Consider the following 55,741-nt stretch of genomic DNA (forward strand, 5'->3'; position numbering starts at 1 on the left):
AGGCCGCCCGGCAGCTCTACCTGGCCATCATCGCCGAGGGCGGCCGCGTCCCCACCGGCGAGGTCGCGGACGCCGACCGGGGCGCGCTCCAACAGCTCATCGACATCGGCCTGTTGATGGTCAACCGGATGGACCGCTGCTACACCGCCGTCAGCCCGCGCTCGGTCAGCGACCGCCTCGGCGCCGAACTGCGCAGCGAGGCCACCCGGCTGCTGGTCCGCGCGGAGAACCTCCCGGGCGCCCTCGACGGCCTCACCCGGGCCTACGACGCGATGCCCCGGCCGACCGACCGGGCCGGCGGCGCCGTCCACGTCGAGGGGCACGTCCACATCCGCCAGCGGATCTCCCAACTGGTCTCCGACTGCCGCTCCGAGGTCCTCACCGCGCAACCCGGCCACCGGCCCGCCGATACCCTCCAGGTCGCCCTCCTCCAGGACGTCCAACTGCTCCGGCGCGGCTGCTCGCTGCGCACCATCTACCAGCCGGTCGCCCTCGCCGACCCGCCCGCCCTCGCCTACGCCGAGGAGGTCACCCGGCACGGCTCGCTCATCCGGGTGCTCGACGAGCCCTTCCAGCGGCTGATCGTCTTCGACCGGACCGTCGCCGTGATCTCCGCCAACGACGACAACAGCACCGCCGCCTTCATCACCGACCCGGCCACCATCACCTACCTGGTCGGCACCTTCGAACGCGACTGGGCCCGCGCCGACACCGCCGGTGCCGCCGCCCCCGGCCAGACACCCGCCCGCACCATCCCCGACCGGGTCGGCCGGCTGCTCGCCCGCGGCCTCACCCAGCGCGCCGTCGCCACCCGGCTGGGCCTGAGCGAACGCACCGTCGCCGCCCACATCTCCCGGCTGCGCGACCGCTACGGCGCCCAGACCCTCTTCCAACTCGGCTGGCTGATGCGAGGCTCCCGCGATGACCGATGAGCCGGGCCCGGCCGAGCGGGCGCTCTACCTCACCGCCGTCCGGGGCGGCGGCCGACTGCGCCCCGAGGACCTCGCCCCCGCCGACCGCCCCACCCTGGCCGCCCTCGTCGCCCGCGGCCTGCTCACCCCCACCGCCACCGGCTGGACCGCCGCCAGCCCGCGCGCCCTCGGCGACCGGATCGGCCTCGAACTGCGCACCCGCGCCCTCCGCCTGCTACGGCACGCCGAGCGGCTCCCGGGCACCCTCGGGCCACTGGCCCGCGCCTACGACGCCGCCCGCCACCCGGGTGTCGACCTCCCGGCTGTCCACTCCGGTGCAGGCGATCCCGGTGCCGGCGATCCCGCGGCCGGCACCGTCGACGACGCCGCCGAGGTCCGCCGGCGGGTCGGCGAACTCGTCTCGGAATGCCGGGAGGAGGTCCTCGCCGCCCAGCCCGGACCGCGTCCCCTCGAAGCCCTCCGGATGGCCCTCGCCCAGGACCTCTCGCTGCTCCGCCGCGGCTGCTCGCTGCGCACCGTCTACCAGCCGGTCACCCTGGCCGACCCCGCCGCGCGGAGCCAGGTCGCGCTGCGCACCGGGCACGGCGCCCAGGTCCGCGTCCTCGCCGAACCGTACGAGCGGGTACTGGTCTTCGACCGCGCGGTGGCCGTCATCCCCGCCGACGAGGACCGCAACCGGGCCGCCTTCCTCACCGACCCCACCACCGTCGCCTACCTGGTCGCCCAGTTCGAACGCGACTGGGCCCGCGCCACCCCCGCCGACCGCCACCTCGACCCGCCGTCCGTCACCACCGTCCGGATCGGCCGGCTGCTCGCCCGCGGCCTCACCCAACGGGCCGTCGCCACCCGGCTCGGCGTGAGCGAACGCACCGTCGCCGCCCACATCTCCCGGCTGCGCGACCGCTACGGCGCCCACAGCCTCTTCCACCTCGGTTGGCAGCTCCGCGGAGAACACCATGACTGACACCCCCGCCACCCCGCTCTCCGCCGCCCTCCCGGACGCCGCCGCCCGCGCCCTCTACCTCGCCGTCCTGCGCGAGGGCGGCCGGGTCCGGTCGGCCGAGGTCGGCGAGGAAGACGGGCCTGCGCTCCGACGGCTGGTGGAACTCGGGCTGCTGGTGCCGCAGTTGCAGGACGCGGCGTACAGCGCGGTCGACCCGCGGGCGGCCACGGAGCGGATCGGCACCGAGATCCGCCGACAGAGCGCCCGCCTGCTCGTGGAGGCCGAGCAACTGCCCGAGCTGATGGGCGAACTGACCCGCGCCTACGACGCGACCCCGAAACGGCGGAGCGGCACGGCCGGGGTCCGCTACCTCACGGCGAAGGAGGACATCCGGCACGAACTGGAACTGCTGGCCCAGGAGTTCCCCGACGAGACGATGACCGCCCAGCCCGGCGGCCCCCGTCCCGCCGAACTGCTACCCGACTCCCTCGACCGCGCCCGCCGCGTCCACGAGCGCGGTGGCACCGTGCGCTCGCTCTACGAGGCCTCGGCCAGACTGGACCCGCCGACCGTCCGCTTCGCCGCCGAGGTCGCCCTGCTCGGCTGCACCACCCGGATCCTCGACGTCCCGTTCACACGCTTCCTGGTCTTCGACCGCACCGTGGCCGTCATCCCGGCCGCTCCCGATCACACCAGCGCCGCCGTGGTCGACGACCCGGCGATGGTGTCCTTCGTGGTGGACACCTTCGAGCAGCTCTGGCAGCGCGCCGAGGGAGTCAACTGGGCAGCGCTGGCAGCCGGTTCCGCCGACTCGCCCAGCCATCAGCAGATCGCCCGACTGCTCGCCCAGGGCCTCACCCAGCGCGCGATCGCCACCCGCCTGGGCCTGGGCGAACGGACCGTGGCCGGCCACATCGCCCGGCTGCGGGAGCAGTACGACGCCGAGACACTGTTCCAGCTGGGCTGGCAGATGCGGGGGGAGCGGCTGTGACCGACACCGGATTCGCCCTGCCCGACGACACCGCCCGCGCCCTCTACCTGGCCATCCTGCGCGATGGCGGCCGGATCCGGATCGCGGACGTGGCGGAGGAGGACGCGCAGACCGTCCAGACCCTGATGGACCTGGGGCTACTGAAGCCGTACGTCCTGGACCGCTCGCTCAGCGCGGTGGACCCGCGCTCGGTCACGGCCCGGATCGGCGCCGACCTGCGGGCGGCCGGCACGCGTCTGCTGACACGGGCCGAAGAACTCCCGAACGTGTTCGGCGACCTCACCGTCGCCTATGACGCGGCGTCCCGCCGCCGCGACCGCTCCGGGAGCACCCGGGTCGTCGAGGGCATGGAGAACATCCGGCACCAGGTCTCCCAACTCTCCGAGGAGCTCCGCCACGAGGCACTCTGCGCCCACCCCGGCGGCGCCCGGCCGGTGGACGCCGCCGACGACACCGTGAACCACGCCCGCCGCTTCCTGGAGACGGGCGGTTCGATCCGTACCCTCTACCAGTCCGCGGCCCGTCTCGACGCCTCGACCGTCCGACTGGCTGCCCGGCTGACCGGGATCGGCTGCCACATCAGGGTCGCGGCGTTCTCGTTCCCCAAGATGCTGATCTTCGACCGCACCGTGGCCGTGGTCGCCGCCGCACCGGGGGTAACCAGCGCGGCCGTCATCGACGACCCGGCCGTGGTCGACTTCCTGGTGCGGACCTTCGAACTGCACTGGCAGGACGCCGAGGGCGTCAACTGGGCCTCCCTGGCATCCGGTTCCAGCGAGCCGTCCGTGCCCGAGCAGGTCGGCCGGCTGCTCGCCCGCGGCCTCACCCAGCGGGCGATCGCCACCCGCCTGGGCCTGGGCGAGCGGACGGTCGCGGCCCACATCGCCCGGCTGCGGGATCAGTACGACGCCGAGACGCTGTTCCAACTGGGCTGGCAGATGCGGGGAGCCCACGATGCCTGACGCCGACCTGCCGGACGCCGCCGCCCGGGAGCTCTACCGGGAGATCCTCAGGGACGGCGGCCGCCTCCACGTCGCCGACATCCGTCCCGAGGACGAGCCGACGGTCAGACAACTCGCCGACCTGGGACTCCTGCTCCTCCATGCCACGGACGGCTTCTACACCTCGATCAACCCCCGGGCCGTGGGCGAACGCCTGGGTACCGAACTGCGGGAGGAGAGTTCCCGCCTGCTCGCCAAGGCCGCTCTCATCCCGGATCTGCTGGAGGACCTCACCCAGGCCTACGACGCGGCACCACGTCGGACGGAACCGGCGGGCGGGGTGCGGAGGGTGGCGGGCATGGTGGAGATCCGGCACCTGGTCGCCCGGCTCATCAAGGACTATCCGCACGAATGCCTGACCGCCCAGCCGGGCAGGTTCCAGCCGCCCGCGCAGCGAGGGGACGGTCTGGCCCATACGCTCCGCTACATCGAGCGCGGTGGCTCGGTGCGTACGATCTACCAACCGCAGGCCCGACTGGACGGGGACCAGGTCGAGTTCGCGGCGGAGTCCACGAGGATCGGCTCGCGGATCCGCGTCCTCGACGCCGCCTTCAGCCGGACGCTCATCTTCGACCGCACCGTCGCCGTGATCCCGGCGACCCCTGACAACAAGGTCGCCGCCGTGGTGGAGGATCCCGCGGTGGTCGCGTACGTGGTCGACGTCTTCGAGCAGCGTTGGCAGCAGGCCGATGTCGTGGACTGGGCCGCACTGGCCGCCGGTTCGGTGGCGCCGGCCGCCCACGAGCAGGTCGGGCGGCTGCTCGCCCGCGGCCTCACGCAGCGGGCGATCGCCAGCCGGTTGGGGCTGAGCGAACGCACCGTCGCCGGTCACATCGCCCGGCTGCGTGAGCTGTACGACGCGGAGACGCTGTTCCAGTTGGGCTGGCAGATGCGGGGAGCCCGGGCGGGGGAGCCCGGTGGGTAGCCGCTGCTCAGCCGGTGGCGGCGCCGGTCGGCCAGTAGCCGGGGACGGCGGGCTGCTGTCGGGGGACGTTGAACTGCTCGCCGGGGGCGGTCCAGAAGCCCTCGCGCAGGGAGAGCGCCATGCCGGCCCAGTCGAGCGCGGTCTCGACCGTGTGGTTGAGGGCCTCCTGCGACCAGGTGTCGTCGAAGACCAGCGGGAGGACGGGGGCGACCTGCTCGATGGTGGCGATCAGCGGGTTGTGGGTGATGGCCTCGTCGACCAGGAGGACGATCGGCTTGCGCAGCGCGGACGCCCAGCCGAGCTCCAGGCTCACGCCGGCCGAGAGCGGGGCGCCGACGTAGGCGAACACGAGGTCCGCGGACTGGAGGGCGCGGAAGTCGGAGGGGACGCGGGGCTCCGGCGCGCGGCCGGAGATGGTCCAGGCGTCGCTGTGGTGCGCGCTGTACACGGCGGCACCGCTGCGGAGGAGGGTGGTGCGGAGCGTCGTCAGCCGCGTCCGGCTGGCGAGGGTCACCACGCTGTCGGCCGGCCCGGTCAGTCGCATCAGCGGGGCGGCCAGGAACACACGTGCACGCCGACCCTCAGGGGCCTGGCTGTCGTGGTGACGCAGGTAGGGCTCGGTCATGTCGACTCCGGGGAAGTGGCCTTCCGGCGCGATCGGGGCACTGCTTGAGCGGATGCGTGTGATCAGGCTGGACGGCTTACAACGGATGGGCGGTGATGGCGTATTTGATTGAACATTGCCAGGATTGGGGGCTCTGTCGGACCATCGAGAGCGAACTGATCGTCCATCGCTAACAGCCGTCGCGTCCAGGGTTCACCGGTGTCATGTGGATGCCTGGCAGGGAGATGACGCGGAGGTAGGGCTTGGCATGTCTGTACGACTTGAGGCAGCATGTGGACGATAGTGCTTCTCTTGTCGGTTGATGCCGTACGCATGAGGAAGGGGTAGGTGCATGTCTCGTCTGCGCCGATTTGTCCGCAAGACCGCATTGATGTCGGTTGCCGGCGTGGCCTTGTTGGCTCTTGCGTATTCCGCGGCTTCGGACGTGGGCACTCCGGCGGGCGCGGTCACGGTCTCCATGCAGCGTGGTGTGGTCAGCGACTTGGATGTCGGCTGGTCCTAATCCCGATACGGACTGCGGAGCTTCCCGGGATTGTCGGTGCACTGAGTCCTGTTGGCCCGGCGAGGCCGACATCCCTCGTGTGTTCCTGCTGTCAGGAGTGCTCTGATGCGCGGGCGAGGGCATATCCGAGCTGGAACAGTGACTCCACGTTGTAGTCTTCGCGCATTTCGGCTATGTGCCGGGCGAGAGTTCGTTCACTGATGCCCAGGCGGCGTGCGATGACCCGGTGGTTGATCCCGGCGAGCAGCAGGTCGATGATGGTCTGGCGGAGCCGCGACACTACTTGCTGGGGAACAGCGCGGTTGCCGTCGAATTCGAGAGCCCTGTTCCAGCTTGGTTCGAATACTTCCTCTGCCAGATAATTGGCGATCACCGGTTCGAAGATGAATGCTGCCAGCGTCATGTCGTCGGCCACCGGTATGACAGCTGCCCGCCGGTTGATGACGATGAGTCGCGTGTACGGCTCGTCCAGCGTGCGGAACTGCCCACCGGCCTTCGCAAGTCTGGCCACGTAGTCCCTGGTGGGTTGGTGGTAGCGCGTGCTGGCGTGGTAGATGGTGCGCATGGCCGTGCCACTGTTCAGTGCATCGAGGTCGCGTTCGATCATCGAGGCCAGCAGTTCGGGCGGGCGTGGTCCGCCCGGTTGCAGGGCAAGAGCTTCTTCGACCCCCGCCGCCATGAGTTGGTCGATTCTCTGGTTTATCAGAACCTTGCCCTGGACGTATTCGATCGCGCCACTGCTCTTTTCCGGCGCATGGAATTCCTGGGAAAGCTCCTGGAGTTCAACCGGAAGGGAAACCGCCCGGGACAGGAGGTCGAGGGCCTGGCGCTGCCAAGTACCGCTCAGTCGTGCCGAGAGTTGTGCTGGATCGACGGCGACCAAGTCGCTGCGTTCGTCGGCATCGGGCATCAGCAGCCCGATCTCCAGGAGTTCGGTGAGCGTGTTGGGCTGGTGGCACCTGGATTCCGAGGAAACCCGCCCGCCGGCCCTGACGATCTCCAGGTAGAGGGCCCGGGCCTCGGGTGACAGAGCGGGAGTCCCACCCGCGGTGGGACCGAGTTGAGCCCGTCCACTCATCTTCGGCTCCTTGCCGTCCATCCGGGGCTGTTCAGGATCTGTCGGCCCTGAAGTCTAGGCTGCGAATCCTGCGGCACGTCGACCGTGCGACCGTTCGGTCAGTTTGTCAGGGTGTCACTCTCTCACCACACGGCAGCCGCCGGCACCCCCCGAGAGGAGGGGCCGGCGGCCGGTGGGTGCCCGGTCAGCGCTTGGGGCGCCAGACGACGAGGGCGCTGGACTGCGGGGTGGGGGGCTGGTACGGGACGAGGTCGCGGCGGTAGGAGGCGTGGACGGCGGCCTCGCGCTGTTGGAGGGCGGTGGCGGCGCCTTCCAGGGAGTCGACCAGTTCCGTGACGCGGGACTGGAGGGCGGTGACCTGGTTCTCCAGCTCGATGATCCGCTTGATGCCCGCCAGGTTGATGCCCTCGTCCTGGGAGAGCCGCTGGACCTCGCGCAGCTGCTGGATGTCGCGTGCGGAGTAGCGGCGGCCGCGGCCGGCGGTGCGGTCGGGGCAGACCAGGCCGAGGCGGTCGTACTGGCGCAGGGTCTGCGGGTGCAGGCCGGACAGTTCGGCGGCCACGGAGATGACGTACACCGGGGTGTCCTCGGTGAGGACGTACGCCGGCGGGGCGGTGGCGGCGCGGCGGGTGCGGCGGGGGCCGGTGCCGGGCAGGCCTTCGCCGAGGCCGGGGCCGATCGGGGTGTCGGGGTCGATCGGGTTCATCGGGGACATCTGGTCGTCACGCTCCCTTCGCCGCCCGGAAGAGGGCGGCGCGCGGATCGTCGGAGGCGGTGGCCTCGCGGTACTGCTCGAGGGCGTTCAGCGCGTCGCCGGTGACGTGCTGCGGCACCACGACCTCGACGGTGACGAGGAGGTCGCCGCGGGTGCCGTCCTTGCGGGTGGCGCCCTTGCCGCGGGCGCGCATGGTGAGGCCGTTGGCGCTGCCCGGGGGCAGCTTGAGCTTCACGGCGGGGCCGTTCAGCGTGGGCACCTCGATGGTGGCGCCGAGCGTGGCCTCGGGGAAGGTGACCGGCACGGTGACGGTGAGGTTGTCGCCCTTGCGGCCGAAGACGGGGTGGGGGTCGACGTGCACGGTGACGTAGAGGTCGCCGGGCTGTCCGCCGCGCTCGCCCTGTGCGCCCTTGCCCTTGAGCCGGATGCGCTGGTCGGCCTGGACGCCGGCCGGGATGCGGACCTGCATGGTGCGGGCCGAGCTGGCCCGGCCGCTGCCGTGGCAGTCGGTGCACGGGTCGTCGACGATCATGCCTCGGCCGCGGCAGTCCTTGCACGGCTCGGAGAGCGCGAAGGCGCCCTGGCCGCGGCTGACGGTGCCCGCGCCGACGCAGGTCGGGCAGACCCGCGGGGTGGTGCCGGTCTTGGCGCCGGTGCCGTTGCAGCTGCGGCAGGGGGCCTGGCTGGTCATCCGCAGCGGGACGGTCGCGCCGTCCACCGCCTCCTCGAAGGAGAGCGTCACCTCGGTCTCGACGTCGGCGCCGCGCCGGGGCTGGGCCTGCCGGGTGCCGCCGCGGTTGAAGAGGCCGCCGAAGACGTCGCCGATGCCGCCCCCGCTGCCGGCGCCGCCCTGGCTGCCGCTGAAGAGGTCGCCGAAGTCGAAGCTGTAGCTGCCGGTGCCGCCGGGGCCGCCGCCGGCCCGGAAGCCGCCGTTGGCGAAGAGGCTGCGGGCCTCGTCGTACTCCTTGCGGCGCTTCTCGTCGGAGAGGACGTCGTACGCCTCGGAGATGTCCTTGAACCGCTCCTCGGCCTTGGCGTCACCCTTGTTGGCGTCGGGGTGGAACTCGCGCGCGAGCTTGCGGTAGGTCTTCTTGATCTCGGTGGCGGTGGCGTCCTTGGGCACGCCGAGGACCTTGTAGTAGTCCTTCTCGACAAAGTCCTTGCCACTCATGGCGTACGCCACCTCCCGATGTCCATCGTCACTGAGCTGTCAACAGCGGCTGCGAGCACGACTGCTGACAGCGCGCTGCGGAGCCGGCCGCCGTACTGGCCGGCGTACGACTCCGCAGCGCACTGGTTGTCACCCGTCACAGGTTGTCAGCTGTCCGAGCCACCGTCGGACTTGTCCGCGTCGGCGGACTTGGCCTCGGCGTCCGTGGACGCCTGGCTGCCGGGCTGGGGCTCGGCGACGGCCACCATCGCCGGGCGGATGATCCGCTCGCCGATGCGGTAGCCGGGCTGGAGGACCTGGACACAGGTGTCCTCGGTGACGTCCGAGGAGTAGCTGTGCATCAGCGCCTCGTGCATGGTCGGGTCGAAGGGCTCGCCCTCCTTGCCGAACTGCTGCAGGCCCAGCTTGGCGACGACCGTCTCCAGCGACTCGGCGACGGACTTGAAGCCGCCGGTGACCTCGCCGTGCTCGCGGGCGCGGCCGATGTCGTCCAGGACCGGGATCAGCGACTCCAGGATGTTGGAGACGGCGATCTCGCGGACGGTCAGCCGGTCGCGCTCGACCCGCTTGCGGTAGTTCTGGTACTCGGCCTGGAGGCGCTGCAGGTCACCGGTGCGCTCGGCGAGCTCGCGCTTGGCGGCGGCGAGACCCTCCGAACCGGACTCCCCGCTGCCGGCCGCGGCGGCCTCCTCGGCAGCCTTGATCACGGCCTCTTCGGCGGCGGAGTCGTCGCCGGGCTTGCCGCCCTGCGGCTTGTCCGTCATGCCGCACCGCCCTTGGGCTTCTCGTCGTCCACGATCTCGGCGTCGACGACGTCGTCGTCCTTGGCCTGGGCGGAGTCACCGGAGGGGGCGGCACCGGCGGTGGCGTCGGCGTTGGCGTACAGCGCCTGGCCGAGCTTCTGCGCGGTGGTGGAGACCTTCTCCGAGGCCTCGCGGATCTTCGCGATGTCCTCGCCCTTCAGGGCCTCCTTGAGCTCGCCGATGGCGGTCTCGACCTCGGTCTTGACGTCGCCCGGCAGCTTGTCGGCGTTGTCGGCGATGAACTTCTCGGTCGAGTAGACGAGCTGCTCGGCGGAGTTGCGCGTCTCGACGGCCTCGCGGCGCTTGTGGTCGTCCTCGGCGTACTGCTCGGCCTCGCGGCGCATGCGGTCGACCTCGTCCTTCGGCAGCGAGGAGCCGCCGGTGACGGTCATCTTCTGCTCCTTGCCGGTGCCGAGGTCCTTGGCGCCGACGTGCATGATGCCGTTGGCGTCGATGTCGAAGGTGACCTCGATCTGCGGCAGGCCGCGCGGCGCCGGCGGCAGGCCGGTCAGCTCGAACATGCCGAGCTTCTTGTTGTACGCCGCGATCTCGCGCTCGCCCTGGTAGACCTGGATCTGCACGGACGGCTGGTTGTCCTCGGCCGTGGTGAAGATCTCGGAGCGCTTGGTCGGGATCGTGGTGTTGCGCTCGATCAGCTTGGTCATGATGCCGCCCTTGGTCTCGATGCCGAGGGACAGCGGGGTGACGTCGAGCAGCAGGACGTCCTTGACCTCGCCCTTCAGGACACCGGCCTGGAGCGCGGCGCCGATGGCGACGACCTCGTCCGGGTTGACGCCCTTGTTGGCGTCCTGGCCGCCGGTCAGCTCCTTGACGAGCTCGGCGACGGCCGGCATGCGGGTCGAGCCGCCGACGAGGACGACGTGGTCGATCTCGGACAGCGAGATGCCGGCGTCCTTGATGACGTTGTGGAACGGGACCTTGCAGCGCTCCAGCAGGTCCGCGGTCAGCTGCTGGAACTGGGCGCGGGTGAGCTTCTCGTCCAGGTGCAGCGGGCCCTCGGCGGAGGCCGTGATGTACGGCAGGTTGATCGAGGTCTCGGAGGACGAGGACAGCTCGATCTTGGCCTTCTCGGCGGCCTCGCGCAGACGCTGGAGGGCCATCTTGTCCTTGGACAGGTCGACGCCGTGGCCGCCCTGGAAGACCTTGACCAGGTGGTCGACGACGCGCTGGTCCCAGTCGTCGCCACCGAGGTGGTTGTCACCGTTGGTGGCCTTCACCTCGACGACCCCGTCGCCGATCTCCAGCAGGGAGACGTCGAAGGTGCCGCCGCCGAGGTCGAAGACCAGGATGGTCTGGTCGTCCTTGTCCAGGCCGTACGCCAGGGCGGCCGCGGTCGGCTCGTTGACGATGCGCAGGACGTTCAGGCCCGCGATCTCGCCGGCCTCCTTGGTGGCCTGGCGCTCCGAGTCGTTGAAGTACGCCGGGACGGTGATGACGGCGTCGGTGACCGTCTCGCCCAGGTACGCCTCGGCGTCCCGCTTCAGCTTCTGCAGCACGAAGGCCGAGATCTGCTGGGGGTTGAAGTCCTTGCCATCGATGTTGATCTTCCACCCGGTGCCCATGTGGCGCTTGACCGAGCGGATGGTGCGGTCGACGTTGGTGACCGCCTGGCGCTTGGCCACCTCGCCGACGAGGACCTCGCCGTTCTTGGCGAAGGCGACGACGGACGGCGTGGTCCGAGCGCCCTCGGCGTTCGTGATGACGGTGGGCTCGCCACCCTCCAGAACGCTGACGACCGAGTTCGTCGTACCGAGGTCGATGCCGACCGCGCGTGCCATCGTAGATACCTCCACGGAAGAGTTGAGCTTTACAGGCTCAAGGATGCACGACCCGGTGGACGGAGTCAACAGCTATGAGCGCCGCTCGCTCAACTTTGCTGAGCGATGGGGCGGAGTGGGCGCGCCACGCCGGGGCGGGGGTGCGGCCACGTGACTGCCGCCATAGCTTGGGAATCTTCTGGACAACGGTCGGTCACCGGTAATGTCCGGGCCGTCGGCCCGGCAAGTTACCGACCAGTACACTCAGTTCCCAAGACCGTGTAACGCAGAGCCTGCTCAACCGCAAAGCCGCAGGAGACGGAGAGCCGATGCAGCTAGCAGCGATCGTCATCTCGCTGGTCACATTCGTGATCGGCACCGCGCTCGCCGCCCGTGCGGCGCTGTACATCTACAAGGTGGTCCGCACCGGTGCGCCGGACTCCACCCGCTTCGGGCAGCCCGCCCAGCGGGTGAAGACCGTCGCGACCGAGTTCGTCGGCCACACCAGGATGAACCGCTGGGGGATCGTCGGCATCGCCCACTGGTTCGTGGCGGTCGGCTTCTTCAGCCTGGTGCTGACCATCGTCAACGCCTTCGGCCAGCTCTTCGACGCCGACTTCGCGCTGCCGATCATCGGCCACTGGATGATCTGGCAGCTCTTCGTCGAGCTGGTCGGCACCCTGACCACGCTGGGCATCGCCGTCCTGATCGTGATCCGGCTGATGAGCCTGCCGTCCCGGTCCGGCCGCAAGTCCCGGTTCGCCGGCTCGATCGCCTGGCAGGCCTTCTACGTCGAGTACACGATCCTCGGCATCGGCCTGTGCATCCTGATGCTGCGCGGCCTGGAGGGCGCCCTCAACGGCGTCGACTCGTACGGGCCGGAGCACCTGGTCTCGTACCCGCTGGTCTCCGCGCTGGGCGGCCTGTCGCACGGCACGCTGGAGAACCTGATCTACCTGTTCGCGATGCTGAAGATCTGCATCTCGTTCGCGTGGGCGACCACCATCGGCCTCAACCCCTCGATGGGCGTGGCCTGGCACCGCTTCCTCGGCTTCTTCAACATCTACTTCAAGCGCGAGGAGGACGGCGGCACCGCGCTCGGCGCCCTCCGTCCGATGACCTCGGGCGGCCAGCCGATCGACTTCGAGGACCCGGCCGAGGACGCCGTCTTCGGCGTCTCCCAGGTCGAGCACTTCTCCTGGAAGGGCATCCTCGACTTCTCCACCTGCACCGAGTGCGGCCGCTGCCAGTCGCAGTGCCCGGCCTGGAACACCGGCAAGCCGCTCTCGCCGAAGCTGCTGATCATGAGCCTGCGCGAGCACGCCTACGGCAAGGCGCCGTACCTGCTGGCCGGCGGCGGCAAGGACATGGAGGGCGAGGAGCGGGCCACCTCCGAGCAGCTCAAGGACGTCCCGGCGGCCGCCCTGGCCGAGGCCGAGCGCCCGCTGATCGGCACCGCCGAGGAGAACGGCGTCATCGACCCGGACGTGCTGTGGTCCTGCACCACCTGCGGCGCCTGCGTCGAGCAGTGCCCGGTGGACATCGAGCACATCGACCACATCGTCGACATGCGCCGCTACCAGGTGATGATCGAGTCCTCGTTCCCGACCGAGGCCGGGACGATGCTCAAGAACCTGGAGAACAAGGGCAACCCGTGGGGCATGGCCACCAAGGCCCGCCTGGACTGGGTCAAGGAGCTCAAGAAGGAGACCGGCATCGAGGTGCCGGTGATCGGCGAGGACATCGACCCCGCCGAGGTCGAGTACCTCTACTGGGTCGGCTGCGCCGGCGCCCTGGAGGACCGCGCCAAGAAGACCACCAAGGCCTTCGCCGAGCTGCTGCACACCGCGGGCGTGAAGTTCGCGATCCTCGGCAAGGAGGAGTCCTGCACCGGTGACTCCGCCCGCCGCCTGGGCAACGAGTTCCTGTTCCAGATGCTCGGCGCGCAGAACGTGGAGACGCTGAACGCGGCCCTGGAGGACGCCCCGGTCAAGCGGATCGTGGCCACCTGCCCGCACTGCTTCAACACCATCGCCAACGAGTACCCGCAGCTGGGCGGCCACTTCGAGGTCATCCACCACACCCAGCTGCTGCAGCACCTCATCGACGAGGGCAAGCTGATCCCGGTCAACCCGGTCGAGGGCCTGATCACCTACCACGACCCCTGCTACCTGGGCCGCCACAACAAGGTCTACAGCCCGCCGCGCGAGATCATGGACAAGGTCCCCGGTCTGCGCCAGCAGGAGATGCACCGGCACAAGGAGCGCGGCTTCTGCTGCGGCGCCGGCGGTGCCCGGATGTGGATGGAGGAGCGCATCGGCAAGCGGATCAACACCGAGCGCGTGGACGAGGCGCTGTCGCTCAACCCGGACATCGTCTCCACCGCCTGCCCGTTCTGCCTGGTGATGCTCTCCGACTCGGTCAACGGCAAGAAGAACGAGGGCGCGGCCAAGGAGCACCTGAAGGTGGTCGACGTGGCCCAGCTGCTGCTCGACTCGGTGAAGGCCCTCCCGCCGACCGGGGACGAGGAGCAGCCCGCGACGGTGGGCGCCTGACCGGCGCCGACGAGCCCGCTGTTCGACAGTTCTGCTACAACTGCCCGGCCTGGTGGACGCCGCGAACGCGCCCGCCGGGCCGGGCTTTCGGTCGCTCCGGACGGCCCGCCCCGGTACGGCGGGCGTACGGGGGGTGACGGCAATCGCACAGGCGCCGGACGGGCATTCGGTCGGAAGCAAATACAGTAGGCCCGGACCGGCTTCGTGCCGGTCGACCCGTTCCGGACGGAAGCCCCGGGCGGGTGGCGACCCGCGCCGGCCGCACGGCCGGGTCCAGACCGACGACGAGGTGTCGGCCCGCCGGGCCGGGCCGCAGAGACCACAAGGGGAACAGCGCAGACCATGACCGAGGCGATCATGCTGGTCGGTGGTAAGGGCACGCGACTGCGTCCGCTGACCACCCACACCCCCAAGCCGATGCTGCCGGTGGCAGGCGTCCCGTTCATCGCGCACCAGTTGGCCCGCGCGGCCGCCGCCGGCGTCACCCGCGTCGTGCTGGCCACCTCGTACCTGGCCGAGGTGTTCGAGGACCACTTCCAGGACGGCACCCCGTACGGCATCGAGCTCGTCTACCTGACCGAGCGCGAGCCGCTGGGCACCGGCGGGGCGATCCGCAACGCCGCCTCCGGCCTGACCTGCGGCCCGGACGAACCGGTCCTGGTCTTCAACGGCGACATCCTCTCCGGCGTCGACATCGCCGCCCTGCGCGACGGCCACGTGGCCGCCGGGGCCGATGTCACCCTGCACCTGACCCGGGTCGAGGACCCGCGGGCCTTCGGCCTCGTCCCGACCGACGAGGACGGGCGGGTGCTGGAGTTCCTGGAGAAGCCGGAGACCCCGGAGCAGATCGTCACCGACCAGATCAACGCCGGCTGCTACGTCTTCACCCGGTCCGTGATCGACCGCATCCCGACCGGCCGCGAGGTGTCCGTCGAGCGCGAGACCTTCCCCGAACTGCTGGCCACCGGCGCGCTGCTGCGCGGTGTCGTCGACACCTCGTACTGGCTGGACCTGGGCACCCCGGCCGCCTTCGTCCGCGGCTCGGCGGACCTGGTGCTCGGCAAGGTCGACTCCCCGGCCGTCCCCGGCCCGACCGGCGACGCCCTGCTGCTGCCCGGCGCCACCGTCCACCCGGGCGCGGTGCTCAGCGGCGGCACCGTGGTCGCCGAGGACGCGGTGGTCGAGGCCGGCGCGATCGTCGAGGGCAGCGTGATCCTTCCCGGCGCGGTGATCGGCCCGGACACCCTGGTCAAGGACTCGATCGTGGGTGCCTTCGCCACCGTCGGCGACCGCTCGGCGCTGGACGGCGCGGTGATCGGCGACGGCGCGATCGTGGAGTCGGACAACGAGCTGCCGAACGGCATCCGGATCGCCTGCGGCACCCTGCTGCCGGTCGGCGCCGTCCGCACCTCGGCCGGCCCGGGCGGCTGCCCGGCCGGCACCAGCGCGGCCGCGGCGGTGCACGGGCCGTCGGTCGGCGCACAGCGGTAGCCACCCCGCGCCCCGCGGGTTTTCGGCCCCGTTCGTCTCAGCCTCGCTGCAAACCGGCCCCGGCTTCGTCCGGGGCCGCCGCGGGCCGGGCCGGACGGGTACCTTCGGACCGTGGCTGGTAATCGATACGACAACGGTCAGGGCGCGGACCGTCCGCGCGGCGGGTGGTCGGCCCCTCCGCCGCCGTCCGCGCCCGGGGGGCACGGGGGGACGGACGGGCCGGAGTACTTCACGGCCCCGCACGCGGCGACGCCCGGCGGGCCCGGCGGCGTGCCCGGCGGTCCCGGCGGTGCGCCCGGCGGTCCGGGCGGTCCCGGCGCGCCCGGCGGTCCCGGGCAGACGGCGGGGGACGGGTACGACCCGTACGCGGCGGACCGGCCCGGCAGCACCCGGGCCTTCCCCGTCGGCGACCCGTACGCGGCCGGCGGTCCGTACCAGGGACAGCCGCCGTACCAGGGGCACCCCGGCCAGGAGCACGGCTACTACGACGACGGCCACGGGCAGCAGCCGCCCTACGGCCCCGAGCAGGGCTACGGCCCCGACCAGGGCTACGGCGCCGAGCAGGGCTACGACCAGCAGCCGTACGGCCAGGACAACGTCGCCGTCTACCGGGCCGGCGGCCAGTCCGCCCCGCACGTCGCCGGGCCCCGGCCGCACTGGCGCGAACTGTTCACCGGCCTGTTCCGCAGCCCGACCGCGGTCTTCGACCGCACCCGCGACCACCAGGTCTGGCTGCCCGCGCTCACCGTCTCGCTGCTGTACGGCGCGCTCGCGGTGCTCGGCATCGGGCTCACCCACGACGACATCGTCAACTCGACCTTCACCGTGGCGCTGACCGGCATCCTCGCCGCCGCCATCGGCTTCACCGTGGCCGGCGCGCTCTTCGGCGGGGTCACCTACGCGATGGCCCGCCAGCTGGGCGGCGACGGCCCGTGGAAGGCGACCGTCGGCCTGGCCGCGCTGATCGGCTGGCTCACCGACGCGCCCCGGCTGCTGCTCGACCTGGTGCTGCCCTCCGGCAGCGCCGTCGTCCAGGTCGTCGGCTGGGCCACCTGGATGCTCTGCGCGTACCTGCTGACCAGCATGGTCCGGCGGCTGCACGACCTGCCCTGGGGCAAGGCCGCGGCCGCCTCGGCGATACAGCTGGTCGCGCTGCTGGTGCTGATCAAACTGCCGACGCTGGGCTGAGCCGCACCGGGCGGAGCGACGCCGGGCCGAGGGCTCCGACGGGCGAAGGGCAGAATGGGGGCGGGTCGCGGCCGAGCGCCGGGCCCGCCCCACCCTCGTCGTCCCACCTTCACCGGAGCCAGGAATGACCCTCCCCACCACCCACGTCAGCTTCCCGGCCGGGGCGGTGACCGGCGAGTCCCCGGTGCTCGCGGTGCACCCGCTGGCCGACGGCCGGTACGCCGTCGTCACCGCGGCGACCCCGTTCCACCCGCTCGACCACACCTGGCCCGACCAGCCGGCCGACCTCGGCACCCTGACCGTCGACGGCACCGAGCTGGCCGTGGTCGACTGCCTGACCGGCGCCGTCGGCCCGGAGGGCGGGGAGCCGCTGGTCGGCGCCGACATCCCGGTCCGGCGCGGTGACGAGGAGTGGTCCTGGCTGGTCCTGCACGTCGTCGACGGCGACCCGGGGGACCTCGTCGGCCGCACCGCCGCGCTCGCCGTCGACGCCGACCGCCGGGGCGCCCTCAGCGCCTCGCACAGCGGCTGCCACCTGCTCGCCCTCGCCCTGAACGCCGCGCTCGCCCCGCGCTGGCGCAAGGACCCGGGCCGCTCGGACGCCTTCGGCCACCCGGACTTCGACAGCCTCGCCATGGCGAGCTCGGTGATGGACACCGCAGCCAGCACCGACACCTACCGGCTCGGCAAGTCGCTGAAGAAGAAGGGCTTCACGGTGGACGCCACCGAGGAGTTCCCGGCCCTCGCCGACGCCCTGCCGACCCTCACCGAGGCCGTCAACGCCCGGCTGGCCGCCTGGGTCGCCGCCGACGCCCCGGTCCGCATCGAGGTGCCCGGCCCCGAGCTCACCGCCCGCCGCCAGTGGCACTGCGAGCTGCCCGAGGGCGGCGCGCAGATCTTCTGCGGCGGCACCCACCTGCACCACCTCGGCGAGCTGGCCGAGCTGCGCACCGAGCTGCGGCTGTCCGAGGACGGCACCGAGCTGGTCGCCGTCACCAGCCCGAAGCGGGCCTGAGAAACGCCGCGGGCGGCCTGATCCCTCGGGTGAGGGGTCAGGCCGCCCGTCGTGCGTGCGCTCCGTGGGGCCCGCGGGTCCTGCGGGTCCTGTGCTCAGACGTCGCTGCGGTGGAAGTTCAGGTACGAGCGGGACGGCGTCGGGCCGCGCTGGCCCTGGTAGCGCGAGCCGTAGCGCTCCGAGCCGTACGGGTGCTCCGAGGGCGAGGAGAGCCGGAACAGGCACAGCTGCCCGATCTTCATGCCCGGGTAGAGCTTGATCGGCAGCGTCGCGACGTTCGACAGCTCCAGGGTCACGTGGCCGCTGAAACCGGGGTCGATGAAGCCGGCCGTGGAGTGGGTGAGCAGGCCCAGCCGGCCCAGGCTCGACTTGCCCTCCAGCCGGGACGCGACGTCGTCGGGCAGCGTGATGACCTCGTACGTCGAGGCCAGCACGAACTCGCCGGGGTGCAGGATGAACGCCTCGTCGCCCTCCGGCTCGACCAGCCGGGTCAGGTCCGGCTGCTCCTCGGAGGGGTCGATGTGCGGGTACTTGTGGTTCTCGAACACGCGGAAGAAGCGGTCGAGGCGCACGTCGATACTCGACGGCTGGATCATCGCCGGGTCGAACGGGTCGACGACGACCCGACCCAGGTCGATTTCGGTCCGGATGTCCTTGTCAGAGAGCAGCACGCTTCGAGGTTACGTGCACGACAGGGCCCCGGACGAATCCGCCCGGGGCCCGTTCCGTCCCTCCGCGACCGTCAGGCCAGGAACTCCGCGGCCTCCAACCGCATCGCCCGCGCCAGTTGCGGCTCCGACAGCTCCCGCACGTCGGCCAGCACCGAACTCCGCATCCGTCCGCACTGCGGGCAGCGGATCAACCGTCCGGGCCCGAGCCGGCCAGGACCGAGGTTCTGCATCGGGAACGTGGTGGTGCTGAACAGGTGCCCCTCGGCACAACGAACGACGGCGCGCTGCTCCATCGATCCCCTTCCCATCCCTAACCCAGTACTCACCCGTACGCACTCGCCCCGACGGCCGAGCCCCGGGACAGCGTCACATTAGGGGATGTTCCGGACATTCCTCACCATGGCTCGCCGCCTCGGCCCCCACCCACCGGAGCACTCGCGCGCGGCCCACACAGTACGCCTCCACACCCGCCCCACCCGGCTCCGCCACGTCCACCGACCCCCTGTGCAACCACCGGTGCGAATGGGGTACAGTGACACTGGATCGAGCGGTCTCTGGCGGCTCATCAGGCGGGCGTAGTTTAATGGTAGAACATGAGCTTCCCAAGCTTAGAGCGCGAGTTCGATTCTCGTCGCCCGCTCCAGCAGTAAAGCCCCAGGCCAGTGGCCTGGGGCTTTTGCGTTGTCCGGGGCCGGTCGGGGCGGTCAGTGGGGGTGGGTCCAGGCGGGGGTCCAGGTGCCGGGGGTGCCGGGGGTGGGGGCGGCGGTGGCGAGGTGGGCCCGGAGGGCGGGGAGGGCCGGGTGGGGGTTGTCGCGGTGCCAGAGGAGTGAGTGGGGGTAGACGGGCGTCGGGTCGGTCACCGGGATGCGGCGCAGGCCGTGGGCGGCGGGCCAGACGAGGCGGGTCCGCTCGCTCATGAAGGTGGCGAGGGCCGGGGTGTCGGCGATGGTGTCGAGGAGGGCGTCGGAGCCGAAGTTGGGGCCGGTGGCCTCGATGGTGAGGCCGAACTCGGCGACGAGGTCGGCGTAGTAGGCGCCCCACTCGGTGCCGGGGACGATGCCGGGCATCCAGATCCGGTGGCCGGCCAGGTCGGCGACGGTCAGCGTTCTGGCGCCCGCCAGGGCGTGGGCGGGGCCGGTGAGGAGATGGAGCGGTTCGTCGAGCACCCGGACGGATGCGATGTCCTCGGGGAGCGGCCGGCCGGGCATGGCGACGGCGCGGAAGGTGGCGTCGATCGTGCCGGAGCGGACGGCGGCCACGGCGGTCTCGATGTCGTGCAGCATCAGCACGTCGAGGTCGATGTCCGGGTGGGCGCGGTGGAAGTCGCGCATCAGGCCCGAGACGGCTCCGCGCGAGTTGAGCACGTCGACGCGCAGCGGGCGGCGGCCGGCCCGTACGGACGCGACCGCGCGTTCGGCGGCGCGCAGCAGTTCGCGGGCGTGGGGCAGGAACGCCTGTCCGTCGATGGTGAGTTCGGCGCCGCGCGGGGTGCGGGTGAACAGCCGCACGCCGAGGTCGCGCTCCAGTGCGGCGACGCGTTTGGAGACGGCCTGCTGGGTGATCGACAGGTCGACGGCGGCCTTCTGGAACTGGCCGGCTTCCGCGATGGCGGCGAAGGTGCGCACTGCTTCGAGGTCCACGCCGATCCACTGTAGAGAACAACCTGTGGTTGTGCGGGGTGGGTGAAACGGTTGTTTGACCGGCCGCTGTGCCTCCCGGTTGGCTCTCACCGGTCAACTCCGGTTTGTCCGGTCGGGGTCGGGACGTCGAGGGGAGCGCACCGCGCATGACGGGTGGGAAACGGCTGGGCCGGCGGTTCGGCTGGCTGTGGGCGGCGTACGCGGTGAGCGCGTACGGGTCCGGGCTGGGGTTCGGCGCGCTGCCGCTGATCGCCGTGCTGGTGCTGCGCGCCGGACCGGCCGAGGTGTCCGCGCTGTCCGCGGTGGGGCCGGCGGTGGGCGCGCTGATCGCGGTGCCGCTCGCGCCGTGGGTGGAGTTCCGGCGCAAGCGTCCGGTGATGATCGCGATGGACCTGGTCCGGTTCGCGGCCATGGCATCGATCCCGGTCGCGTACGCCCTGGGAGGGCTGGGTTTCGTCCAGCTGCTGGTGGTCTCGATCGTGGTCGCCGCGGCCAGGATCGCGTTCGGCGCGGCCAGCGGCGCCTACCTCAAGGCCCTCGTCCGGCCGGACGACCTGCTGGTGGCCAACGCGCGGTTCGAGTCCACGAACTGGAGCTCCATCGCGATCGGTCCGCCGCTGGGCGGGGCGGCGGTCGGCCGGTTCGGGCCGGTCACCACCGTGGTGGCCGACGCGCTCAGCTACCTGCTCTCCGCGCTGAGCATCACCGCGATCCGCGGCCGGGAGGAGACGCCGCGGCGGACCGGCGGGAACCCGGTGCGGGCTGGCGCGGTGCTCGACGGCTGGCGGCACATCCTGGGCGACCCCGGTCTGCGGGCGCTCTACCTCAACAACATGCTCGTCGCCGGTCTGATCATGGCCACCGAGCCGGTGCTCGCCGTCCTCCTGCTCCGCCAACTCCACTTCGCCCCATGGCAGTACGGCCTGGCCTTCGCCGCCCCCTGCCTCGGCGGGCTGATCGGCTCCCGGCTGGCCCGGCGGGTCGTGGCACGCCACGGCCGGGACCGGGTGTTCCGGACCGTCGGCACCCTGCGCGCCGTCTGGCTGATCGGCCTGGCCTTCGTCCGCCCCGGCGTGGTCGGCCTGGTCACCGTGATGGCCGTCGAGCTGGCGATCATCGTCAACATGAGCCTGTTCAACCCGGTGCTCGCCACCTACCGGCTCGAACGCACGCCCAAGCACCTGGTCGCCCGCATGCTGTCGGCCTGGTCGATCGGCCAGCAGGCGTCCATCGCCGTCTGCACCGCGCTCGGCGGGCTGCTCGCGGCCGCCACCGGACCGCGCACCGCCCTCGCGGTCGCGGGACTGCTCATCCTCGGCACGCCGCTCCTGCTGCCCCGGGCCGGCGGCCGGGCGCGACCGGAGGCCGTACCCGGCACACCACCCGCACGGAGGACATCCGCATGACCACCACCCCCGCCGCCGGCCCGTTCGCGCTCGACCCCGCGCGCACCGCCCTGCCCCATCGGCTCCTCCCCTCCAGGGCCCACGTGCTTGACACCGCCACGCTGCGCGCCTTGGTCCGGGAGACGGGCTGACCGGGCCCGAACGGATCCGGGTTTGCGAGTGGCGTCCATTCCGATACAGCCGAACCATGTGAAGGCCGCAGGCCATTTGACCTGCGGCGTTCGCGACATATGAGTTGTTGTCGGGTTTGGATCCATTTGCCCACCGCAGCGACGGAACCTGTCGACAGCTGCGGTGGTGTGTGCTGGGGGGCGGTGTGCGATCCACGTGGACGACGGAGCGCTGACCGATCGATTTCCGCGTCAGCCTGTTGGTTCGGAGTGCCTCTGGGCCTCGTATCAGGCGACTGAAAGGTGTCGCTCGCTGCGGCGGGGCGGATCGACGGAAGCGGCGCCCAGCTTCCGAAGCGCTTTGTGCAGGTCCCAGCTACTTGGTGCCTGCTCGTGCCAGTAAGGCTTGCTGAGCGCGTCGATAGCGCAGATCAGAGCCGCCCTCGTCGTTGAATCAGCCGATGCGGTGCGGAGGTTGACTGTCAGAAGATCTCGGCGGTACACCAGGAACGACCACCACTCGTTGGCATACAGCGGTACCTGCGGGTAGCACTCAAGCCCGCGAGCACGGAGCAAGGTGAACACCCTCTGCAGTCGCTCCACCCTGAGGCGTTCCTTTTCTTCAAGGGCGCGGACAGTTGCATTCGAGATCATGACGGCCCCGTTCGAGCTTTCGACACGGGCTTTGATTGCCTCGATTGTGCTGTGGCAGACATGAACTGTCATCGAATTCCTCCATAAGCCGGATAAGTGCCGCCACGATGACGAGTCCTCGGCGCCTGTGCACAGAAACATCAAAATCCGCCTCATGGGGCACGGGTGTGGTGTAGGGCAGGCGCCTCTACCGAGCGACCGGGGGATGGTCGTGGCGTCCGGGAGGGTGGTCGGTCAGGCGGCAAGGGGCAGGGCACGGCGGAGGTGCGGATGAGGAGGCCGGCCCAGGCGCTGTCGAGGGATGGGTGCGGCCGGATCCGGCGACGCAGCACCTGCAAGGGGGTTCGCGGGCCTCCACGCCTGGTGCGGCACCCCGCTCTTCGTCGATCCGGTCGCGCAGACGGTCGAACACGTCGATGACGGCAGCCTGTTCGGTTCCCCCGGCCGCGACGGGGCCCGGGGCACTGGCCGTGGTGCCGCCCGGCGGGCGGTGGGGCCGGTGGGCGGTGGGTGCGCTTGTGCTCGGGGCGGTGGTGCGTGGAAGTGGCCGAGATCGATCTGGTTCGGGGGCGCTTCCAGCTGGTAATCGAGGGCATCGCGGGGGCGCGGCCGGCGGGGCCTCGTCGAGAAGGGGCGTCGCCCGCCGTACCGCCGGGAGTCGCGAGGCCTTGCGGCGCCGCGGCTGCCGACGGCAACGGGGTGGGGGATCAGCGGCGGGCGGCGAGGTCCTCCAGGGCGGGGACCAGGGCGGCCGGGGTGGGCAGGGCGGCGTTGTCGGCCCGGAGGCGGTGGGCGGCGGCGCGCAGCGCGGCGTCGGTGAGGACACGGGTGAGCAGCGGGGTGTCGACGGCCTCGGAGGTGGAGCTCAGGGCGGCACCGGTGGCGGTGATGGCGTCGGCGTTGAGGAAGTGGTCCGCGCCCTGGGGGAGCAGCAGCTGGGGCAGGCCCGCCTGGAGGGCGGTCAGCATGGTGCCCGAACCGCCGTGGTGGATCAGCGCGTCGGCGCGGCCGAGCAGCTCGTTGAGCGGGACCCAGGGCAGGCCGCGGACGTTGGCGGGCAGGGTGCCGAGCGGGGCGAGGTCGGCGTTGCCGACCGCGAGCAGGAAGTCGGCGTCGACCTCGGCCGCCGCCTCGACCAGGCGGACCACCGCGCGGACGCCGTCGATCTCGGCGAGCACGGTGCCCAGGGTGACGACCGCCCGCGGGCGCTCGGGCTTGCGGAGGAACTCGCCCGGGACGATGCCGCCGCCGTTGTACGGGACGTAGCGCATCGGCAGGCCGTCCGGGTCGCCGCCGAGCGGGCCGAGGTTGAGCACCGCGGTGACGCCCGGAGCGGTCAGGCCGCGCTCCTCGTACAGGTCGGAGACGTGCGAGGCCACCAGGTCGGCCATCGGGCGGCCGGGGCTGGCACCGAAGTTCTGCACCACCGACGGGATCTTGAGCTGGGCGGCGACCAGCGGGCCGGCGGCGGCGAAGGAGTCGTGGACGATCAGGTCGGCGCCCCAGTCGGTGGCGACCGCGAGCAGGCCGTCCACGTCGGGGCGGGAGGCGTGCGCGAACATCGCGGCCGCCATGTCGAGGATCTCTTCCTGGGTCTTGTCCCGGTTGACGTACTGGACCTTGCCGCCGAGACCCTCCTCGATGATCTCCCGCAGGCCCCGGCCGTCGCCGACCTGGGCGACGGGGAAGCCCGCGGAGCGGATCAGCTCGACGGGCTGCCCGGTGGCGAACAGGACCTCGTGCCCGACGGCGCGCAGCGCCTGGGCGGTGGGCACCATCGGGTAGAGGTGACCGGCCGCGGCGGGGCCGGTGAAGAGTATGCGCATGGTGGACTCCTTGCGAATGTTGCTGACAAGGCAGTCTCACCTTTGAAGTTGACGTTCAGTCAATTCGATAAGGATCACCATGCGCGGTAATCGGCCTTTCTGGAGCAGGGCTTGCCTCTCGGGCAACGGTGTGCTCCACGCGCCGGTCGCCCGGGCCGTGCGCGCCCGCCGGACGGGCCGCCCGAGCGCCGCCGTTCGCTCCCTCCCGGCGGTCGGCGGCCGGCGCTCGGTGGTCGGTGGTCGGCGTTCAGCGGGCGGTCGTGCGGCGGGCGGTCACGCGGCGACGAGGAAGTCCCGGACGGCGCCGGTGAACGCCCCGGTCTGCTCGGCGAGCACGATGTGGCCGGTGTCGAACTCGGCGTAGGCGCTGCCGGGCAGGGCGGCGTGCAGCCGGCGGGCGTTCTCCACCGGGACGGTGGAGTCCTGGCGGCAGCCGATCACCAGGGCGGGGGCCTGGACGCGCGGGAGCAGCGGGCCGAGGTCCAGGCCGAGGTTGAGGGCGATGTGCCGCAGGGTGCCCGGGGTCGGCCGCATGTAGGCGGTGTTGGCCTGGACGGCGGCGCGCCCGATCCGGTCGAGGAAGCCGGGGCTGAAGGCGGTGAGGGTGGCGTAGCCGCCGAACGCGGCGGGGTGGTCGGCGAGGGAGAGCCAGGTGGCCATGGAGAGCCGCAGGTACTCGTCCTGTTCCGCGCTGATCCAGCCTGCGGCGGCGACCAGGCGGCGGACCCGCCCGGGGTGCAGGGCGGCGGTCGCGGTGGCGACGACGGCGCCGAGCGAGAAGCCTAGGACGTCGGCGGGGCCGCGGCCGGCGTCCTCGATCACGGCGGCGACCTGGGCGGCCAGGGCCTCCAGGGCGAGCGGACCGCCGTCGTCCTCGGCGGCCGCGCTGCCGGAGAGGTCGGGCAGCAGCACGGTCCAGCGGTCGGTGAAGGAGTCCAGCAGGCCGTCCCACATGGCGGAGCCGGGGCCGGTGCCGTGCACCAGGACGAGGGTGTCGGGGCCGTCGCCGACGACGCGGTAGGGGATGCGGGCGGTGCCGACGGTGATGACGGGCATGGCGGGTCCTCTCGATGGCTGGGTCGGACGGCAGGTCAGAAGGCCTGCCGGGTGCGGCCGGTGGGCCGGTCCGGCCCGGCCGGTCGGCCCGGGAAGTAAACTACACAGTGCAGATCAGTGATTCAACTGCACTGTGCAGTGCATTTTGAAGGTGTGGGAACGGTGAGGGACGGAACCGGGAGGGGAACTGCCCGTACCCGCCCGCCGTCCAAGCAGTGACGGAATGCCGGCCCGGGTTGAACACCGGGGGAGTACGGAGGGCCCTGTGCAGTCAGGTGGTGCCGAACTGAATGTCGGATGCCCGGGCGGCGGCGGCCCCGGCCGCCCCGGCGGTGCGCGGGTCGCGCCGGTCCGGCGGTCGGAGTCCGAGCCGGGGGCGGAGTCGGGGCCGGAGGTGACGATCGACCAACTCGACGCCACCGAACGCTGCGAGACGCTGCTCCAGGACACCCTGGACGCCGTCCGTCCGGCGCCGGTCTGGCAGGGGGCGCCCGCGCGGGCGGGGGCGCGGCTGCCGCTGCCGGGGCGCGAGTCGGAGCTGCTCTGGTACGTCACCCGGGGCCGGGACCTCCTCACCGTCGTCTCGCTGTCCCGACGGGCGGCGCTGGCGGACGTGGTGGAGCGGCACTGGCGGCGGCGCGGCTGGACCATCACCTCGCTGAACGCCGGCCGGGACCGCCCCGGCGTCGCCGCGGCCACGCCGGACGGCTACCGGCTGGAGCTGCGCTTCGGCGAGTCGGGCGAGGCCGGGCTGACGGCGAGCTCGCCCGGAGTGGCCCGCTCGGAGCGGGGCCCGGTGCTGTCCGGGAGCGTCGACCGCTGCGCGCCGCCGCTGCCGTACGTCCGCTGCCCGTACTGGAGCGCGCTGGTCTAGCCGGGGGTGCTGGTCCGGCCGAGAGTGCTGGTCCAACCGGGGGCGCTGGGGACCGGGGGAGGCGTGGAGCGAGTCCCCCCGGACTCGCTCCACGCCGCCTCGTCGCGCGGCTTCGGCGTTGCCGCTCCCCCCCGACACCCCGGCAAACCCGCCGTTCCCCCCTGGCCACACCCCCCTCCGGCGAGAGCGGTCCGCACAGGCCCGGCGAGCCCCCACCTCCGGGCGTTGATCTCAAACTAACAAACCGCGTGGTTGGTTTGTCAATAGCGGAATCCACAAAACATCCACATCGTGACGGAGTGCTCCGCGGCGGTCGGAAAGGCCCAGGACCAGCGGTTTGTCGTCCCACCGGGGTGTCCGCCGCCCGAGCCGCCCGACGCCGGGCGCGGACACGTAGTGCTGGACGCCGCCGTGGAATCCGACATTCCGAGCATCGTGGCAGCACGCTGTGACACCGGACGGGCGCCCAGCGCAGCCGGGGAAGCGGCCGGAGAAGCGGCCGGGGAAGCAGCGGGGGAAGCGGCCGGGGGAGGGGAGAGCGGGCGGGCTCAGCGCAGCAGCCGGCGTTCCTTCGCCACCGCCACCGCGCCCGACCGGGTGTCCACGCCCAACTTGTCGTAGATCCGGCCGAGGTGGGTCTTCACCGTGGCCTCGCTGATGAACAGCGCCCGGGCGATCTCCCGGTTGCCCAGCCCCTGCGCCAGCTGTCCGAGGATGTCCAGCTCGCGCTCGGTGAGCTGCGGCGAGGGCGCCCGCATCTGCGCCATCACCCGGGAGGCGACCGGCGGCGAGAGCACCGTGCGGCCCTGCGCGGCCGCGTGCACGGCGGCGAACAGCTCCTCGGGCCGCTCGGCCTTCAGCAGGTAGCCGGTCGCGCCGGCGGCGATCGCCCGGGTGATGTCGGCGTCGGTGTCGTAGGTGGTGAGCACCAGGACGTGCGGCCCGTCCGGGGCGGCGGTGATCCGCCGGGTGGCCTCCACCCCGTCGATGCCGTCGCCGAGTTGGAGGTCCATCAGGACGACCTGCGGGGCCAGCCGGGCGGCCAGCGCGACGGCCTCCTCCCCGGTGCTGGCCTCGCCGACCACCTCGATGTCGCCGGCGCTCGCGAGCAGCGCCAGCAGTCCGGCCCGCACCACGGCGTGGTCGTCGCAGACCAGCAACCGGACGGGAGCGGTCCGGACGGGAGTGGTCCGGCCGGGAGTCGTGCTCATCGGTGCTCCAGGGTCATCGCTCGTCCGGGCTCATCTGTGCTTCGGGGGACCGGTGTTCCGGGCTCATCGGTCGTCCAGGGGGATCGCGGCGGAGACGACGGTGCCCTCGCCGGGCGCGCTCTCCACGGTCAGCCTGCCACCCAGCTGCCGCAGCCGGGCCCGCATCGCCGGCAGGCCGTACCCACGGCCGCCCCCGCCCCCGCCCCCGTCCCCGGCGCCGACACCCGCACCGCCCCCGGCCGCGCCCGGGTCGAAGCCCTGCCCGTCGTCGGCGATGTCCAGCACGGCCTGGTCGCCGAGGAAGGACAGCGTGATCGCGGCCGTCGACGCCCCGGCGTGCTCGCGGACGTTGGCCAGCGCGCCCTGGGCGATCCGCAGCAGCGCGGCCTGCGCGGCGGCGGGCAGCGGCACAGGCGCGCCGTCCAGGTGGAAGCGGACCGGCAGCCCGCTCTCGGCGGACTCCCGCTCGGCCAGCGCCCGCAGCGCCCGGTCGAGGGTGCGGCCGTCGGACAGCTCCGCCGGGGCGAGGTCGTGGACGAAGCGGCGGGCCTCGGCCAGGTTCCGGGCGGCCACCGAGGCGGCGGTGCGGACGTGGGTGCGGGCGGTCGCCGGGTGGGTGTCCCAGGTGCGCTCGGCGGCCTGGAGCAGCATCTGCTGGCTGGACAGGCCCTGTGCCAGGGTGTCGTGGATCTCCATCGCCAGCCGCTCGCGCTCGGCCAGGGTGCCCTCGCGCCGTTCGGTGGCGGCGAGTTCGCGCCGGGTGCGGACCAGGTCGGCGATCAGCGCGCGCTGCCGGGCGGCCTGCCGGGCCATGAAGAGGAAGACGCCGGTGGCGAGTCCGGCCACCGCGGCCGGCAGCAGGACGAGGGTGGCGTCGGCGCCGCCGGGCAGCCGGACCTCGGCGGTCACCACCAGCAGGGTCAGCGCGCCGACCAGCGGGATGGCCGCCTTCGCGGGCAGCACCCGCAGCCCGGTGTAGATCAGCGGCACGGCGCACCAGGCGAAGCTCGGCGCGAGCAGCACCAGCACCACCCAGAGCGCCACCACCAGGGCCAGCGCCCAGCGGCGGTGCCGGTCCGGGGCGGTCGGACGGCGGTGGGCGAGCCAGGACCCGGCCGGCTGGGCGACCGCGAGGGCCGCGCTCAGCCCGATCACCCAGGGCGCCTGCGCGGTGCCGGAGTGGTGGGTGAGGTAGCGGCTGAGCGAGGCGGCGAGCAGCAGCAGGAAGGCGGAGTCCAGCAGCAGTGCGAGCCGGCCCGCGTCCGGATCGCCGGCGTCGTGGCCGAGGGCGCCGCCGGCGCCGGTGCGGTCCGCGGCGGGGCGGCCGGCGGTCGGGCGGGGCTGCTGCACGGGTGGCTCCTGGCTGAACGGGTGGTGCGTGCGCGGTCGGCGCCTGCCCGTACCGGCCGTACCGGTCCGTACGGGCCCGTCCCGATCCGCACCGACCCGCACCGACCCGCACCGATCCCTCGATGGTGACCCGTCCGGCCCGGGGCCGCATCAGCCGATCGGTTGACGCCGCCGTCCCCCATCATGCCCGGACGCCCGCGCCGGACCGCCGATGCGGCGGCCCCTTCCCCGGCCGGAGGATCGAAGCACGCCGCCGGGCGATCCCCCCAACGGCCCGGCGGCCCCCGAACTCCCCCACCCCGCCCCACCTCACCCGACCCCACCCCGCAGATCCGCTGAGGAGCTGGACCATGAAGAAGACCTCCGTCCGCACCCGGGTGCTGACCGGCACCGTCGCCGCCGCCGCGCTCGCCGCCGCCACCGTGGGTGCCGTCTCGGCCAGCGCCGAGTCCACCGACACCCCGGCCGTCCCGGCCGCGGCGAAGGCCGACACCCAGAACAAGAACCTGGCCCCGAGCAGCGGCCTGACCATCGACGCCGCCACCCGCGCCGCCCAGGCCGCCCTGGACGCGGCCACCAAGGCCGGCCAGCACGTGTCGGTCGCGGTCGTCGACCGCGACGGCGTCACCCGGGTGCTGCTGAAGGGCGACGGCGCCGGCCCGCAGGCCCCGGTCTCGGCCGAGCGCAAGGCCTTCACCGCGGTGTCCTGGAACGCCCCGACCTCGGAGCTGGCCAAGCGCCTGGCCCAGGCCCCGAACCTGAAGGACATCCCGGGCACCCTGTTCCTGGCCGGCGGCGCCCCGATCCAGTCGAAGGGCGCCCCGATCGCGGCCGTCGGCGTCGCGGGCGCGCCCAGCGGCGACCTGGACGAGCAGTTCGCGCAGGCGGGCGTCGCCGAGCTGGCGAAGTGACCGGGGGCCCGGCGGGCCCGCCCCGCGCCAGGGGCCGGGCCCGCCGGGCCGGGGTCTCGTTCGGGTGAACGCCGGAAGGGTAGCCGCAGAACACGGGATGACCCTTCGAAAAGCCGGTGCCGCTGTCAGTGGCGCGTGGCAGGCTTCCCGGTATGACGGCGTGGACCCTCAACGACATCGAACGCGCGATCCGCTCCTCCTGGGGCGTCGACACCTGTGCGCCCGAGGATCTGGCCCACTGGCGTCCCGACAATCCCGCCCGTGGTCAGTGCGGGGTGACGGCGATGGTGGTGCACGACCTGCTCGGCGGCGAGCTCATGATGGGCGAGGTGTACGTCGACGGGGTGCGGACGGACCTCCACTGGTGGAACCGTTTCGCCACCGGCTTCGAGATCGACCTCACCCGCGAGCAGTTCGGGCCGGACGAGCTGGTCGGCCGAGGCCGACCGGTCGCCCGCCCGGCCCGCCCCGGCCGGCTCCAGGCCCAGTACGAGCTGCTGCGCACCCGGGTGGTCGCCGAGCTGGAGCGCGGCGCGGCCGCCGACCGCACCCGGCTGCCGTCGAGGGCCCGCGCCTGCGCCTGAGAACCGGCCCGGCTCCGGGTGTGCTTCCGTGCCGACCGGCGGGTACCGCAAGACTTCTGACGTACAGTCGGCCGCATACGAGCGGTGCGGCGGCAACGGGAGTGCGCGGATGACCGGGCGGACGATCGGCTTCGTGGGGCTGGGTGCGATGGGGCGCGGCATGGCCGGCAGCCTGCTGCGGGCCGGCCACACCGTACGGGTCTGGAACCGCTCGCCCGAGCCGGTGGCCGCCATGGTGGCCGAGGGCGCGGAGGCGGCCGGCTCGCTCGCCGAGGTGTTCGCCGCCGACACGGTGGTCTCCATGCTCGCCAACGACGCGGCGGTCGAGCGGCTGCTGCTCGACCCCGCGCTGCTGGCCGGCGCCGGGGCGACCCTGCACGTCAACATGGCCACCGTCTCGCTCGCCCTCGCCGAGCGGGCCGAGGCGCTGCACGCCGAGCACGGCGTCGGCTACGTCGCCGCCCCCGTCCTCGGCCGGCCGCCGGTCGCGGCGGCGGGGCGGCTGAACATCCTGGTCGCGGGCGCGCCCGAACTGCTGGAGCGGGCCGAGCCGCTGTTCGCCGCGATGGGCGAGCGCACCTGGCACTTCGGCGAGAGCCCCCGCCAGGCCAACACCGTCAAGATCAGCACCAACTTCCTGATCGCCTGCGCGATCGAGTCGATGGCCGAGGCGTGCAGCCTGGCCGAGGCGCACGGGATCCGGCCGACCGACCTGGTCGACCTGCTCACCGGCACGCTCTTCCCCGGACCGATCCACACCGGCTACGGCGCGATGGTGGCCGAACGCCGGTACGAGCCGGCCGGGTTCCGGCTGCCGCTCGGCCTCAAGGACGTCGGCCTCGCGCTGGACGCGGGCGCCGCGCGCAACGTGCCGCTGCCGATCGGCAGCGTCCTGCGGGACGCCTTCCTGGACGCGCTGGCCCACGGCGACGGGGACAAGGACTGGGCGGCGGTCGCCGAGGTCGCCCGCCGCCGGGCCGGGCTGCCCGACTGACCTCCGCCCGCCGGCCCCCGGGCCGGGCTTCCGGACCGGACCCGCGCCCGCCAATCCCCGGCTGCCGCCCGGCGGTTGGCATGGGCGCGGAATAAACCGGCGTCCGACGGCTGCTCTCTCCTGCGTCCGCACCGTACGTACCACGGAGGAGTCCTGATGGGCGATCAGCCGCCCGGCGCCGAGACGCCGCGCCGTTTCCTGTTCCTCGACGCCAGCGCGCGCCCCGACGGCAACTCGGCCCGGCTCGCCCGGCTGGCCGCCGAGTCGAGCCTGCCGGCCGGCGCCGAGCAGCGGTGGCTGCGGCTGGACGAGCACCCGCTGCCGCCCTTCCGGGACCTGCGGCACACCGGCGACGGCACGTACCCCGAGCCGGCCGGCCACGAGCGGACGCTGCTGGACGCCACCCTGGCGGCCACCGACCTGGTCTTCGTCGCGCCGCTGTACTGGTACGCGCTGCCGACCAGCGCCAAGCTCTACCTCGACTACTGGTCGGCCTGGTTCCGGGTGCCCGGCGTGGAGTTCCGCGAGGGGATGCGCGGCGGCACCATCTGGGGCGTGACCGCCCTCGCCACCGAGGACGACGACAACGCCGAGCCGTTGATCGGCACCCTTCGGCTGACCGCCGACTACATGGGGATGCGCTGGGGCGGGGTGCTGCTGGGCCACGGCACCCGCCCGGGCGAGGCGCTGGCGGACGAGCGCGCGGTGATCGCGGCCAAGTCCTTCTTCGCGGGCTGATCCTCCGGGCCGGCCCCTCGGGGCAGATCGCTCACGGCCGGTTCCGCACGGCCGACCCCCTCACAGATCGACCCCCTCACGGACCGACCCCCGGCGGGCCGGGTGCCGCGCGCACGCGCCGCCCGCCGCCGGGGGTCGTGCGGTACCGTCCTCCGGGCGTGTACCCGTCATCCGGCCGCCGTCCCAGCCGAGCGCAAAAGGCGTACGGACGGCCAGAGTTGGACGAATCGGGCAGCCCTCTCCCGGGCCCGGACCGCAGTGTGCCACCCGCCTTCCGGACCGGTCCCGTCGTTCGGTACTCTCCGTCGCACTTTCAGCTTTCGCGGGGGGTCCGCGGCGTTCTTCGGCCGCCCCCTCGCGCCCGGGCCTCGCCCGGACACTTCCGTGAGGTCTCCCTTGTCCATACGTCGCAGTCTTGCCCTTGCCGGGGCCGCCGCGCTCGCGTCCTCGCTCGTCCTGGCCGGCGCCCAGGGCGCCATGGCCGTCGGTGCCACCGGCACCCCGTCCGCCGTCGCCTCGCAGGCCGACAAGGCGTCGCGCGCGAGCCTCGACCTCTCGCTGAACGGCGTGCCCGGCACCTTCATCGCCGGCGGCGACGCCCGCGAGTTCACCTTCAAGATCGACAACCGGACGAAGCACGACTTCGTCTTCATCCCGCTGCTCAAGTTCAAGAACAAGGCGGGCTCGCTCCAGGCGAAGGACCTCAAGGTCCAGTACCGGCTCCCCGGCGGTGAGTGGCAGACCGCCGTGGTCGCCCCCGACCAGAGCGGCGAGAAGAACAGCTCCGTCCTGATGATGCTCGGCACCCTCGACTCGGCCGGCAACCCGGTCGCCGACGACCTGCTCGGGGTGAACCGCGGCAAGAACGTCCCGATCAAGGTCCGGGCGTCCTTCACCGACGGCTCCCCGCTCGGCCGGGCCGGCGTCGTCCCGGTCGTCTTCGCCGCCCAGCTCGACGACTCCACCCACCAGCCGGTCGACAACGGCCACCTCAGCTGCGACGGCGGCGTGGGCTTCACCATCAAGGCGCCGGGCGGCAAGCCGACCCCGACGCACACCGGCAAGCCCAGCCCGACGCCGACCCAGTCCCAGACGGGCAAGCCCAGCCCGACCGCGAGCGGCTCGCCGTCGGCCACCGCGACCGTCACGCCGACCGAGAAGCCGACCGAGACGCCCACCGGCAAGCCGACCGACACCCCGACCGAGAAGCCCACCGAGAAGCCGACCGAGAAGCCGACCACTCCGGCCACCGGTGAGCCCTCCGGCTCGGCCACCGCCCCGGCCCCGGTCGAGAGCAGCGGCGACACCTCGGGCCCGATCGACTTCCCGGTGGAGCCCCCGGTCATCACCCCGCCGCCGCTGACCCCGGCCGCCGTCGACAAGGCCAAGGCCGCCGCGGACGGCAGCGACAAGGCCCTGGCCCAGACCGGTGGCGGTAGCAACACCACCGCCATCGCGGCCACCGGCGGCGCCGTCCTGGTGGCCGGTGTCGGCACCCTCGTGGTGCTGCGCCGCCGCAAGTCCGCCCAGCAGGGCTGAGGCGAAGCGCGCTGACGCGAGCGCGCCGACCCGAGGCGCGCCGACCCGAAGCGCACTGATCCGGAACACCCCCGTGCCGCCCGCACCGTCCCCTCGGACGGATCCGCGGGCGGCACGGGCCGTTCCGGGGGCCGACCGGGGCCGTCCCGCGGGCGGTCCGGACGGTTCTCCTCCGTCACATAGGATGTCCGGCCGGAGGGGGGCGGAACGGCGGGGAGAGGACAGGTGCGGGTAGCACGCACGGCACGGACCACCACCGACTACGAGGCGACGACCGGGCGGATAGCCGGGCTGCCGCTCCGGAGGCACCACGTCCTGCTGACCGCCTGGACGGTGCTCTGGTTCCTCCTGGTCGAGCCCAGCGGCGGCTTCTCCTGGCACTACCTGCGCCAGGGCGAGCAGTTGCTCTTCAGCGGCCAGCCCGACGGCGGCCTGTCGCTCTACGCCCACCACCCGGAGCTCCAGATCGGCCCGGTCAGCCTGGCCGCGGCCCGGCTCACCGCCCCGTTCGCACCGCACACCGGCGAGCTGATCGCCGAGGCGGTGAGCGCCGGGCTGGGCCTGGTGATGCTGGTCGTGGTCGGCCGCACCGCGGCCCTGTACTACCTCGGCACCGGGACCAACCACCGGCGGCTGCAGCAGCGGCTGCTGATCGCCGGGCTGGCGTTCATCCCGATGTGGGTCGAGGTCTCGGTCCGCTTCGCGCACCTGGACGACGTCCTCGCGCTGTTCTTCACCACCCTCGCCGCGCACGCCCTGGCCCGCGGCAAGCCCGTTCAGGTCGCGGTCTTCCTGGCGCTGGCGGTGGACTCCAAGCCCTGGGCGATCGCCTTCGCCCCGCTGATCCTGGCGCTGCCCCGGCCCGCCTGGCTGCGCACCGCGCTCTGGTTCTGCGCCCTGGTGGCGATCGCCTGGCTGCCGTTCTACCTGGGCAACCTGGACACCATGGCGGCCGCCAAGTTCACCATCCCGAACCAGCCCGCCTCCGCGCTGCGCTGGTTCGGGGTCACCGACCCGGCCACCCCCTGGTGGGACCGGCCGACCCAGTTCGCGCTCGGCATCGGGCTCGGCTGCGTCGCCGTCTGGCGCGGCCGCTGGCCGGCCGTGGTGCTGCTGGGCGCGGACGCCCGCATCCTGCTCGACCCGAGCGTCTACACGTACTACACGGCCTCGATCCTGCTCGGCACCCTGCTCTGGGACGCCGTCGGGCAGAAGCGGCTCGTCCCGTGGTGGAGCTGGATCGCGCTGGCCGCGCTGTACGGCGGCACGCTGTTGCTCCCGTCCGACGCGGCCCGCGGCTTCGTCCGGCTCGCCTTCGTGGTGGTCTCCGCCGGGTACGTGCTGTTCTGGCCCACCCAGCGGTCCCGGCGGCAGCGGCCCGGCGCACCGGGCGACGGCGGCAGCGGCGGCACCGGCCGCCGGGGCGGTCGGGGCGGTCGGGGCGGCCGGCGGCGCGAGCGGGCGCTGGCCGGCGCCGGGGTCTGACGGCACGGGCCCGTCCCCGTCCACGGCTTGACCCTCACGCGACGTGAGAGCCGAGGGTGGTGGTCAGCACCAGGGAGGAACCCCGATGACCAGTGAGGGCTACTCGGTCGGCGCCGTGGCGAAGATCGCCAAGGTGACCGTCCGCACCCTGCACCACTACGACGAGATCGGCCTGCTGTCCCCGGCCGGCCGGACCCGGTCCGGCTACCGCCGGTACGTGGACGCCGACCTCGACCGGCTGCAGCAGGTCCTCTTCTACCGGGAGCTCGGGTTCCCCCTGGACGAGATCGCGGCGATCCTGGACGACGACTCGGTCAGCCCGACCGAGCACCTCCGGCGGCAGCACCGGTTGCTCACCGACCGGATCGGTCACCTCCAGGAGCTCGCCTCAGCCGTCGAACACGCCATGGAGGCACGGAGAATGGGCATTCAGCTGACCCCGGAGGAGAAGTTCGAGATCTTCGGCGAGGGCTACCAGGAGGACTGGGAGCAGGAGGCCGAGCAGCGCTGGGGCGACACCGCGGCCTGGGCCGAGTCGCAGCGCCGCACCGGCGGCTACTCCAAGGCCGACTGGCAGCGCATCCAGGTCGAGATGACCGCGCTCAACGAGCGCCTGGCCGGGGCGGTCACCGCCGGCGAGCCCGCCGACGGCACGGTGGCCACCGGCCTCGCGGAGGAGCACCGGCAGCACATCCGCCAGAACTTCTACGACTGCACGTACACCATCCACCGCGGCCTGGCCTGCCTGTACGTCTCGGACCCGCGCTGGACCGACACCTACGAGAAGATCGCGCCGGGCCTGGCCCAGTGGCTGCACGACGCGATCGTCGCCAACGCGGACCGGCGCGAGGGGAAGTCCGCGGAGAAGGCCGGGGAGAGGACCGCGGAGAAGGCCGAGGAGAAGCGCGCGGAGGAGCGCGAGGGGCAGTAGGCCGCGCGCTCAGGCCACCCCGCGCCCGAAGGAGCGCCGGTAGGCGGTCGGCGAGGTGCGCATCACCCGGCCGAAGTGGTGGCGGAAGGTCGCGGCGCTCTCGAAGCCGACCGCCGCGGCGATCTCCTCCACCGTCCCCTCCGGCGACTCCAGCAGCGCCAGACTGGTCGCGATGCGCTGGGTGACGACCCAGCGCATCGGGCTGGTCCCGGTGCGGGCGGTGAAGTGCCGCAGGTACGAGCGGTCCGACATCCGGGCGGCGCGGGCCAGCTGCGAGATGGTCAGCGGGGACGACAGGTGGTCCAGCGCCCACCGCATGCTGCGGGCGATCCCGTCGTCCTCCTCCTCGACCGGGCGGACCGCCGCCTCGACGAACTGGGCCTGCCCGCCGTCCCGGTGCGGCGCCACCACGAAGCGGCGGGCCACCGCGTTGGCCACCTTGGCGCCGTGGTCCCGGCGGACCAGGTGCAGGCAGAGGTCGATGCCGGCGGCGCTGCCCGCGCTGGTGAGCACGTCGCCGTTGTCCACGTACAGCACGTCGGGGTCGACCCGCACCGCCGGGTACCGCTGCTGGAGCAGCTCGGCGTACCGCCAGTGGGTGGTCGCCTCCCGGCCGTCCAGCAGTCCGGCGGCGGCCGGTGCGAAGGCGCCCGAGCAGATCGACACGATCCGGGCGCCGCGCCCGTGCGCGGTGCGCAGCGCCTCGACCAGGTCGGGGGAGACGCCGCCGAACGGGTTCGGCACCCCAGGGACCACCACCGTGTCGGCCGCGGCCAGCTCGTCCAGCCCGTGCCGGGCGGTCAGCGCGAAGCCGCCCACCGCCTCCAGCGGCGTCCCGGGCCGGTCGGCGCAGACCTTCAGCCCGTACCAGGGCGCCGCCAGCAGCCCGGCCAGCTCGGGCCGCGCCAGTCCGAACACCTCGACCACCACGCCGAGTTCGAACGGCGCCATGCCCGGGAAGGCGTACACCGCGACGTCGTGCACGGGCTCCGGGCGCCGGCCGATGGCGACGGGCACCGGCCGCGGGGCGGCACCGGTCCGGTCCTCGGCGTGCTGCTCGGCCATGCGAACCCCCTGCTCACGGGTGGCGGAATGCCGGTGAGTGTAGCCGTCCCGACCCCTTCGGAATTTTCTTCGAACCCGCCTGCAACCTTCACCCCCGTCACACGTCCTTTGATACGGGGGCGGAGGGAACCCGGCAGAGGGCGGCTGGGATGATCCCCCCGATCACGATCTTGATCAGGTGACCTGACGGAACGGCGGCCGCCGTCACCGTCCCGGGGGAAAGCGGAAACGCGCATGTCCATGGCCATCGGGCCGACCGCCGCGCAGGCAGGGGGGCGGGGCTTCTCCATCCGTGGAGTCGTCGCCGCGCTGTTCGGCGCGCAGGAGGCCGGCGAGCCGCTCGCCGGCGCCGCCACCGAGCAGGAGGCGAAGCAGCGCCGCTCCGGTTTCCGGCTGCTGCGCGGCGGTCGCAAGCCCGCCGAGGACCGGCCCACCCTGACCGACCTGTACCACGCCCACCGGCTCGGCCTGGTCCGGATGGCGGTCATGCTGGTCGACCACCAGGACCTGGCCGAGGACGTCGTCCAGGACGCCTTCACCCAGCTCTACCAGCGCTACGGCGAGGAGCTGGACGACCTCGACAACGCGCTCGGCTACCTGCGCACCTCGGTGGTCAACGGCGCCCGCTCGATGCTGCGCCGCCGCAAGACCGCCCGCGAGTACGTGCCGCCGCACGTGGCCGACGCCCCGTCCGCCGAGGACCACGCGGTGCTCAACGACGAGCACCGCCGGGTGCTGGTGGCCCTGCAGGAGTTGACTCCCCGCCAGCGTGAGGTGCTGGTGCTGCGCTACTGGTCCGACCTGTCGGAGGCGCAGATAGCCGAGACCCTGGGACTGTCCCGGGGTGCCGTGAAGTCCACCGCCAGCCGCGCTCTGGACGCCTTGGAAAAGCACCTGGAGAAGGTTCGATGACCGACAAGCTCCCCCGCCGCACCGGCGGCGACGGCGACGGGCCGGCCGAGACACCGACGGAACGGCTGCTCCGCGAGGCGATGACGGCCCGGGCCTCCCTCGTCACGGCCGCCAGCCTGCGCCCGGCCGCTCCCCCGAAGAACCGGATCCGCCGGCTGCGCCCGGTGTACGCCGTCACCGTGCCGCTCGGCCTGGCCGCCGCCATGGCGCTCGGCGTGCTCACCTTCCACGGCGAGCCGGTCGCCCAGGACGAGGTCCCGCCCCCGGCCGCCACCCTGACCAGCTCGCCGAGCCCGACGCCCGAGCCGACCGGCGACCCCAGCCCGACGGCCGCCCCCACCGATCCGGGCACGCCCACCAGCGAGGCCGAGACGGAGGTCCCGCTCGCCGACGGCGTCCCGACCACCGCGACCTCCGCCCCCGGCACCGCGAGCGGCCCGGCGACTTCGTCCAGCCTGCGCGGCGTCAAGTTCAAGGTGCCGGCGGGCTGGAAGGCCGTACCGGTCTCGGCCGACCGGGTCTGCGTCCTGAGTCCGGGCGCGCCGACGGAGCCGCAGCAGGGCTGGGCGCCGGCCAGGTGCGAGCCGTACGGCGTCCTGGTCGTGGCCTACAACTCCCCGGACGAACTCGAGGGCGGCGCCTGGCCGACGACGGACGACCTGGTCGCCGACAGCGGCTGGGGCCACCAGCCGAACTGCCCGATCTGGGGCCGGCCCTACTTCCCGGACAACGGCTACTCCTCGGTCGGCGCACCCGTGCGGACCAAGTCCACCGTGGCCGGCAAGACGATCGACAAGACCCAGTGGAACGTCACCTGCAAGCCCGGGGACACCTTCACCGCCCAGCTGTGGGGGATGGGCCTGGACCAGGTCTTCGTGGTGGCGAACGGGCTCAAGAGCGACTACCAGTCGGGCCTGACGGCGATCGTCAACAGCCTGGACGTGAGCGGCCACAAGTCACCGTCCCTGACCGCGTCCGACAAGGGCGCGAAGGACATCGCGATCACGGTCGACGGCGGCCTCGGCGCCGGGCAGAAGGTGTCCACCAACGGCACCCCGGTGACCTTCACGGTGACGTACCGGAACACCGGTCAGAAGACCTACGACAAGCTCCAGCCGCTGGTCTACACGAAGGAGTACGCCGGGACGCCGCCGAGCGAGATGGTCACGATGAACAAGGGCAAGCTGGAGCGCCAGGACGGCGGCGTCTGGAAGGAGATCCCGCTCGCGATCGGCGGCGGCATGGACTACGCCATGGTGGGCCAGCAGGCCCAGTTCTCGCTCGCGCCGGGAGAGTCCAGGACGGTGACGTACCGGATGGCCCTCGACAAGCTGGACGGGCCCGGCACGATGCCGGTGTCCGTCCAGGCGGTGCTGCCGTACGACGGTTCCGCGCCGCTGACCTCCGTGAAGGAGCTGATCGTCCCGGTGACGGTCGTGAAGTAGCCGTTCCACACTGGCAGTTGAGGCGCCGCGACCGGGTTTCCCCCGGTCGCGGCGCCTTTCGGCGTTCCGGGGAGGGGCCGGGAAAAATTCTTCGAACCGGCCTGCAACCCCCCGGCGGGATGGACGTCTATCAGGGTGAGAGGCAGGGAGAGCGAGCCGGCGGAGCCGGGGGGCTCGGGCCGGTTCCTCGGGGCGCGACCGTAGGCGCCCGCTCATTCGATCACCACCATCACCATGTCCTTGGGGGGACTGTCACATGAACGCGTCCGTTATCGCCCGTATTGCGAAGATCGTCCCGCTGGCCGTCGTCACCGCCGTGGGAATCGCGGCCTGCGGCCCGACGAACGGCGAGGCGTCCGTCGCCGCCTCCGCTCCCGCCTCCACCCCGGCCGTCACCTCGTCGGCCACCCCCGGTGCGGGCGCCGTCCCGACCGTCCCCGCCCCGGCCGCGCCGACCACCGAGGCCGCGCCGACCACCCCCGCCCCGGCCGCCGCGGCGCCCGCGGCCGGGGCCGCCAAGGCCGAGGCCAGGCCCGTCGCGAAGGCGCCGGCCAAGCCCGCCGTCAAGCCCGCCGCGCCGAAGGCCGGCCCCGCCGAGTCCGGCGGAAGCGGGATCGGCATCACCTTCGGCGGCCTGGACGAGGGCGGGCAGATCGAGCTCAACGGCCTGGTGTCCTTCTCCGTGACCTGGAAGAACAACGACGCCACCGGCACCCGCAGCGTCGCCCCGGTGGTGGCCACCCAGCAGTACGAGGGCGCGCCCTGCAGCCGGATCATCGCGACGGCGGACGGCACCCTGGAGCGCAAGGACGCCTCGGGCTGGAAGAAGCTGGAGCTCAGCCAGGGCACCGGGATGGACTACGTGATCAACCGGAAGGACGGGGCCTTCACGCTGGCCGCCGGTGAGAGCCGGACCATCGAGTACCGGATGCGGCTGTCCACGGCCAACCGGCCGGGGCGGATCACGATCGAGGCGGACGCCCCCGTGCCGAACTCCACGGACTACCAGGGCATCGCGAAGGCCGAGCTGAACGCCACGGTCGTCGACCACAAGAGCCCGGTGGTGAGCGGCGTGACCACGTCGAGCCCCAAGGTCGGGACGACTCCCGCCGACTTCGGCTTCGTGGTCGACGCGCCGCAGGGCACCGCGGACCTGCACCCCGTGGTGGCCGTGTCGAGCGCCTCGTGGCTGACCCCGGACGACGTCACGCTGGAGGTCATGGCCGGCGGCGCGTGGAAGCCGGTCGAGCTGCGCGAGGCCTGCGACGGTCTGACCGCGGTCGCCCCGACCGGGCTGGAGGTCAACCGGAGGGGCGACTCGGCCGAGTACTCCTTCCGGATCACGATGAAGAAGGCCCCGCAGTACGACGTGGAGGTCCAGGTGGGCGCCCAGGCGAACGGTCACCAGGCCGCCCGCCGGCCCGCCTTCGACCCCCAGGGCCGCCGGTAACGGACGCCCGCACCGGAGCCGAAGGGCCCGGCCTCCCACTGCTCGGGAGGCCGGGCCCTTCATCGTGGCCGCGTCACGGCCGTCGTGCGCAGGCTCAGGCGAGCGAGGCCATCCAGGCCTCGACGTCCTCGGCGCTGCGGGGCAGGCCGGCCGAGAGGTTCTCGTTGCCGTCGGCGGTGACCAGGATGTCGTCCTCGATCCGGACGCCGATGCCGCGGTACTCCTCCGGCACGGTCAGGTCGTCCTGCTGGAAGTACAGGCCGGGCTCGACGGTCAGCACCATGCCGGGGACCAGCAGCGCGTCGACGTGCTCCTCGCGGCGCGAGTGGGCGCAGTCGTGGACGTCCAGGCCGAGCATGTGGCCGGTGCCGTGCAGGGTCCAGCGGCGCTGGAGGCCCAGCTCCAGGACCTTCTCGACGTCGTACACCGAGGCGTCCAGCAGGCCCCAGGCGAGCAGCCGCTCGGCGAGCACGCGCTGCGAGGCCTCGTGGAAGTCGCGGAACCGGGCGCCGGGCTTCACCGCGGCGATGCCGGCCTCCTGGGCGTCGTACACCGCGTCGTAGATCCGGCGCTGGACCTCGGTGAAGCTGCCGTTGATCGGCAGGCTGCGGGTGACGTCCGCGGTGTAGAGGGTGCTGGTCTCCACGCCCGCGTCCAGCAGCAGCAGCTCGCCCGGGCGCACGTCGCCGTCGTTGCGCACCCAGTGCAGGGTGGTGGCGTGCGGGCCGGCCGCGGCGATGGTGCCGTAGCCGACGTCGTTGCCCTCGACCCGGGCGCGGCGCCAGAAGGTGCCCTCGATCCAGCGCTCCGAGGTGGCGACGGCCTGGCCCAGCTCGCGGACCACGTCGGTGAAGCCCTTGACGGTGGCGTCGCAGGCGGCGCGCAGCTCGCCGATCTCCCACGCGTCCTTGACCAGCCGCAGGCCGCTCAGGAACTCCTTGAGCCCGGCGTCCTTGTCGGCGTCCAGGGCGTCGGCGAGCGCGGCCTCCAGGCCGGCGTCGTAGCCGCGGACGATGCGGGTCGGCACGGCGGAGTCGGCGGCCTTCGCGGCCAGCTCCTCGGCGGCCTTGCGCACGTCGCGGGCGGGCAGCCCGAGCAGCTGCTCCTGCTCGGCCAGGCTGTGCCGGCGGCCGACCCACAGCTCGCCGTAGCCGTCCAGCCAGAACTCGCCGTTCTCGCGGTTCGAGCGGGGCAGCAGGTAGAGCACGAAGTCGTGGCCGGTCGCGCCGGTCGGCTCGCCGACCAGCACCGCGTCCTCGGTCTGGTCGCCGGTGAGGTGGACGTACTCGCTGGCGGCGCGGAACGCGTAGTCGGTGTCGTTGGAGCGGACCCGCAGGTTGCCGGCCGGGACGACCAGGCGCTCGCCGGGGTAGGCGGCGGACAGCGCGGCGCGGCGCTCGGCCGCGTACGGGGCCTGGGCGACGGGGGCGAGGCCGTGCAGCTCGGTGTCGGCCCAGCCGGACTTCATCGAGGCGGCCAGCTCGTCGGAGATGTCGCCGTAGAGACCGTTCTTGCGGCCCTTGTGCTGCTCAGGCTCCTCGCCGCCCTCGGCCTCGGGGTTCTCGGCCACCGCGGGGGTACGGTCCTCGGTCACGTGCAACGCCTCCTTGGGGGGTGGTACCGCCGCCCCTGGGGGAGGTGTCGGATCGCGACACGCGCGGGCGGCCGTGCGTCCGTCCATGGTACGGACGCACGGCCGCCCGTTCGTTCCGGGCCCGAACCGTCACTCGAAGCGGGCCGCCAGCAGCATCAGGTCGTCGGTGGCCGTGCCCCCGGCGTCCGGGTCCGGGCAGACGGCCAGCAGGTGGGCGCAGAGCCGGTCCGGGTCGATCCGCACGTCACGCGGGGCGTCGGCGGCGGCCCGGCGCAGGTTGGCCTGCCCGGCGTGCAGGGTCGGGCCGCAGCGGCGGGCCAGGCCCTCGGTGTAGAGCAGCAGGGTGTCGCCGCGCTCGGCGACGAACTCCACCCCGGGGGCCTCCCAGCAGGCCAGCATGCCGAGCGGGGCGGAGAGCGAGGTCTCCACGAACTCGGCGCCGTGCCGGCCGACCAGGACGGGCGGGCAGTGCCCGGCGCCGGCCAGGGTGATCCGGCGCTCCTCGGGCTCGATCCAGGCGTAGACGGCGGTGGCGGTGCGGGTCGGCTCGGTGGTCTTGAGCAGCAGCTCCAGGTCCCCCAGGACGGAGACCGGGTCCTCGCCCTCCAGCACCGCGTACGCCCGCAGCGCGGCCCGGACCCGGCCCATCGCGGCGGCCGCGCCGGGGGCGGAGCCGGGGCCCGCGCCGGGGCCGTCGCCGGAGACGGAGCCGACGGTGAGGCCGATGGTGCCGTCGGGCAGCGGGATCGCGTCGTACCAGTCGCTGCCGGTGGAGCGCTCCAGCCCGGCGGGGACGAGCCGGGCGGCCAGCCGCAGCCCGGCGGCCCGGGGGAGCCGGTCCGGCAGCAGGCCGCGGCGCAGCGCCTCGGTGGTGCGCGAGATCCGGTCCGCCTCCAGCTGCTTGGCGAGCAGCGGGGCGGCGATCTCGCAGTAGTGGCGGGCCAGTTCGCGCTGGCAGTCGGTCGGTTCGGCGGGCTCGTCGTAGAACCAGAGGGCGGCGGCGAGCGGGCCGTCCTCCTCGGTGGCGAGCGGCAGGCCGTAGGCGCCGCCGAGGCCGAGGTGGACGGCGAGTTCGCGCAGCCGGGCGCCGGTGGCCGGGTCCTCGGCGAGGTCGTGGGAGTGCAGCTGGGCGGGCCGGTCCCGTTCGCGCAGCAGCCGGGCCAGCAGGCTCTGCTCGGTCGGGACGGTCTCCAGGGCGCCGAGGCTGGCGCGGTCGAGGCCGTGGCCGACCGGCTGTCCGGGGCCGCCGCCGGGCCGCCGGGTGACCAGCATGCCGCGCCGGGCGCCGAGCAGGGCGGCGCCGGAGGCGAGGACGGTGTCCAGGGTGGCGGCCAGGCCGCGGGCGCGGGCGAGCCGTTCGGTGTGCTCGTGCAGGCTGGTGATATCGGACAGGCGTCCGGCCAAACGGTCCTGCAGCGCGGCGGAGGGCGCCGTGCGGCCGTCCGCCGTGCCGTCCGGGGCGTTGACGGGGCCGGGGAGGTCCGGCAGGTCGAGGACGGTGAGCCCGCCCGCGCAGCCGGGTTCGCCAGGCTCGGCGGTCGTCGTCGGGAGGGCCGTCGACGGGTGGGACTCGTTCATGCCGTCACTCCTGACGCGGTGCTACGTGCCATGCGAAACCCCCAGGTACGGCCAATGTGGAGCGAGCACGGCCAAAGGGCGTGTTTCGCCTCGATTCGCTACTACTCGTCATTGATCGACAGCAATGCCACCACTTCTACACAGGCCATTCGGGGCATGTCCAGATCCAGGACGACGCGGTGGCCCGTTCCACATCGATCGCGACCCGGTCGGGGGGCGCGCGTGGTTGGTGCGCGCGCCACTCGGCCCGGAGGCATGGAGCGGGCCGCGAGCGGGCAGAACGGGGAGGACGGCCCGGGCGGCCGTCCGGATCGTATGTCCGTGCCGCCCGTGAGCCGGGTCGGCCGGAACTCTCTCACTCGTACGGTGGAACCAAGCGCGCCCGGGCGGCGTCCATCCGGTCGCGTACGGGATTCTCGTTCCAAGGGCTGTGCCCTGCGCGGCCCTTTCACGTCGTACTCCACACCTGCTCCACGTCGTGCCGCGCCGTCCGCCCTGCCGCCCACCCCGCGCCGCGCCGCCCGGGTCCGTGCCGCGGCGGGTCCGCGCGGAGGATCCCGACGGACGCCGGCGGAGCGGAGCGAACCGAGCGGTCAGGGAAAGGAACGAGCGCCATGCGTGAGAACCCGAAAGACCGGTCGGAGGATCGTTCCGCCCGGCTGGCCGCGGCCCTGACGGCCGCCGTCGACCACCGTTGGCCCGTGGTGCCGGGCGCCGTGCTGCGCGACGGCCGCTGCTCCTGCGGCGACCTGGACTGCACCGTCCCCGGCGCGCACCCGCACGACCCCTCGCTGCTGGCCGCCACCACGGACGCCCGGATGGTGCGCTGGTGGTGGGAGCGGCAGAGCCCGGACGCGCCGGTGCTGGCCGCCACCGGCTCCACGGTCTCGGCGGTCAGCCTGCCCGCGGCGGCCGGCGCCCGGGCGCTGGTCTACCTGGGCGCGCTGCGGCTGCCGCTCGGCCCGGTGCTGGCGATGCCGGGCCGCTACGCGCTGCTGGTGGCCCCGTACTCGCTGGACGTGCTCGGCGAGATGCTCGCCCAACTCCCTTGGGTGCCGGGCTCGTTGCGCTACCACGGGGCGGGCGGCTTCCTGCCGCTGCCGCCCGGCGGCGCGGCCGTCGGGGTCCCCTCGGCCGGAGGCTGGGGGAGGGTGCGCTGGGTGCTCGCGCCGCGACCGGGCGTCGGCGGCGGGGTCTGGCTGCCGCAGGTCGGGCCGCTGCTGGGGGAGTTGGTGGAGGCGACGGTCCGGCTGGACAGCGGGCGTTCGGCCTACTGAGGCCCACCGGAGCGGGACGGGCTGTCGACACCGTCCGCCGGGCCCGGATCCGGGCTTCTCCCGGGTCTCGGCCCGGGCCCGTCCGGGGGCTCCGAGCGGGGCACTCCGGAAAAAGAAAAGATCCGGCCGCTGGCGACGGGGGATGCACCAGCGGCCGGACTCTTTAGACAGTAACAAGGATCCGCGCCCGCGCCAATTTCCAAGACGCCCTCCACGCCCGGAAATTGCGCGTTCACCGCGACAATGTGACGCGTATCACGCGGATCCTGCGCCCTTTAGTTCAAGGTGACCTGACGGTTCACCAGGTTCGCGCGGGTGCGCCGCTCCTCGGCGGTCAGCGGGGCCGCGTCGGCGAGCACCGCGGCGAGCCGCTCGGCGAACTCGGCGGCCGGCTTCTCGCAGTCGGCGGCGGTCATCGCGAGCGGGAGGTCCCACACCGGGACGGTCAGGCCGTGCGCGCGGAAGGAGCCGACCAGGCGGGTGTCCGGGCCGAGCGAGGCCTCGCCGGCCGTGTTCAGCCGGGCCAGCGCGTCCAGCAGCTTCTCCTCGGGCACGGTCATCACCCAGCGCAGGTGGTTCTTGTCCGGGGTGCCGCACCAGTACGCGGAGTCCACGCTCGCGAGCTTCTCGGTCGGGATGGCCGAGGCGTTGGCGCGCTCCAGGGAGGCGGCGACCTCGCCGGTGGCGGCCTCGGCGTCCTCCAGCCAGAACTCGAAGCCGGTGTGCACGGCGGGCGTGAACGCGGCGGTGGTGTCCAGCAGGTCCTGCAGGCGGCGCCCGCCCGGGACGGTCCGGCGGGCCGGCACCGGGCTGCCCGGCTCGGTGGCCAGGGCCAGCTCCAGGGCGTCCGCGAGGTCGCGGCTGAGGTCGCCGGAGGCGGACTGGGTCTGCAGGCCGAGCAGGATCGAGCCGTCCTGGCGGCGCAGGGCCGGCCAGGCCAGCGGCAGCACGGTGGCCAGGGTCACCGACGGGACGTCACCGGTCGCGCCGTCGGCCACCCCGGCGGCCAGCGTCAGCGGCACCGTGGCGGCGGGCACCAGCTCGCGCAGGGCCACCCAGTCGGCTTCGCCCGGCAGGCCCTCGAACGGGCGGTGCACCAGCTCCTGCACCGCGTGCGAGGCCTCCCGGCCGTGACACGCCTTGTACCGGCGGCCCGAGCCGCAGGGGCAGTCCTCGCGGGCCCCGACCACGGGGATCTCGCCCGTGACGGCGGTGGTGGACTGGCGCTGCGGCGCCTTCTTGGCGGCCTTCTTGCCCATGCTGCGGCTCTCCCGGGAACGGTGGTCCTGTGTCCCGGGAAGCCTAACGACACATTTCCCGAGCCCGGCTCACGCGCTACGGGCATCGCCCCCGGTGCGCCGGGCGTGCCGGGCCCGGGCGGGCAGCGCCGCCCAGACCGTGACCTCGCCGGGGGCGTCGCGCACGCCCCAGTCGCTGGCCAGCTGGTCGACGATGCTCAGGCCGCGGCCGCCGCGCGAGGTCAGCGAGGGACTCGCGGGCAGCGGCCGGGTGGCCGCCCCGCCGTCCGTGACCTCCAGGGTGAGCACCCCGTCGGCGTGCATCTGCCAGCGGACCAGCACTCCGCCGGCCGGCTCGGCCGGACCCTCGGCGGGCTCCCGGGCGCCCTGCGCGGCGGTCGCCCCGGAGGGGACGCCGACCAGCACCTGCCCGAGCACCTCGGCCCGGGCGCTGCGGCCCAGGGCCGGCAGCGGGCCGAGCGGACGGGCGTACCGACAGGCGTTGCTCAACAGCTCGGAAAGGATCAGAACAGCATCATCGATGACCGGTTCGGGTACCTGCCGGTCACCCAGATCTCGACGCAGTCGGCGCCGTGCGACCCCGACACTCGCTGGGCCGTGCGGCACTGCCATGGTCGATGAAGTCGGCACTTCACGCGCCACCATCAACGCCACCCCCGGACCTCCTTCAGCGTATGCCGAGGGAGAGATGCCCCTTGGTAATGCGTCGGAAACGAGCACCGGACGATCCCGCGAGCCCATTTCGAGTGCGGCGACCGACGGTCGACATCAGGTCATTCCGCGCTCACCCTCCGTCGCCCGGATGCAAGAATTCCGGCAATTTCGCGCGAGGAAGGTTTGACTGCCGACCAGAGTGATCGGATCGGAGGGGTTCGGAGGAGTACGGCCTTCGGTGCGCCGACGGATCACCGGTGGATCACCGGCCGAGCTGCGCCAGTACCTCCGCGGGCCGGTTGGTGATGATCGCGGACACCCCGAGCTCCAGGCAGAGCTCGACGTCGGCCGGCTCGTCCACCGTCCACACGTGCACCTCGTGGCCGAGCTCGCGCAGCCGGGTCACCAGCTGCGGGCGGGCCCGCACCAGCTCGATGCCCGGGCCGGCGATCCGCGCCCCGCCCGGCAGCGGCGAGCCCTCGCGCAGCCGGCCGAGCAGCGGCAGGGTCCGCTCGAACAGGAAGACCCGCCGGTACCGCGGCGCGGCGGCGGCCACCCGGTTCAGCGCGACCGAGGAGAAGCTCATGATCCGGGCGGACGGGCGGTCGCCCTCCCGGGCCGCGCCGATCTTGAACCGCTCCAGGGTCCGCAGCAGCTCGGCCTCCACCCGGCCGCGGAAGCGCACCGGGTGCTTGGTCTCGATCGCCAGGTCCACCGGGCGGCCGCACTCCACCACCAGCTCCAGCAGCCGCTCCAGCCGCAGCACGCCGCGCAGCTCCGGGTCGGTGCTGGGGCGGCCGGTCTTCCAGGCGCCGAAGTCGTACGCCTCCAGCTCGGCGAGGGTCATGGCCGAAACGGTGCCCCGGCCGTTGGAGACCCGGCCGATCCGGCGGTCGTGCACGCAGACCAGCGCGCCGTCGGCGGTGACCCGGACGTCGCACTCCAGCGCGTCCGCGCCCTCGTCGAGCGCGCGCCGGTAGGCCGCGAGGGTGTGCTCGGGCAGGGCGTGGGAGGAACCGCGGTGGGCGATCACCTGGACGGGCGGCACGGTGCGCGCCGCCGCCGAGGACAGGTCTGGGCTGGTCACAGGCCCAACGATAGGCGGCGGAGGTGAAGCGCGGACAAAGACGGCCCCAACCTGTGGGGCCGTCTGCGCACCTGCGGGGGCCCGCTCGGGCCCCCGCTCCCTCCGCTCCGTCAGCCCCGGACGGCGCGGCGGCCGAGCGGGGTGAGCGCCCAGGTGGCCAGGGCCGGCACCAGGAAGGCGAACAGCGAGGCCGAGGTCCACTCCTGCGGGGTGAAGTGCAGCGCCTCCTGGGCGGAGGTCCAGAAGTCCGTCCACCAGCCCGCGACCTTGGTCGGTGCGATGAACTGGTAGACCGCGAAGCCCAGGGCCCACGGCAGCAGCATCAGCCAGCGGGACGGCGCGTCGGCGGAGAGGTTCCAGCCGCGCCGGCCGGCGCCGAGGAAGTAGTCCACCACGAGCACCGCCAGCAGCGGCACGAACACCGAGCCGATCAGGCCGAGGAAGCCGTAGTAGGTGTCGGTGAACTCGTCGATCTGCAGCGCCAGCACGGTGATCAGCACGCCGATCGCGCCGGAGAGCACCCGGCGGTCCACCTTCGGCAGCAGGTTCTGCACCGACATCGCGGTCGAGTACACGTTGGCGAAGGACTGGTCGGTCTCGCGCAGCACCAGCACCAGCAGGAACAGCCAGCCGGCCCAGACCCCGAGGAAGGAGTCGAAGATCCGGTTCGGGTCGCCGTCCGACTGCAGCAGCGCCATCAGGCCGAGCACGTAGCACCAGACCTGGGCGACCGTGTAGCCGGAGAAGCTGCCCCAGAACGCCGAGCGCGGGGTGCGCGAGTGCCGGGTGTAGTCGGCGGCCAGCGGCACGAAGGAGACCGACACCGCGATCATCGCGTCGGTGGCGCCGAGGAAGCCGTGCCAGTTGCCCGCGCCCGGGTCCGGCACGCCCTGGCGGCCCAACTGGACGGTGAAGTACACCATCGCCACCGCGACCGCCCCGGCCACGAAGCGGCGCAGCACCGCGATCGAGCCCAGCGGCCAGATGGTCAGCGCGGTGGTCAGCGCGCCCGCGAGCAGGACGAACAGCCAGCGGTAGCCGGTGGTGTGCGCGACGGTCTGCGCGCCCGCCGAGATGGTCAGCAGCTCGAAGACGCCCCAGCCGATGCACTGCACGATGTTCAGCACCGTCGGCAGGTACGACAGCCGGGTGCCGAACAGCCCGCGCAGGTTCGCCATCGCGGGGGCGCCGGTGCGGGCGCCGATCAGCGCGGCCACGGCGAGCATCGCGGTGCCGACCGCCGTACCGATCGTGATCGCGGTCACCGCGGCGGCCAGCGACAGCTCGCTGCCGGGGGCGCCGAGCACGGTGGCGGCGGTGGAGAAGCCGATCAGGCTGACGCCCAGGTTCATCCAGAGCGCGAAGTGGTCCCGGAAGCGCAGCGTGCGCGGCGGTTCGGTGTCCAGGACCAGGGGCGCTTCGACGTGCTCGGCGCGTTCCAGGAGGGCGGTCGCGCCCGGCGCGGGGGCGTTCGCGCCGGAGTCGGAGGCGTTCGTACCCGAAGAAGAGGATGGCGAAGCAGGCGGCATGGCCGATACTCCCTACGCCGGCATTACCCGGACAGGTTCCGGCGGTCAGCGCCCCCTCGAACGTCCGTCACTCGTGTGGCGTACGGTCGACATGCGCACTCTCAGCCTGGTGGGTCCAAGCTCCCGCGTGTCAGTTTGGAGCGCCAGGCTAACCGGCGCGGGTGCCGACGCCCAAGGCCGAGGGCGGGGCGGTCCGCATCGCGGACGCCCGACGGGGAGGGGAGCCCCGGCCGTCGGTACGGGTGCCGGAGCCGGTGTCGGTGCCGCTGTGGGTGCTGACGCCAGTGCCGGTGTCGGTGCCGGCTAAGGATTCTTATGAGTTCTTCAGAGGGGTCCTTACGGCAAACGAATCGACAGTGCGAAAAACTATGGTCCTTGGTTCTGCCAGCTATGGAGGTCGTCCGTGAGCACCGAGCGCGAGGTTGGGCCCACCGGGCCGCAGGGGGAGCAGCCCGCCGGGCCGGGGGCGGCCGAGTCCGCTGCCGCGGGCCCCGCTCAGGGCGGGCACAACCCGACCATGGCGTTCCGGCGGGTGCCCGAGCCGGAGGCGGGCGCGGTCGAGGCCGCCGCCGCCGAGGCGGCGCCGTCCGCCGACGCCGTTCCGGCCGAGGAGGTCCCGGCGGGGGGTGGGCACAAGCCCACCGTCGCCTTCACCAAGGTGCCCGCACCGGAGGCACCCGCCGAGCCCGTGGCACCCGCCGCACCCGCCGTACTCGCCGTCGAGGAGCCGGCCGTCGACCCGGCCACCGGCTACATCGACGCGCCGCCGCCGGTCCTGCCGCCCGTTCCGCCCGCCCCGGTGGCCGCCGCCCCCGCCGCCCCGGCCCTGCCGCCGGCCGGCAACCCGTACGCCACCCCGACCCACGGCGTCCCCGCCGCCGGCGCGCACGAGGGGTACGGCGCCGCTCCGGCCGCGCCCGCCGCGCACGGCCACCACCCCTTCGGGGCCGGCCAGCCGCTCGGCGGCTGGGGCCCCACCCACGACTCCACCTCCGGCGGCGCCGGCTACCCCGGCGGCCCGGCCGGCCCGCTCGGCTACCCGGCGGAGTACCCCGGCGGTCCGGGCGGCCCCGGCGGCCCGCGCAAGAAGCGCGGCGGCCTGGTCGCCCTGATCGCGGCCGTCGCGCTGGTCGCCGGTGTGGCCGGCGGCGCGCTCGGCGTGTCCGTCTCCGACAGTTCCGACCGCAGGAGCTCCGCGAACGACCACCGCAGCACCACCGTCCAGGCCAGCGACACCCAGAAGAACGAGCCCGTCCCCGGCTCGATCGCCGCCATCGCGCAGAAGGCGCTGCCCAGCGTCGTCACCATCAAGGCGCAGGGCAACGGCGAGTCGGGCACCGGCACCGGCTTCGTCTTCGACACCGAGGGCCACATCCTCACCAACAACCACGTCGTCGCGCCGACCCTCAGCGGCGGCAAACTGACCGTCAAGTTCGCCGACGGCAGCTCCTACAGCGCCTCGGTGCTCGGCCACGCCGAGGGCTACGACGTCGCCGTGGTCAAGATCGACAACCCGCCCAAGAGCAAGCTGGCCCCGCTGCCGCTGGCCGACTCCGACAAGGTCAACGTCGGCGACGCCACCGTCGCGATCGGTGCGCCGTACGGCCTGGAGTCCACCGTCACCAGCGGCATCATCAGCGCCAAGGACCGTCCGGTGGCCTCCGGCGACGACACCGGCTCGCAGGCCTCGTACATGAACGCCCTGCAGACCGACGCCTCCATCAACCCCGGCAACTCCGGCGGCCCGCTGCTCGACTCCGGCGGCGCGGTGATCGGCATCAACTCGGCGATCCAGTCCAACGCCTCCGCCAACGGCCGGGCCGGCAGCATCGGCCTGGGCTTCGCCATCCCGATCAACCAGGCCAAGTGGGTCGCGGACACCCTGATCAAGACCGGCAAGCCGGTCTACGCCAAGCTCGACGTGCTGCGCAACGACGACTACAAGGGCGACGGCGCGCAGATCCAGACCAAGGACATCCAGGGCCAGCCCGCCGTCACCCCCGGCGGCGCGGCCGACAAGGCCGGCCTCAAGCCGGGCGACGTCATCACCAAGCTCGGCGGCGTCCCGATCGACAACGGCCCCGCCCTGGTCAGCCGGATCTGGACGCACAAGCCCGGCGAGACCGTCGACGTCGAGTACACCCGCAACGGCCAGACCCTCACCACCAAGGTCACTCTCGGCCAGCGCGAGGGCGACCAGCCGTAACCCCCGCCCGCACCGAAACGTGTGCACCGAACCCCGCCGGACCCGTTAGGCTGACCTCCGCCTGGAGAGCTGCCCGAGCGGCCTAAGGGAACAGTCTTGAAAACTGTCGTGCGGTGACCCCGTACCGTGGGTTCGAATCCCACGCTCTCCGCCGGTAGGAGAACCACCTGCTCAGGGCGGGTGCCGAGACCACTCGGCACCCGCCCTCGGTGTTTCCCGGGCCACGGGCGGGGCGGGGGTTGACCCTGACACGGTGGCAGGGGGTGGAGTGGTCGCACCATGTTGAACATCGGAGACTTCGCCAGCCACGGCCGGGTGTCGGTGCGGATGCTGCGCCACTACGACGCGATTGGGCTGCTGCGGCCCGCCCGGGTGGACCCGGTCAGCGGCTACCGCTTCTACGAGGCGTCCCAACTGGCCCGGCTCAACCGGGTGATCGCGCTCAAGGAGCTCGGGTTCACCCTGCAGCAGGTGCGGGCCGTCCTGGACGAGCGGGTGGACGCGGCCGAGCTGCGCGGGATGCTGCGGCTGCGGCGGGCCCAGCTCGCCGCGGCGATCGCGGCCGACGAGCTGCGGCTGGCCCGGGTGGAGGCGAGGCTCCGGACGATCGAGAGCGAGGGGACCATGTCCGTGCGGGATGTCGTGGTGAAGCCGGTGCCGTCCGTCCAGGTGGCCCAACTGACCGGTGTGGCCGCGAGTTACGAGCCGGAGGACATCGGGCCGGTGATCGGGCCGCTGTTCGCCGAGCTGTGCCGGCGGCTGGCCGGGGCCGGGATCGAGGCGACCGGCCCGTCCATCGCCCACTACCAGGACGCCCCGGAGGGCAACGGCTCGGTGCTGGTCGGGGCCGCCGTCCCGGTCGGCCCGTCGGTGCGGGCGGGCGCGCACGACTTCGAGGTGGTCGACCTGCCGCCGATCGGGGAGGCGGCGACGATCGTGCACCGCGGCCCGATGGACGAGGTCCTGGGCGCGGGCCAGGAGCTGGCCCGCTTCATCGAGGAGAACGGCTACCGCTCGGCCGGCTACGCCCGGGAGCTGTACCTGGAGTGCCCGGAGGACCCGGCGGGGTGGGTCACCGAGCTCCAGGAGCCGGTGGTCCGCGGGTAGCCGGGCTTGCCCTCGACCCGGTCGAGGGTCCTAGCGTCACCCGGCATGACCACTGCCGCTGCCACCGCCGCCGTCGGTTCGCGGGCCGCGCTGCCCCGGACGTACCTGCTCTGGCTGGCCGGGGTCCAGGCCGGACTGCTGGGCGACGCCGCGCTGTACTTCGCCCTCGGCTGGGCCGCCTCCGCGCACGGCGGCGGCGCGGCCGGGCTGGTCCTGACGGCGGTCACGGTGCCGCGCACCGCGCTGGTCCTGCTGGGCGGCGCGGTCGCGGACCGGTTCGGCGCCCGTCGGGTGATGCTCGTCGGGGACACGGTGATGCTGGTCGCGACCGCCGCGCTGGCGCTGGTCGCGGCCGAGCGGAGCACACCGCTCTGGCTCCTGGTCGCGGCGGCGGCCGTGATCGGGACGGTCGACGCCTTCCACCTCCCGGCGAGCGGTTCGATGCCGCGCCGGCTGGTGCCCGCCGACCGGCTGCCCCGGGCGCTCGCCCTGCGGCAGGCCGGCGGGCAGGGCGCCGTCCTGCTCGGGGCGCCGCTCGGCGGCCTGCTGGTCGCGGCCGGCGGGCTGCCCGGCGCGGCACTCGCGGACGCGGTGAGCTTCGGGGTCGTGCTGCTGGTCCTGCTGAGGGTCCGCCCCGGGGCGGACGGGCCGTCCGGTCCGCGGGCCGGCCTGCTGAGCGAGGCCGCGTCCGGCGTCCGGCTCGCCCTGGCCGACCCGCTGCTGCGGGCCGCGCTGCTGCTCACCGGTGCGGCGGCCGGGGCGCTGCTGCCGGTGGTGTCGCTGCTCGGCCCGCTGCTCGCCCGGGCGCACGGCTGGTCGGCCGGGACGGCGGGACTGGTGAGCGGCGGGCAGGCGGCCGGGGTACTGGCGGTGGCCGTCCTGGTCGCCCGGCGGGGCGCGCTGCCCCGGGCCGGCGTGGGGGCGGCCGCCGGGCTCTGTACGGCGTCGGCGGGGATCGCGCTGCTGGCCCTGGCCGCGGGGCCGGTGGCGGCGGTGGCCGGCAGTACGGTGGCGGGCCTCGGCTCGGGGCTCTTCGCCTGCCACCTCGGCCCGCTGGTGCTGACCGGCGCGCCGCCGACCCATCTCTCGCGGGTCCAGGCCCTGCTGACGCTCGTGCAGAGCCTGGCCCTGGTGCTCTCGAACGCCCTGCTGGGCCTGCTCGCGGACGCGGCGGGCGCCGCCCCGCCCACCCTCCTCTGCGCCCTCGCCACCGCCGCCGCCGGCCTCACCGCCCTGGCCACCCCGACCCTCCGCCGGGCCTGAGCCGACCGGTCGCCCGCGCCGGCCCCGGGATCCGGCCGGCACCTCCCCGTACGGCGGCCCTTGCCGCCAGCCCCGGTGCCCGCCCCTTCCCGTGGCCCACTTGCCCGCCCCCTGCCGTCCGGGCAGAGTGCGGAGGTGGAGGCGGTCGGGCGGTGAGTGGAGGCGGCGATGAGTGATCTGACGGACCGACTGGTGCAGGGCCTCCCGGACGGGGCCGTCGTGGTGGACCCGGACGTGACCGCCGCGTACCGCCACGACATGGCGGGCTTCTGCGCGGCCGGGCAGCCCGCGGCGGTGGTGTTCCCGGAGACGGTCGAGCAGGTGCGGCACGTGCTGCGCACCGCGACCGAGCTGCGCGTCCCGGTGGTGCCGCAGGGCGCCCGGACCGGGCTGTCGGGTGCGGCGAACGCGGTGGACGGCTGCGTCGTGCTGTCGCTGGTGAAGCTGAACCGGATCCTGGAGATCGACCCGGTGAACCGGATCGCGGTGGTCGAGCCCGGTGTGGTGAACGCCGAACTGTCCAGGGCCGTCGAGGAGTTGGGCCTCTCGTATCCGCCGGATCCGTCCAGCTGGGAGTCCTGCACGATCGGCGGCAACATCGGTACGGGGGCCGGTGGGCTCTGCTGCGTGAAGTACGGGGTCACCAGCGAGTACGTGCTCGGGCTGGACGTGGTGCTGGCGGACGGGCGGCTGCTGTCCACCGGCCGTCGGACGGCGAAGGGCGTGGCCGGGTACGACCTGACCAGGCTGTTCGTCGGCTCGGAGGGGACGCTCGGGGTGGTGGTCCGGGCGGTTCTGTCGCTGCGGCCGGCGCCCGCCCCGCAGCTGGCGCTGGCGGCGGAGTTCCCGAGCGCGGACACGGCCGGGGCGGCGGTCTGCGAGGTGATGGCTCGGGGTCTGACCCCGTCGCTGATGGAGCTGATGGACGCGGTCTCGGTGCGGGCCGTCAACGAGTTGGGGCGGATGGGGCTGCCGGAGTCCACCCAGGCGCTGTTGCTGGTGGCCTTCGACGGGCCGGACCGGGTGGCCGAGCTGGCCCGGGTCGCGCGGCTGTGCCGGGAGGCCGGGGCGACGGAGGTGGTGCCGGCCGAGGACGAGGCGGAGTCCGATCTGCTGCTGGCCGCCCGGCGGATGGCGCTGCCCGCGCTGGACCGGCTGGGCACCACGATGATCGACGACGTGGCGGTGCCGCGCTCCCGGCTGGCGGAGATGCTGAACGGCGTCGCGGTGATCGCCGAGCGGCACGGGCTGACCATCGGGGTGGTCAGTCACGCGGGGGACGGCAACACCCACCCGATCGTCATCTTCGACGCCTCGGACGAGGAGGAGACGGCCCGGGCCCAGCGCTCCTTCGACGAGATCATGGCGCTCGGGCTGGAGCTGGGCGGCACGATCACCGGGGAGCACGGTGTGGGGCTGCTGAAGCGGGACTGGCTGGCCCGTGAGTTGGGCCCGGTGGCGTTGGACCTGCAACGGCAGCTGAAGGCGGTCTTCGATCCGCTGGGAATTCTGAATCCCGGCAAGATGATCTGATTTTCACTGAAGTATTTCGGCGGGGACCGCACGTCCGAACCTCTGCCGTCGTGGTGTGGCATCCGACGGCCTTTTCATGACCGGGAAAG

48 protein-coding genes, 2 tRNA genes, 1 pseudogene and 1 riboswitch (1 of these 52 cut by a window edge) are annotated in these 55,741 nt (G+C 73.2%); of the genes and pseudogenes, 30 read left to right on the forward strand and 21 right to left on the reverse strand.

What is annotated here, in order from left to right:
* The 5 genes in view from ACWDCZ_RS00490 to ACWDCZ_RS00510 are tightly spaced (each overlapping or abutting the next) and all read left to right on the forward strand, a layout consistent with a single transcriptional unit that may run on beyond the window.
* A protein-coding gene (locus tag ACWDCZ_RS00490) for a LuxR C-terminal-related transcriptional regulator (protein ID WP_049650416.1) crosses the window boundary here: on the forward strand, window positions 1-932 show its 3' portion. 58 nt of this gene lie to the left of the window's left edge; only the last 932 of its 990 coding nucleotides appear in the window; the start codon falls outside the window, past its left edge; the stop codon is at window positions 930-932.
* Window positions 922-1,896, forward strand: coding sequence for a helix-turn-helix transcriptional regulator (locus ACWDCZ_RS00495; RefSeq protein ID WP_375875067.1), 975 nt, complete (start codon window positions 922-924; stop codon window positions 1,894-1,896). Before ACWDCZ_RS00490 ends, ACWDCZ_RS00495 begins: the two co-directional genes overlap by 11 nt.
* A complete protein-coding gene (locus ACWDCZ_RS00500; protein ID WP_416876139.1) occupies window positions 1,889-2,866 on the forward strand; it encodes a helix-turn-helix domain-containing protein in 978 nt (325 codons plus the stop codon). The genes ACWDCZ_RS00495 and ACWDCZ_RS00500 overlap by 8 nt, the downstream gene beginning before the upstream one ends.
* Complete coding sequence (locus tag ACWDCZ_RS00505) at window positions 2,863-3,828, forward strand: LuxR C-terminal-related transcriptional regulator (protein WP_449814825.1); 966 nt, start codon at window positions 2,863-2,865, stop codon at window positions 3,826-3,828. Before ACWDCZ_RS00500 ends, ACWDCZ_RS00505 begins: the two co-directional genes overlap by 4 nt.
* Window positions 3,821-4,792: a LuxR C-terminal-related transcriptional regulator gene (locus ACWDCZ_RS00510; protein WP_117488670.1), complete on the forward strand. Its 972-nt coding sequence runs from the start codon at window positions 3,821-3,823 to the stop codon at window positions 4,790-4,792. Before ACWDCZ_RS00505 ends, ACWDCZ_RS00510 begins: the two co-directional genes overlap by 8 nt.
* 7 nt (window positions 4,793-4,799) lie before the next feature.
* Here the strand turns inward: ACWDCZ_RS00510 and ACWDCZ_RS00515 are convergent, their stop codons facing one another.
* On the reverse strand, window positions 4,800-5,417 hold the full coding sequence (locus tag ACWDCZ_RS00515; protein ID WP_143204511.1) for a TIR domain-containing protein: 618 nt from the start codon (window positions 5,415-5,417) through the stop codon (window positions 4,800-4,802).
* Between the two features lie 331 nt (window positions 5,418-5,748).
* Between ACWDCZ_RS00515 and ACWDCZ_RS00520 the strand changes: the two genes are divergently transcribed.
* The gene (locus ACWDCZ_RS00520; RefSeq protein ID WP_181970623.1) at window positions 5,749-5,919 is read left to right on the forward strand and encodes a hypothetical protein; all 171 of its coding nucleotides are present in this window, start codon (window positions 5,749-5,751) and stop codon (window positions 5,917-5,919) included.
* Window positions 5,920-6,010: 91 nt separating this feature from the next.
* Here ACWDCZ_RS00520 and ACWDCZ_RS00525 read toward each other — a convergent pair whose 3' ends face one another.
* The 5 genes from ACWDCZ_RS00525 to dnaK all read right to left on the reverse strand — a co-directional run bounded on the left by ACWDCZ_RS00525 (window position 6,011) and on the right by dnaK (window position 11,485).
* Window positions 6,011-7,018 carry a helix-turn-helix transcriptional regulator gene (locus tag ACWDCZ_RS00525; protein ID WP_117488668.1) on the reverse strand — a complete coding sequence of 336 codons (1,008 nt, stop codon included), beginning with the start codon at window positions 7,016-7,018 and terminating at the stop codon, window positions 6,011-6,013.
* Window positions 7,019-7,181: 163 nt separating this feature from the next.
* Window positions 7,182-7,712 (reverse strand): heat shock protein transcriptional repressor HspR, encoded by a 531-nt coding sequence (locus tag ACWDCZ_RS00530; protein ID WP_274538676.1) that lies wholly within the window; start codon window positions 7,710-7,712, stop codon window positions 7,182-7,184.
* A gap of 7 nt (window positions 7,713-7,719) precedes the next feature.
* A complete protein-coding gene (gene dnaJ, locus ACWDCZ_RS00535; RefSeq protein WP_049650429.1) occupies window positions 7,720-8,883 on the reverse strand; it encodes a molecular chaperone DnaJ in 1,164 nt (387 codons plus the stop codon).
* Between the two features lie 146 nt (window positions 8,884-9,029).
* The gene (grpE, locus tag ACWDCZ_RS00540; protein ID WP_049650422.1) at window positions 9,030-9,647 is read right to left on the reverse strand and encodes a nucleotide exchange factor GrpE; all 618 of its coding nucleotides are present in this window, start codon (window positions 9,645-9,647) and stop codon (window positions 9,030-9,032) included.
* On the reverse strand, window positions 9,644-11,485 hold the full coding sequence (dnaK, locus tag ACWDCZ_RS00545) for a molecular chaperone DnaK (RefSeq protein WP_074001854.1): 1,842 nt from the start codon (window positions 11,483-11,485) through the stop codon (window positions 9,644-9,646). The genes grpE and dnaK overlap by 4 nt, the downstream gene beginning before the upstream one ends.
* 308 nt (window positions 11,486-11,793) lie before the next feature.
* On the opposite strand from dnaK, the gene ACWDCZ_RS00550 reads away from it, so the two are divergent.
* The 4 genes and pseudogenes from ACWDCZ_RS00550 to ACWDCZ_RS00565 all read left to right on the forward strand — a co-directional run bounded on the left by ACWDCZ_RS00550 (window position 11,794) and on the right by ACWDCZ_RS00565 (window position 17,713).
* On the forward strand, window positions 11,794-14,019 hold the full coding sequence (locus ACWDCZ_RS00550) for a (Fe-S)-binding protein (protein WP_449814826.1): 2,226 nt from the start codon (window positions 11,794-11,796) through the stop codon (window positions 14,017-14,019).
* Window positions 14,020-14,361: 342 nt separating this feature from the next.
* Window positions 14,362-15,435: pseudogene (locus ACWDCZ_RS00555) on the forward strand (sugar phosphate nucleotidyltransferase); the annotation flags it as partial.
* 186 nt (window positions 15,436-15,621) lie between these two features.
* Entirely contained in the window at window positions 15,622-16,698 is a 1,077-nt protein-coding gene (locus ACWDCZ_RS00560; protein ID WP_449814827.1) for a Yip1 family protein, read from the forward strand.
* A 124-nt stretch (window positions 16,699-16,822) separates the two neighbouring features.
* A complete protein-coding gene (locus ACWDCZ_RS00565) occupies window positions 16,823-17,713 on the forward strand; it encodes a metal-dependent hydrolase (protein WP_449814828.1) in 891 nt (296 codons plus the stop codon).
* A gap of 95 nt (window positions 17,714-17,808) precedes the next feature.
* On the opposite strand, the gene dcd is transcribed toward ACWDCZ_RS00565, so the two are convergent.
* Window positions 17,809-18,384 carry a dCTP deaminase gene (gene dcd, locus ACWDCZ_RS00570; RefSeq protein WP_049651628.1) on the reverse strand — a complete coding sequence of 192 codons (576 nt, stop codon included), beginning with the start codon at window positions 18,382-18,384 and terminating at the stop codon, window positions 17,809-17,811.
* Between the two features lie 71 nt (window positions 18,385-18,455).
* Window positions 18,456-18,677 carry a hypothetical protein gene (locus ACWDCZ_RS00575; protein WP_074001850.1) on the reverse strand — a complete coding sequence of 74 codons (222 nt, stop codon included), beginning with the start codon at window positions 18,675-18,677 and terminating at the stop codon, window positions 18,456-18,458.
* A gap of 276 nt (window positions 18,678-18,953) precedes the next feature.
* On the opposite strand from ACWDCZ_RS00575, the gene ACWDCZ_RS00580 reads away from it, so the two are divergent.
* Window positions 18,954-19,027: transfer RNA gene (locus tag ACWDCZ_RS00580), tRNA-Gly, on the forward strand.
* A 61-nt stretch (window positions 19,028-19,088) separates the two neighbouring features.
* Here ACWDCZ_RS00580 and ACWDCZ_RS00585 read toward each other — a convergent pair.
* Window positions 19,089-20,024: a LysR family transcriptional regulator gene (locus tag ACWDCZ_RS00585; protein WP_375875072.1), complete on the reverse strand. Its 936-nt coding sequence runs from the start codon at window positions 20,022-20,024 to the stop codon at window positions 19,089-19,091.
* Between the two features lie 146 nt (window positions 20,025-20,170).
* On the opposite strand from ACWDCZ_RS00585, the gene ACWDCZ_RS00590 reads away from it, so the two are divergent.
* Window positions 20,171-21,430, forward strand: coding sequence for an MFS transporter (locus tag ACWDCZ_RS00590; protein WP_449814829.1), 1,260 nt, complete (start codon window positions 20,171-20,173; stop codon window positions 21,428-21,430).
* Window positions 21,427-21,561, forward strand: a complete 135-nt coding sequence (locus tag ACWDCZ_RS00595; protein WP_255357423.1) for a hypothetical protein — start codon at window positions 21,427-21,429, stop codon at window positions 21,559-21,561. The genes ACWDCZ_RS00590 and ACWDCZ_RS00595 overlap by 4 nt, the downstream gene beginning before the upstream one ends.
* Before the next feature lie 267 nt (window positions 21,562-21,828).
* Here the strand turns inward: ACWDCZ_RS00595 and ACWDCZ_RS00600 are convergent, their stop codons facing one another.
* From ACWDCZ_RS00600 to ACWDCZ_RS00610, 3 genes are all read right to left on the reverse strand, one after another.
* On the reverse strand, window positions 21,829-22,266 hold the full coding sequence (locus ACWDCZ_RS00600) for a hypothetical protein (protein ID WP_159028442.1): 438 nt from the start codon (window positions 22,264-22,266) through the stop codon (window positions 21,829-21,831).
* Between the two features lie 635 nt (window positions 22,267-22,901).
* Window positions 22,902-24,020 (reverse strand): nucleotide disphospho-sugar-binding domain-containing protein, encoded by a 1,119-nt coding sequence (locus ACWDCZ_RS00605; RefSeq protein ID WP_449814830.1) that lies wholly within the window; start codon window positions 24,018-24,020, stop codon window positions 22,902-22,904.
* Between the two features lie 273 nt (window positions 24,021-24,293).
* Window positions 24,294-25,076 (reverse strand): alpha/beta fold hydrolase, encoded by a 783-nt coding sequence (locus ACWDCZ_RS00610; protein ID WP_449814831.1) that lies wholly within the window; start codon window positions 25,074-25,076, stop codon window positions 24,294-24,296.
* Between the two features lie 394 nt (window positions 25,077-25,470).
* On the opposite strand from ACWDCZ_RS00610, the gene ACWDCZ_RS00615 reads away from it, so the two are divergent.
* On the forward strand, window positions 25,471-25,950 hold the full coding sequence (locus ACWDCZ_RS00615; RefSeq protein WP_074001845.1) for a hypothetical protein: 480 nt from the start codon (window positions 25,471-25,473) through the stop codon (window positions 25,948-25,950).
* 548 nt (window positions 25,951-26,498) lie between these two features.
* Here ACWDCZ_RS00615 and ACWDCZ_RS00620 read toward each other — a convergent pair.
* Complete coding sequence (locus ACWDCZ_RS00620) at window positions 26,499-27,161, reverse strand: response regulator (RefSeq protein WP_375875076.1); 663 nt, start codon at window positions 27,159-27,161, stop codon at window positions 26,499-26,501.
* A gap of 63 nt (window positions 27,162-27,224) precedes the next feature.
* Window positions 27,225-28,511, reverse strand: a complete 1,287-nt coding sequence (locus ACWDCZ_RS00625) for a sensor histidine kinase (RefSeq protein ID WP_449814832.1) — start codon at window positions 28,509-28,511, stop codon at window positions 27,225-27,227.
* A gap of 350 nt (window positions 28,512-28,861) precedes the next feature.
* Here ACWDCZ_RS00625 and ACWDCZ_RS00630 point away from each other — a divergent pair, with 350 nt between their 5' ends.
* From ACWDCZ_RS00630 to ACWDCZ_RS00660, 7 genes are all read left to right on the forward strand, one after another.
* Window positions 28,862-29,422, forward strand: coding sequence for a GlcG/HbpS family heme-binding protein (locus ACWDCZ_RS00630; RefSeq protein ID WP_049651637.1), 561 nt, complete (start codon window positions 28,862-28,864; stop codon window positions 29,420-29,422).
* Between the two features lie 152 nt (window positions 29,423-29,574).
* Window positions 29,575-30,006, forward strand: coding sequence for a YunG family protein (locus ACWDCZ_RS00635; RefSeq protein WP_049651638.1), 432 nt, complete (start codon window positions 29,575-29,577; stop codon window positions 30,004-30,006).
* Between the two features lie 109 nt (window positions 30,007-30,115).
* Window positions 30,116-31,000, forward strand: a complete 885-nt coding sequence (locus ACWDCZ_RS00640; RefSeq protein ID WP_117488646.1) for an NAD(P)-dependent oxidoreductase — start codon at window positions 30,116-30,118, stop codon at window positions 30,998-31,000.
* A gap of 156 nt (window positions 31,001-31,156) precedes the next feature.
* Window positions 31,157-31,738, forward strand: coding sequence for an NAD(P)H-dependent oxidoreductase (locus ACWDCZ_RS00645; RefSeq protein ID WP_449810714.1), 582 nt, complete (start codon window positions 31,157-31,159; stop codon window positions 31,736-31,738).
* Between the two features lie 396 nt (window positions 31,739-32,134).
* Complete coding sequence (locus ACWDCZ_RS00650) at window positions 32,135-33,277, forward strand: LPXTG cell wall anchor domain-containing protein (protein WP_143204510.1); 1,143 nt, start codon at window positions 32,135-32,137, stop codon at window positions 33,275-33,277.
* Between the two features lie 225 nt (window positions 33,278-33,502).
* A complete protein-coding gene (locus ACWDCZ_RS00655; RefSeq protein ID WP_449814833.1) occupies window positions 33,503-34,762 on the forward strand; it encodes a hypothetical protein in 1,260 nt (419 codons plus the stop codon).
* 85 nt (window positions 34,763-34,847) lie between these two features.
* On the forward strand, window positions 34,848-35,693 hold the full coding sequence (locus ACWDCZ_RS00660) for a MerR family transcriptional regulator (RefSeq protein ID WP_449814834.1): 846 nt from the start codon (window positions 34,848-34,850) through the stop codon (window positions 35,691-35,693).
* A gap of 9 nt (window positions 35,694-35,702) precedes the next feature.
* On the opposite strand, the gene ACWDCZ_RS00665 is transcribed toward ACWDCZ_RS00660, so the two are convergent.
* The gene (locus tag ACWDCZ_RS00665; RefSeq protein ID WP_449814835.1) at window positions 35,703-36,758 is read right to left on the reverse strand and encodes a helix-turn-helix domain-containing protein; all 1,056 of its coding nucleotides are present in this window, start codon (window positions 36,756-36,758) and stop codon (window positions 35,703-35,705) included.
* Window positions 36,759-36,992: 234 nt separating this feature from the next.
* Here ACWDCZ_RS00665 and ACWDCZ_RS00670 point away from each other — a divergent pair, with 234 nt between their 5' ends.
* The 3 genes from ACWDCZ_RS00670 (at window position 36,993) to ACWDCZ_RS00680 (ending at window position 40,565) form a co-directional block, all read left to right on the forward strand.
* The gene (locus tag ACWDCZ_RS00670; protein WP_241852808.1) at window positions 36,993-37,670 is read left to right on the forward strand and encodes an RNA polymerase sigma factor; all 678 of its coding nucleotides are present in this window, start codon (window positions 36,993-36,995) and stop codon (window positions 37,668-37,670) included.
* Window positions 37,667-39,115 (forward strand): hypothetical protein, encoded by a 1,449-nt coding sequence (locus ACWDCZ_RS00675; protein WP_449814836.1) that lies wholly within the window; start codon window positions 37,667-37,669, stop codon window positions 39,113-39,115. Before ACWDCZ_RS00670 ends, ACWDCZ_RS00675 begins: the two co-directional genes overlap by 4 nt.
* 256 nt (window positions 39,116-39,371) lie before the next feature.
* Window positions 39,372-40,565, forward strand: a complete 1,194-nt coding sequence (locus tag ACWDCZ_RS00680) for a hypothetical protein (protein ID WP_449814837.1) — start codon at window positions 39,372-39,374, stop codon at window positions 40,563-40,565.
* A gap of 94 nt (window positions 40,566-40,659) precedes the next feature.
* Here the strand turns inward: ACWDCZ_RS00680 and ACWDCZ_RS00685 are convergent, their stop codons facing one another.
* Together ACWDCZ_RS00685 and ACWDCZ_RS00690 are read right to left on the reverse strand one after the other, a co-directional pair.
* Window positions 40,660-42,159, reverse strand: coding sequence for an aminopeptidase P family protein (locus ACWDCZ_RS00685; protein WP_074001837.1), 1,500 nt, complete (start codon window positions 42,157-42,159; stop codon window positions 40,660-40,662).
* A gap of 129 nt (window positions 42,160-42,288) precedes the next feature.
* Window positions 42,289-43,737 (reverse strand): PP2C family protein-serine/threonine phosphatase, encoded by a 1,449-nt coding sequence (locus ACWDCZ_RS00690; protein ID WP_380744300.1) that lies wholly within the window; start codon window positions 43,735-43,737, stop codon window positions 42,289-42,291.
* Window positions 43,738-44,351: 614 nt separating this feature from the next.
* Between ACWDCZ_RS00690 and ACWDCZ_RS00695 the strand changes: the two genes are divergently transcribed.
* Complete coding sequence (locus ACWDCZ_RS00695) at window positions 44,352-45,014, forward strand: bifunctional DNA primase/polymerase (protein ID WP_049655147.1); 663 nt, start codon at window positions 44,352-44,354, stop codon at window positions 45,012-45,014.
* A 275-nt stretch (window positions 45,015-45,289) separates the two neighbouring features.
* Here the strand turns inward: ACWDCZ_RS00695 and ACWDCZ_RS00700 are convergent, their stop codons facing one another.
* The 4 genes from ACWDCZ_RS00700 to ACWDCZ_RS00715 all read right to left on the reverse strand — a co-directional run bounded on the left by ACWDCZ_RS00700 (window position 45,290) and on the right by ACWDCZ_RS00715 (window position 49,543).
* On the reverse strand, window positions 45,290-46,273 hold the full coding sequence (locus ACWDCZ_RS00700; protein WP_049655150.1) for a DUF5926 family protein: 984 nt from the start codon (window positions 46,271-46,273) through the stop codon (window positions 45,290-45,292).
* Between the two features lie 69 nt (window positions 46,274-46,342).
* Window positions 46,343-46,762, reverse strand: a complete 420-nt coding sequence (locus ACWDCZ_RS00705; RefSeq protein WP_380744302.1) for an ATP-binding protein — start codon at window positions 46,760-46,762, stop codon at window positions 46,343-46,345.
* Between the two features lie 427 nt (window positions 46,763-47,189).
* Window positions 47,190-48,014, reverse strand: a complete 825-nt coding sequence (locus tag ACWDCZ_RS00710) for a glycerophosphodiester phosphodiesterase (protein ID WP_380777134.1) — start codon at window positions 48,012-48,014, stop codon at window positions 47,190-47,192.
* A gap of 110 nt (window positions 48,015-48,124) precedes the next feature.
* Window positions 48,125-49,543: a purine-cytosine permease family protein gene (locus ACWDCZ_RS00715; RefSeq protein WP_079271981.1), complete on the reverse strand. Its 1,419-nt coding sequence runs from the start codon at window positions 49,541-49,543 to the stop codon at window positions 48,125-48,127.
* Window positions 49,536-49,680: riboswitch (TPP riboswitch) on the reverse strand. It overlaps the preceding gene by 8 nt.
* Window positions 49,681-49,946: 266 nt before the next feature.
* On the opposite strand from ACWDCZ_RS00715, the gene ACWDCZ_RS00720 reads away from it, so the two are divergent.
* From ACWDCZ_RS00720 to ACWDCZ_RS00740, 5 genes are all read left to right on the forward strand, one after another.
* Complete coding sequence (locus tag ACWDCZ_RS00720; protein WP_449814838.1) at window positions 49,947-51,749, forward strand: S1C family serine protease; 1,803 nt, start codon at window positions 49,947-49,949, stop codon at window positions 51,747-51,749.
* A gap of 63 nt (window positions 51,750-51,812) precedes the next feature.
* Window positions 51,813-51,900, forward strand: a tRNA-Ser gene (locus tag ACWDCZ_RS00725).
* Window positions 51,901-52,028: 128 nt separating this feature from the next.
* Window positions 52,029-52,856 (forward strand): MerR family transcriptional regulator, encoded by an 828-nt coding sequence (locus tag ACWDCZ_RS00730; RefSeq protein ID WP_449814839.1) that lies wholly within the window; start codon window positions 52,029-52,031, stop codon window positions 52,854-52,856.
* A 45-nt stretch (window positions 52,857-52,901) separates the two neighbouring features.
* Complete coding sequence (locus ACWDCZ_RS00735) at window positions 52,902-54,119, forward strand: MFS transporter (protein WP_449814840.1); 1,218 nt, start codon at window positions 52,902-52,904, stop codon at window positions 54,117-54,119.
* Between the two features lie 168 nt (window positions 54,120-54,287).
* Window positions 54,288-55,652 (forward strand): FAD-binding oxidoreductase, encoded by a 1,365-nt coding sequence (locus ACWDCZ_RS00740; RefSeq protein WP_375875092.1) that lies wholly within the window; start codon window positions 54,288-54,290, stop codon window positions 55,650-55,652.
* Window positions 55,653-55,741: the final 89 nt, after the last annotated feature.

This window comes from Kitasatospora sp. NPDC001225 (genome assembly GCF_053597855.1).

Coding starts and splice junctions, on each gene's coding strand:
- ACWDCZ_RS00495 (WP_375875067.1), top strand. CDS start 922: ATGACCGATGAGCCGGGCCCGGCCGAGCGGGCGCTCTACCTCACCGCC.
- ACWDCZ_RS00500 (WP_416876139.1), top strand. CDS start 1,889: ATGACTGACACCCCCGCCACCCCGCTCTCCGCCGCCCTCCCGGACGCC.
- ACWDCZ_RS00510 (WP_117488670.1), top strand. CDS start 3,821: ATGCCTGACGCCGACCTGCCGGACGCCGCCGCCCGGGAGCTCTACCGG.
- ACWDCZ_RS00515 (WP_143204511.1), bottom strand. CDS start 5,417: ATGACCGAGCCCTACCTGCGTCACCACGACAGCCAGGCCCCTGAGGGT.
- ACWDCZ_RS00520 (WP_181970623.1), top strand. CDS start 5,749: ATGTCTCGTCTGCGCCGATTTGTCCGCAAGACCGCATTGATGTCGGTT.
- ACWDCZ_RS00525 (WP_117488668.1), bottom strand. CDS start 7,018: ATGGACGGCAAGGAGCCGAAGATGAGTGGACGGGCTCAACTCGGTCCC.
- ACWDCZ_RS00530 (WP_274538676.1), bottom strand. CDS start 7,712: ATGTCCCCGATGAACCCGATCGACCCCGACACCCCGATCGGCCCCGGC.
- dnaJ (WP_049650429.1), bottom strand. CDS start 8,883: ATGAGTGGCAAGGACTTTGTCGAGAAGGACTACTACAAGGTCCTCGGC.
- grpE (WP_049650422.1), bottom strand. CDS start 9,647: ATGACGGACAAGCCGCAGGGCGGCAAGCCCGGCGACGACTCCGCCGCC.
- dnaK (WP_074001854.1), bottom strand. CDS start 11,485: ATGGCACGCGCGGTCGGCATCGACCTCGGTACGACGAACTCGGTCGTC.
- ACWDCZ_RS00550 (WP_449814826.1), top strand. CDS start 11,794: ATGCAGCTAGCAGCGATCGTCATCTCGCTGGTCACATTCGTGATCGGC.
- ACWDCZ_RS00565 (WP_449814828.1), top strand. CDS start 16,823: ATGACCCTCCCCACCACCCACGTCAGCTTCCCGGCCGGGGCGGTGACC.
- ACWDCZ_RS00575 (WP_074001850.1), bottom strand. CDS start 18,677: ATGGAGCAGCGCGCCGTCGTTCGTTGTGCCGAGGGGCACCTGTTCAGC.
- ACWDCZ_RS00590 (WP_449814829.1), top strand. CDS start 20,171: ATGACGGGTGGGAAACGGCTGGGCCGGCGGTTCGGCTGGCTGTGGGCG.
- ACWDCZ_RS00595 (WP_255357423.1), top strand. CDS start 21,427: ATGACCACCACCCCCGCCGCCGGCCCGTTCGCGCTCGACCCCGCGCGC.
- ACWDCZ_RS00600 (WP_159028442.1), bottom strand. CDS start 22,266: ATGACAGTTCATGTCTGCCACAGCACAATCGAGGCAATCAAAGCCCGT.
- ACWDCZ_RS00605 (WP_449814830.1), bottom strand. CDS start 24,020: ATGCGCATACTCTTCACCGGCCCCGCCGCGGCCGGTCACCTCTACCCG.
- ACWDCZ_RS00610 (WP_449814831.1), bottom strand. CDS start 25,076: ATGCCCGTCATCACCGTCGGCACCGCCCGCATCCCCTACCGCGTCGTC.
- ACWDCZ_RS00620 (WP_375875076.1), bottom strand. CDS start 27,161: ATGAGCACGACTCCCGGCCGGACCACTCCCGTCCGGACCGCTCCCGTC.
- ACWDCZ_RS00630 (WP_049651637.1), top strand. CDS start 28,862: ATGAAGAAGACCTCCGTCCGCACCCGGGTGCTGACCGGCACCGTCGCC.
- ACWDCZ_RS00635 (WP_049651638.1), top strand. CDS start 29,575: ATGACGGCGTGGACCCTCAACGACATCGAACGCGCGATCCGCTCCTCC.
- ACWDCZ_RS00640 (WP_117488646.1), top strand. CDS start 30,116: ATGACCGGGCGGACGATCGGCTTCGTGGGGCTGGGTGCGATGGGGCGC.
- ACWDCZ_RS00645 (WP_449810714.1), top strand. CDS start 31,157: ATGGGCGATCAGCCGCCCGGCGCCGAGACGCCGCGCCGTTTCCTGTTC.
- ACWDCZ_RS00660 (WP_449814834.1), top strand. CDS start 34,848: ATGACCAGTGAGGGCTACTCGGTCGGCGCCGTGGCGAAGATCGCCAAG.
- ACWDCZ_RS00665 (WP_449814835.1), bottom strand. CDS start 36,758: ATGGCCGAGCAGCACGCCGAGGACCGGACCGGTGCCGCCCCGCGGCCG.
- ACWDCZ_RS00670 (WP_241852808.1), top strand. CDS start 36,993: ATGTCCATGGCCATCGGGCCGACCGCCGCGCAGGCAGGGGGGCGGGGC.
- ACWDCZ_RS00675 (WP_449814836.1), top strand. CDS start 37,667: ATGACCGACAAGCTCCCCCGCCGCACCGGCGGCGACGGCGACGGGCCG.
- ACWDCZ_RS00680 (WP_449814837.1), top strand. CDS start 39,372: ATGAACGCGTCCGTTATCGCCCGTATTGCGAAGATCGTCCCGCTGGCC.
- ACWDCZ_RS00690 (WP_380744300.1), bottom strand. CDS start 43,737: ATGAACGAGTCCCACCCGTCGACGGCCCTCCCGACGACGACCGCCGAG.
- ACWDCZ_RS00695 (WP_049655147.1), top strand. CDS start 44,352: ATGCGTGAGAACCCGAAAGACCGGTCGGAGGATCGTTCCGCCCGGCTG.
- ACWDCZ_RS00700 (WP_049655150.1), bottom strand. CDS start 46,273: ATGGGCAAGAAGGCCGCCAAGAAGGCGCCGCAGCGCCAGTCCACCACC.
- ACWDCZ_RS00715 (WP_079271981.1), bottom strand. CDS start 49,543: ATGCCGCCTGCTTCGCCATCCTCTTCTTCGGGTACGAACGCCTCCGAC.
- ACWDCZ_RS00730 (WP_449814839.1), top strand. CDS start 52,029: ATGTTGAACATCGGAGACTTCGCCAGCCACGGCCGGGTGTCGGTGCGG.
- ACWDCZ_RS00735 (WP_449814840.1), top strand. CDS start 52,902: ATGACCACTGCCGCTGCCACCGCCGCCGTCGGTTCGCGGGCCGCGCTG.
- ACWDCZ_RS00740 (WP_375875092.1), top strand. CDS start 54,288: ATGAGTGATCTGACGGACCGACTGGTGCAGGGCCTCCCGGACGGGGCC.